At 59.8% G+C, this 40,976-nt stretch carries 41 protein-coding genes; 24 read left to right on the top strand and 17 right to left on the bottom strand.

Annotated elements, in window-relative coordinates:
* The first annotated feature begins 165 nt into the window (after positions 1–165).
* Positions 166–912: an FkbM family methyltransferase gene (locus ACR0DB_RS04120; RefSeq protein ID WP_480549068.1), complete on the top strand. Its 747-nt coding sequence runs from the start codon at positions 166–168 to the stop codon at positions 910–912.
* A gap of 54 nt (positions 913–966) precedes the next feature.
* Here ACR0DB_RS04120 and ACR0DB_RS04115 read toward each other — a convergent pair whose 3' ends face one another.
* The gene (locus ACR0DB_RS04115) at positions 967–1,185 is read right to left on the bottom strand and encodes a hypothetical protein (RefSeq protein WP_170790303.1); all 219 of its coding nucleotides are present in this window, start codon (positions 1,183–1,185) and stop codon (positions 967–969) included.
* 114 nt (positions 1,186–1,299) lie between these two features.
* Positions 1,300–1,986, bottom strand: a complete 687-nt coding sequence (rpe, locus tag ACR0DB_RS04110; protein ID WP_480549066.1) for a ribulose-phosphate 3-epimerase — start codon at positions 1,984–1,986, stop codon at positions 1,300–1,302.
* A 155-nt stretch (positions 1,987–2,141) separates the two neighbouring features.
* Between rpe and phnC the strand changes: the two genes are divergently transcribed.
* From phnC to ACR0DB_RS04085, 5 genes are all read left to right on the top strand, one after another.
* Positions 2,142–2,963, top strand: coding sequence for a phosphonate ABC transporter ATP-binding protein (gene phnC, locus ACR0DB_RS04105; protein WP_480549064.1), 822 nt, complete (start codon positions 2,142–2,144; stop codon positions 2,961–2,963).
* Positions 2,964–3,026: 63 nt separating this feature from the next.
* The gene (gene phnD, locus ACR0DB_RS04100; RefSeq protein WP_480549062.1) at positions 3,027–3,929 is read left to right on the top strand and encodes a phosphonate ABC transporter substrate-binding protein; all 903 of its coding nucleotides are present in this window, start codon (positions 3,027–3,029) and stop codon (positions 3,927–3,929) included.
* Between the two features lie 69 nt (positions 3,930–3,998).
* Positions 3,999–4,880, top strand: coding sequence for a phosphonate ABC transporter, permease protein PhnE (gene phnE, locus ACR0DB_RS04095; RefSeq protein WP_480549060.1), 882 nt, complete (start codon positions 3,999–4,001; stop codon positions 4,878–4,880).
* The gene (gene phnE, locus ACR0DB_RS04090; RefSeq protein WP_480549058.1) at positions 4,877–6,235 is read left to right on the top strand and encodes a phosphonate ABC transporter, permease protein PhnE; all 1,359 of its coding nucleotides are present in this window, start codon (positions 4,877–4,879) and stop codon (positions 6,233–6,235) included. Before phnE (ACR0DB_RS04095) ends, phnE (ACR0DB_RS04090) begins: the two co-directional genes overlap by 4 nt.
* 9 nt (positions 6,236–6,244) lie before the next feature.
* Positions 6,245–6,859: an LbetaH domain-containing protein gene (locus ACR0DB_RS04085; RefSeq protein WP_480549056.1), complete on the top strand. Its 615-nt coding sequence runs from the start codon at positions 6,245–6,247 to the stop codon at positions 6,857–6,859.
* Between the two features lie 161 nt (positions 6,860–7,020).
* On the opposite strand, the gene phnF is transcribed toward ACR0DB_RS04085, so the two are convergent.
* A complete protein-coding gene (gene phnF / locus ACR0DB_RS04080; RefSeq protein WP_480549054.1) occupies positions 7,021–7,731 on the bottom strand; it encodes a phosphonate metabolism transcriptional regulator PhnF in 711 nt (236 codons plus the stop codon).
* 103 nt (positions 7,732–7,834) lie between these two features.
* On the opposite strand from phnF, the gene phnG reads away from it, so the two are divergent.
* From phnG to phnN, 9 genes are read left to right on the top strand one after another with little or no spacing between them, the layout of a single operon-like run.
* Positions 7,835–8,293 (top strand): phosphonate C-P lyase system protein PhnG, encoded by a 459-nt coding sequence (phnG, locus tag ACR0DB_RS04075; protein ID WP_480549052.1) that lies wholly within the window; start codon positions 7,835–7,837, stop codon positions 8,291–8,293.
* Entirely contained in the window at positions 8,293–8,868 is a 576-nt protein-coding gene (gene phnH / locus ACR0DB_RS04070; protein WP_170782963.1) for a phosphonate C-P lyase system protein PhnH, read from the top strand. The genes phnG and phnH overlap by 1 nt, the downstream gene beginning before the upstream one ends.
* 3 nt (positions 8,869–8,871) lie before the next feature.
* Positions 8,872–9,963 (top strand): carbon-phosphorus lyase complex subunit, encoded by a 1,092-nt coding sequence (locus ACR0DB_RS04065; RefSeq protein WP_480549050.1) that lies wholly within the window; start codon positions 8,872–8,874, stop codon positions 9,961–9,963.
* Positions 9,960–10,556: an HAD family hydrolase gene (locus ACR0DB_RS04060; protein ID WP_480549048.1), complete on the top strand. Its 597-nt coding sequence runs from the start codon at positions 9,960–9,962 to the stop codon at positions 10,554–10,556. The genes ACR0DB_RS04065 and ACR0DB_RS04060 overlap by 4 nt, the downstream gene beginning before the upstream one ends.
* On the top strand, positions 10,553–11,413 hold the full coding sequence (locus tag ACR0DB_RS04055) for an alpha-D-ribose 1-methylphosphonate 5-phosphate C-P-lyase PhnJ (protein ID WP_480549046.1): 861 nt from the start codon (positions 10,553–10,555) through the stop codon (positions 11,411–11,413). Before ACR0DB_RS04060 ends, ACR0DB_RS04055 begins: the two co-directional genes overlap by 4 nt.
* Positions 11,410–11,814 (top strand): VOC family protein, encoded by a 405-nt coding sequence (locus ACR0DB_RS04050; RefSeq protein ID WP_480549044.1) that lies wholly within the window; start codon positions 11,410–11,412, stop codon positions 11,812–11,814. The genes ACR0DB_RS04055 and ACR0DB_RS04050 overlap by 4 nt, the downstream gene beginning before the upstream one ends.
* A gap of 4 nt (positions 11,815–11,818) precedes the next feature.
* A complete protein-coding gene (gene phnK, locus ACR0DB_RS04045; protein WP_170354808.1) occupies positions 11,819–12,589 on the top strand; it encodes a phosphonate C-P lyase system protein PhnK in 771 nt (256 codons plus the stop codon).
* A 3-nt stretch (positions 12,590–12,592) separates the two neighbouring features.
* Complete coding sequence (gene phnL, locus ACR0DB_RS04040) at positions 12,593–13,276, top strand: phosphonate C-P lyase system protein PhnL (RefSeq protein WP_480549042.1); 684 nt, start codon at positions 12,593–12,595, stop codon at positions 13,274–13,276.
* Entirely contained in the window at positions 13,273–13,821 is a 549-nt protein-coding gene (gene phnN / locus ACR0DB_RS04035) for a phosphonate metabolism protein/1,5-bisphosphokinase (PRPP-forming) PhnN (protein WP_480549040.1), read from the top strand. The genes phnL and phnN overlap by 4 nt, the downstream gene beginning before the upstream one ends.
* Here phnN and ACR0DB_RS04030 read toward each other — a convergent pair.
* Positions 13,803–14,486, bottom strand: coding sequence for a DUF1045 domain-containing protein (locus ACR0DB_RS04030; protein ID WP_480549038.1), 684 nt, complete (start codon positions 14,484–14,486; stop codon positions 13,803–13,805). The two genes, phnN and ACR0DB_RS04030, sit on opposite strands and share 19 nt — an antisense overlap.
* A 52-nt stretch (positions 14,487–14,538) precedes the next feature.
* On the opposite strand from ACR0DB_RS04030, the gene ACR0DB_RS04025 reads away from it, so the two are divergent.
* Entirely contained in the window at positions 14,539–15,678 is a 1,140-nt protein-coding gene (locus ACR0DB_RS04025; RefSeq protein WP_480549036.1) for an alpha-D-ribose 1-methylphosphonate 5-triphosphate diphosphatase, read from the top strand.
* 23 nt (positions 15,679–15,701) lie between these two features.
* Here the strand turns inward: ACR0DB_RS04025 and ACR0DB_RS04020 are convergent, their stop codons facing one another.
* Genes ACR0DB_RS04020 through ACR0DB_RS03990 form a run of 7 tightly spaced genes read right to left on the bottom strand, consistent with a single transcriptional unit; the run spans position 15,702 to position 22,193 of the window.
* A complete protein-coding gene (locus ACR0DB_RS04020) occupies positions 15,702–16,178 on the bottom strand; it encodes a class I SAM-dependent methyltransferase (protein ID WP_170782954.1) in 477 nt (158 codons plus the stop codon).
* A complete protein-coding gene (locus ACR0DB_RS04015) occupies positions 16,175–16,942 on the bottom strand; it encodes a polysaccharide deacetylase family protein (protein WP_480549034.1) in 768 nt (255 codons plus the stop codon). Before ACR0DB_RS04015 ends, ACR0DB_RS04020 begins: the two co-directional genes overlap by 4 nt.
* Complete coding sequence (locus ACR0DB_RS04010; protein WP_480549032.1) at positions 16,939–18,081, bottom strand: glycosyltransferase family protein; 1,143 nt, start codon at positions 18,079–18,081, stop codon at positions 16,939–16,941. Before ACR0DB_RS04010 ends, ACR0DB_RS04015 begins: the two co-directional genes overlap by 4 nt.
* On the bottom strand, positions 18,078–18,662 hold the full coding sequence (locus ACR0DB_RS04005) for a histidine phosphatase family protein (RefSeq protein WP_480549030.1): 585 nt from the start codon (positions 18,660–18,662) through the stop codon (positions 18,078–18,080). The genes ACR0DB_RS04010 and ACR0DB_RS04005 overlap by 4 nt, the downstream gene beginning before the upstream one ends.
* On the bottom strand, positions 18,659–19,735 hold the full coding sequence (locus ACR0DB_RS04000; RefSeq protein ID WP_480549028.1) for a glycosyltransferase family 4 protein: 1,077 nt from the start codon (positions 19,733–19,735) through the stop codon (positions 18,659–18,661). The genes ACR0DB_RS04005 and ACR0DB_RS04000 overlap by 4 nt, the downstream gene beginning before the upstream one ends.
* Positions 19,735–20,982, bottom strand: coding sequence for a glycosyltransferase family 4 protein (locus ACR0DB_RS03995; protein WP_480549026.1), 1,248 nt, complete (start codon positions 20,980–20,982; stop codon positions 19,735–19,737). Before ACR0DB_RS03995 ends, ACR0DB_RS04000 begins: the two co-directional genes overlap by 1 nt.
* The gene (locus tag ACR0DB_RS03990; protein WP_480549024.1) at positions 20,979–22,193 is read right to left on the bottom strand and encodes a glycosyltransferase family protein; all 1,215 of its coding nucleotides are present in this window, start codon (positions 22,191–22,193) and stop codon (positions 20,979–20,981) included. The genes ACR0DB_RS03995 and ACR0DB_RS03990 overlap by 4 nt, the downstream gene beginning before the upstream one ends.
* A gap of 367 nt (positions 22,194–22,560) precedes the next feature.
* Between ACR0DB_RS03990 and ACR0DB_RS03985 the strand changes: the two genes are divergently transcribed.
* Positions 22,561–24,933 carry a mechanosensitive ion channel domain-containing protein gene (locus ACR0DB_RS03985; RefSeq protein WP_480549022.1) on the top strand — a complete coding sequence of 791 codons (2,373 nt, stop codon included), beginning with the start codon at positions 22,561–22,563 and terminating at the stop codon, positions 24,931–24,933.
* Positions 24,934–25,021: 88 nt separating this feature from the next.
* On the opposite strand, the gene ACR0DB_RS03980 is transcribed toward ACR0DB_RS03985, so the two are convergent.
* The 5 genes from ACR0DB_RS03980 to ACR0DB_RS03960 are packed head-to-tail and all read right to left on the bottom strand — an operon-like array spanning position 25,022 to position 32,242.
* Positions 25,022–26,377: a CoA transferase gene (locus ACR0DB_RS03980; RefSeq protein ID WP_480549020.1), complete on the bottom strand. Its 1,356-nt coding sequence runs from the start codon at positions 26,375–26,377 to the stop codon at positions 25,022–25,024.
* Positions 26,374–27,528, bottom strand: a complete 1,155-nt coding sequence (locus ACR0DB_RS03975; protein ID WP_170769880.1) for an ABC transporter permease — start codon at positions 27,526–27,528, stop codon at positions 26,374–26,376. The genes ACR0DB_RS03980 and ACR0DB_RS03975 overlap by 4 nt, the downstream gene beginning before the upstream one ends.
* Positions 27,525–28,553: an ABC transporter permease gene (locus ACR0DB_RS03970; RefSeq protein ID WP_480549018.1), complete on the bottom strand. Its 1,029-nt coding sequence runs from the start codon at positions 28,551–28,553 to the stop codon at positions 27,525–27,527. Before ACR0DB_RS03970 ends, ACR0DB_RS03975 begins: the two co-directional genes overlap by 4 nt.
* 13 nt (positions 28,554–28,566) lie before the next feature.
* Positions 28,567–30,477: an ABC transporter substrate-binding protein gene (locus ACR0DB_RS03965; protein WP_170769882.1), complete on the bottom strand. Its 1,911-nt coding sequence runs from the start codon at positions 30,475–30,477 to the stop codon at positions 28,567–28,569.
* Positions 30,470–32,242 (bottom strand): ABC transporter ATP-binding protein, encoded by a 1,773-nt coding sequence (locus ACR0DB_RS03960; protein WP_480549016.1) that lies wholly within the window; start codon positions 32,240–32,242, stop codon positions 30,470–30,472. Before ACR0DB_RS03960 ends, ACR0DB_RS03965 begins: the two co-directional genes overlap by 8 nt.
* A 233-nt stretch (positions 32,243–32,475) precedes the next feature.
* Here ACR0DB_RS03960 and ACR0DB_RS03955 point away from each other — a divergent pair, with 233 nt between their 5' ends.
* The 7 genes from ACR0DB_RS03955 to ACR0DB_RS03925 all read left to right on the top strand — a co-directional run bounded on the left by ACR0DB_RS03955 (position 32,476) and on the right by ACR0DB_RS03925 (position 40,443).
* On the top strand, positions 32,476–32,973 hold the full coding sequence (locus tag ACR0DB_RS03955; RefSeq protein WP_331252079.1) for a class I SAM-dependent methyltransferase: 498 nt from the start codon (positions 32,476–32,478) through the stop codon (positions 32,971–32,973).
* A gap of 11 nt (positions 32,974–32,984) precedes the next feature.
* Complete coding sequence (locus ACR0DB_RS03950; protein ID WP_480549014.1) at positions 32,985–33,614, top strand: glutathione S-transferase family protein; 630 nt, start codon at positions 32,985–32,987, stop codon at positions 33,612–33,614.
* A 111-nt stretch (positions 33,615–33,725) separates the two neighbouring features.
* On the top strand, positions 33,726–36,128 hold the full coding sequence (locus tag ACR0DB_RS03945) for a GcvT family protein (protein ID WP_480549012.1): 2,403 nt from the start codon (positions 33,726–33,728) through the stop codon (positions 36,126–36,128).
* A gap of 2 nt (positions 36,129–36,130) precedes the next feature.
* The gene (locus ACR0DB_RS03940) at positions 36,131–37,681 is read left to right on the top strand and encodes a trimethylamine methyltransferase family protein (RefSeq protein ID WP_480549010.1); all 1,551 of its coding nucleotides are present in this window, start codon (positions 36,131–36,133) and stop codon (positions 37,679–37,681) included.
* Positions 37,682–38,356 carry a TetR/AcrR family transcriptional regulator gene (locus ACR0DB_RS03935; protein ID WP_170790333.1) on the top strand — a complete coding sequence of 225 codons (675 nt, stop codon included), beginning with the start codon at positions 37,682–37,684 and terminating at the stop codon, positions 38,354–38,356.
* Entirely contained in the window at positions 38,353–39,657 is a 1,305-nt protein-coding gene (locus ACR0DB_RS03930; protein ID WP_480549008.1) for an NAD(P)/FAD-dependent oxidoreductase, read from the top strand. The genes ACR0DB_RS03935 and ACR0DB_RS03930 overlap by 4 nt, the downstream gene beginning before the upstream one ends.
* A gap of 54 nt (positions 39,658–39,711) precedes the next feature.
* Positions 39,712–40,443: a hypothetical protein gene (locus ACR0DB_RS03925; protein ID WP_480549006.1), complete on the top strand. Its 732-nt coding sequence runs from the start codon at positions 39,712–39,714 to the stop codon at positions 40,441–40,443.
* On the opposite strand, the gene ACR0DB_RS03920 is transcribed toward ACR0DB_RS03925, so the two are convergent.
* A complete protein-coding gene (locus tag ACR0DB_RS03920; protein WP_170783009.1) occupies positions 40,440–40,799 on the bottom strand; it encodes a DUF3307 domain-containing protein in 360 nt (119 codons plus the stop codon). The two genes, ACR0DB_RS03925 and ACR0DB_RS03920, sit on opposite strands and share 4 nt — an antisense overlap.
* Between the last annotated feature and the right edge of the window lie 177 nt (positions 40,800–40,976).

The following is a 40,976-nucleotide window of genomic DNA, read 5'->3' as shown; positions in this document are numbered from 1 at the left end:
GAAGGTGCTGAGATTATTCGTCGAATAATCTCGGTCCTAAATGTTGAATTAAAGAAGGCCGTTCCACAGGGGGCGGCCTTTTTCGTTGTGCTTGTGGCAAAGCGATGTTTCTTTAGCTCGACTGCTTCGCCGACTGTGTTAGGCGCGCCAACGGAGAATTCACCTATGGATGACATCGAAATTCGATTGGCTCGGCGTCTGAAACGTCGGGGCTATCAAGTATCGGTCAATAGAGAGAGCGGGGACTATATCGCAAGCCTGGGCTTTGAGGCCGCCACTATTTTCGATGTTGGCGTCGCGTCGGGCACCTCTCATCTGTATGAGGCCTTTCCAAAGGCGAAATTTGTTCTGGTCGAGCCGATCGCGGACTATGAAATTAAGCTGCGCAAGAATTGGGGCGACAAAATTGATTTCGACTTCCATGCCTGCGGCGTTGGCGCGGAAAACGGGCAGACGACCCTTCATATACCGACAGTTGCTGGCCGAGTGTTGGGAACGCGCGCTACGATGATGGCCTTTGACGAAGCCGCCAGTGCGCATACGTCCGGCATTGAGGAAAGACAGGTGCCCGTCCGCACTTTGGATGAGATTGCGCGTTCTTACGATGGGCCTTTTGGCCTGAAGATCGATACTGAAGGGTTCGAGATTGAGGTGATCAAGGGCGCAAGCGAAATGCTGCAAAACTGCGCCTTTGTTCTGGCCGAGGTCTCGGTTCGGCGGCGATACCAAGGTGGTTATAGGTTCAGTGACTTTGTGGCAGTGATGGCCGAGCAGGGCTTTGAACTGCACGATTTCATTCGGCCTCCATCACCAGATGCCACGGATTGCGACGCGATCTTCGCGCCCTATCGCAGCGCGAAATTTGACTATCGGGACGCAAAGCTGTCCCGGATGACAAGCAAAGCCAAATAGCGCAGGGATGCGCCTGAGCCCTGCACCACAAATCGCCTTGGGTGGGGACTGTGTTTAGATCACATCCGCCAGAACCAGTCGGATGATGTCTTCGCGTCTCAAGCTGCGTGCGCGCAGGTCCTGATCGCTCATGACCCAATAGGCACGGATGCGTCGAGCCGAAGATCGCGCCTTGGACAGCTTGTGAAGTGCTGTGCGCAGTCTATGCGGCAAGCGCCCGGTCAGGCCAACGGGGTTAAAGCTGTACGGGCGGGGTGAAGAGGGTTTGGACATGGAAACACGCCATAGGTTTGAATTCTGACAGTCCGAAACCTAATCGCAGCTTGTGCGATTAGGTAGCTGAAATCAGGCATAGCCGCAGTGCAGCAGGTGCATGGCCCGAAGGCGTTAAAGTGCTGTTTCTGCGGCGGCGCGCACGGTGCGGATGTTCTCGCCATATACTTCGGGGGTCGAGACTGATCCGCCTTTGAACACAGCCGACCCTGCGACCAGAACGTCTGCACCGGCCGCCGCGACCAGTGGGGCGGTGTTTGGATCGACGCCGCCGTCGATCTCAATATGGATGGGGCGGTCGCCGATCATCTGGCGCAGACGGCGGACCTTGTCGGTCATGTCGATGAATTTCTGCCCGCCAAAGCCGGGGTTCACGGTCATCACGCAAACCAGATCCGTCAGGTCCAGCAGGTGTTCGATCGCCTCGGCCGGGGTGCCGGGGTTCAGGGCAACACCAGCCTTCATACCCGCGGCGCGGATCGCTTGCAGGGTGCGGTGAGTGTGCGGACCGGCCTCAATATGCGCGGTCAGGATATCGGCGCCGGCATCGGCATAGGCCTGAATATAGGGGTCGACCGGAGTGATCATCAGATGGACATCCATAACTGTTTTCACATGCGGTCGGAACGCTTTGACCGCTGGAGGGCCGAAGGTCAGGTTTGGTACGAAATGACCGTCCATCACGTCCACATGGACCCAATCGGCGCCCTGGGCTTCGATGGCTTGAATCTCGGCCCCGAAATTGGCGAAATCGGCGGACAGGATCGACGGGGCGATCTTGATGGTGCGGTCAAAGCTCATGGTAGCCTCGTGTCAGTATGTGGACTCGGCCTGCGTATACCCGCGTTGTGTACTGAAGGGTAGGGGTCAACGCCGTTACAAAACTTTCACTGCACTTTCACAGTTCCGTTGAAGATCGCCTTTAGCTGACCGCCAACAGGTATTGGGGGTAGCTCGTGCTGCGCATAGAAAAACTGACGAAGCGTTTCGGTGATAATGTCGCCGTGAATGCAGCCACTCTGGACGTCGATAAACCTTGTATGATCGGGATCATCGGACGGTCGGGTGCGGGAAAGTCCACCTTGTTGCGGATGATCAACCGTCTGACTGATTCCTCCGAAGGTCAGATTCTGTTCGAGGGTCGCGACGTCACCCAACTGAAGGGGCGTGACAAACGCGCCTGGCAGGCCGATTGCGCGATGATCTTCCAGCAGTTCAATCTGGTGCCGCGCATGGATGTGGTGTCGAACGTATTACACGGTACGCTCAACCGTCATTCCACGCTGGCAACCATGTTCAACCTGTTTCCGATGGCCGATATCCACCGCGCCATCGACATTCTTGACCGTCTGGGCATAGCAGAGCACGCGCCTAAACGGGCCGAGGCGCTGTCAGGTGGGCAGCAACAGCGGGTCGCCATTGCGCGCGCGCTGATGCAGGATCCAAGCATCATTCTGGCGGACGAACCCATTGCCTCGCTGGACCCGATGAATGCGCAGGTCGTCATGCAGGCACTGCGCCGCATCCATGAAGAAGACGGCCGCACAGTAATCGCCAACCTACACACGCTGGATACGGCTCGTCGCTATTGCGACCGCGTTGTCGGTATGCGCGACGGTCGCATCGTGTTCGACGGCCTGCCCGAGCAACTGACAACCGGCGTCGCCCGCGAGATCTATGGCGCTGATGCCAGCTTCTCGGAAGAGGCGACATCGACCGAGATTGAGACGCTGGATGCGACTCAGAAGGCCCTGATGGAAGCGGAAGCAACCATCTAAGCCAACCACCCCTTTCATCGACCGGCCGATGAAAGGCCGGCATATCAAACCGGAGAGAGACAGATGAAAAAACTGATGGCAGCCCTGGTGGCCACAACTGCAATGGCCGCGCCGGCCCTGGCCGCGGATATCAACGAATTCCGCATCGGCATTCTGGGCGGTGAAAACGCTCAGGACCGTCTGAACAACAACGAATGCCTGCGCGAATACACCGAGGAAACTCTGGGCGTTGAAACCAAACTGTTCGCACCGGCTGATTATGACGGTGTGATCCAGGGCCTGCTGGGCGGCACCATCGACATGGCGTGGCTGGGTGCTTCGGGTTATGCGAAAACCTACTTGTCCGATCCCGAAGCGGTCGAGCCGGTTCTGGTCAAGGTCAACACCGATGGCGGTTATGGCTATTTCTCGATCGGTTTTGCGCGCAAAGACAGCGGCATCACCTCGCTGGAGGACATGAAGGGCAAGACCTTTGGTTTTGGCGATCCGAACTCGACCTCGGGCTACCTGATCCCGTCGATCGAAATCCCTGCGGCAACGGGTTCCACCATGGAATCGGGCGACTATTTCGGTGAGGTGAAATTCACCGGTGGCCACGAGCAGACCATCGTTGCCGTGAACAACGGTGACGTCCATGGTGGCGTAACTTGGGCTGACGGCCTGGGCGATTGGGAAGATGGGTATCAGTCGGGCGCGCTGCGTCGCGCTGTTGATGCCGGTCTGGTCGACATGAACGACATGGTCCAGATTTGGAAATCCAAGCCGATCCCCGAAGGTCCGGTTGTTCTGCGCACCGCGCTGCCTGCAGATGTAAAAGAGAAAATGACCGCTCTGATGGCTGGTCTGGCTGAGAAAGACCGTGAGTGCTTCTACGGCGTTGCCGCCGGTGAAGCCCGCGCGTTCGAGCCGATCACGCATGACGCGTATGAGATCATCATCGAAGCGCGCAAGCTGAAGTCCAACTAAGCCTGCACACCCCAAAGACCGGGGTCCGGTGTTCCAAGCCGGGCCCCGTTTTCCACTCAGGAGCATTCCATGACAGACCTGACCGCAGGGTCCCCGACCGTCGACCAGATCCGGGCCGACTATACCGAGATGACACGACGCAAGCGGGTCTATGGTGGTATTCTTCTGATTGTTTTCGTGGCTTTGATGGTTGCCGGGTTTCGTACGGCGGATGACCGCAATGCCGGTAGTTTCGCGGATGGTTGGCACCGTATCTTTGACTACCCGGCAGAGGTGCTGTCCGAAGCCTGGGAAAAGATCGACGCGTTGCCCGCCAATCTGGTCAAGTTCTTCCCTGCGCTGGTTGAAACGATCAACATCGCCGCCGCATCTACGCTGATCGGCACCATTGCGGGTACGTTCCTTGCGCTGATGTCCACACGTGGAATGGCGCTTTGGCCCGCGCTGATCCCCCTGTTTAGGCGTATCGCCGATATCTGTCGCGCTATCCCTGAAATCGTGATCGCTCTGGTCCTGATCTTTATTCTGGGTGGCGGCCCGGTTCCGGCGATGATCGCCATTGCAATCCATACGGCTGGCGCACTGGGCAAGTTGTTTTCTGAGGTGAATGAGAACGCCTCATTAAAACCGGTCGAGGGTTTGGCTTCGGTCGGCGCGAACTGGTCGCAGCGCATGTACCTGGGCGTGATCCCTCAGGTTGGGCCGAACTATGTCAGCTACGCTCTGCTTCGGTTCGAGATCAACATTCGCGCCTCGGCCATTCTGGGTTTCGTCGGTGCAGGTGGTCTTGGCTATGAGCTGCGCAACTCGATGTCCTGGGGGCAGGGCAAGTACGATCAGGCTGCCGCGATTTTCTTGCTGTTGTTCGTCACCATCGTTGTGGTCGACCAAATCTCGGGCCATCTGCGTGATCGCCTGACCCAAGGATCCGAGAAAGGAGCGCGGACATGAGCACCTTCGCCACTGACCTCACCCTTGATGAGTTGAAGGCCGAGGCTGATCGTCTGTTCAGCCGAAAGCGCCTGATCAATTTTGGATTGCCTGCGTTGGTGCTGGTCTATCTAACCTATGTGTTTTTCGCTTTCGACGTGCCTGGATTGGCCGGACGCGCCAACTGGGAAAACGGCAAGACGCTTGTGGCTGACAGCTACAGTTACAAAACCCACATCGAGCGTGACAATCGCACAGGTGAAGTCTCGGCCGCAATCGAAGGTGAGCGCAAGGGTGCATATCCCGAAGGCCAAGCGCCGGATTGGGTCGCTCTGGGCAAGACCACGGTGATTGATCTGGAAGACGGCCATATCGTGCGGTTCGGCCCCGAGACGGTGGAATATGACATCCCCGGTTATGGCACGGTGCGTGCTACGCCGACCCGTTCGGCGGGTGTTCAGGCCGAGCTGCCCGCAGGCGACGTTCCCGACTGGATCAATGACTCAAAGAACCGGATGGCGATCACCACGGATGCCGGCCGCCTGACCGTGACGCGCAACCGGTCCGAAGTGTTCCGCTATTTCAACGGGTGGGAGCTGTTCTTCTTCACCCTCGATAGCCCCTACTATGGCAAGTCGTTCCCGCAACTCATTGGGCTGGCCGCAAATGGTGAGGCGGGCGCGATCCTGAATGATTTCTGGACCAACAAGATGTGGCGCCATCAGGACGTGGCTTGGGCCATTTTCGAGACGATCCTGATGGCCTTCCTCGGAACCTTGGGGGCAGGCATTGTGGCCCTGCCGCTGGCTTTTCTTGCGACGCGCAATTTCAACCCACTGCGTTCGGTTCGGTTTCTCACGCGCCGGGTGTTTGATTTTGTGCGTGGCGTGGACGCTCTGATCTGGACCGTCGTTCTGGCGCGGGCTTTCGGCCCCGGTCCGCTGACAGGTGCACTGGCCATTCTGGTGACGGATACAGGGACGTTCGGCAAGATTTTCTCGGAAGCGCTGGAGAATGTGGATCAAAAACAGATTGAGGGCGTCCAATCGACCGGAGCCAACGCGCCGCAACGCTATCGGTTCGGGGTGATCCCGCAGGTGACGCCGGTGCTGCTCAGCCAGTTGCTCTATTTCCTCGAATCCAACACGCGCAGCGCCACTGTGATTGGTGCGATTACGGGCGGTGGGATCGGCTTGCTGCTGACGCAGGCCATCATCACCCAGAAAGACTGGGAAGAGGTTGCCTACTACATCGTTCTGATCATCCTGATGGTAATGCTGATGGATTGGTTCTCGGGCTGGCTGCGTCGCCGATTGATCCAAGGCGAAACGAAGCCGCAACGGAAAAAGGCAAAGATCGCGTTATCCGCGAGCTAAGGAAATCACATGGCACGACTGAGTTCCGATCAACCGTTTTTCCACCCAGATTGTGCGATCACCAACAGCACATTCGGCGCGTATGTCGAAATTGGTGCCGGGACGCGATTGGCCAATGTGGAGCTTGGGGACTATTCATATTGTGACAGGACCTGTGATATCGCGAACGCTCAGATCGGCAAGTTTGCCAACATCGCCAGTTTTACCCGGGTCGGTGCAACGGATCACCCGATGGAGAAAGCCTCGTTGCATCACTTCCTGTATCGTTCGGCGGATTATTGGGATGACGTAGAAGATGATGCAGCTTGGTTCGAACATCGCGCCAGTCGGATGACCGTGATTGGTCATGACACATGGGTCGGCCATGCTGCGATCATCAAACCCGAAGTCACAATTGGTCACGGTGCGATTGTGGCCTCAGGTGCGGTCGTGACCAAGGATGTCACACCATACACCATTGTAGGTGGTGTGACGGCTGCTCCGATCCGGCCGAGATACCCCGCTGGCGTCGCGGAACGAATGCTGGCCTTGGCCTGGTGGGATTGGGACAATGCGCGCCTGCGGGCTGCGCTTCCGGATTTCCGGTCGCTGCAGGCGGAAGCCTTCCTAGAGAAATACGAGTAGCCGCAACATGTGTGGGCGTGGTCCTCCCGCGCCCGCGCACGCATCGGCTACGCCGATACCCGCTGGCGGCCTTGGGCCCGGCGCCGCGCTTTGCGCGGCGCTATGCCCAACGGGATGAAACCTCCGGCAGGAGGTCGAAGACGGGCGGGAGCATTCTGGGCTCAATCATCACCAAGTGTCAGAGTAACGCGATCACCGGCAAATGTGGTGCGACCATATTCGATAGGTGTGCCATTGGGCGCTATGTTGATACCGATCGAATGCAGAACAGGGGCACCCTCGGGCAAGCGCAGGTGCAAAGCCTGGGTTGCGCTCGCGGCGCGTGCGGTCAGGCGGGTGGAGTGGCGGGTGTAGTCGTCGATTCCACAGCGTTGCAATGCTTTGGTCACGGATTGTGTCTCGGACAAGGCGGTCAGAATATTGGGCAGGCGCTTGGCCGGAAAGACGCTTTGAAACAGAGCGATCGGCTGACCATCCGCTAAAGACAAGCCGTCATAGACGTGTACCAGATCGCCGGGGATCAGGCCCAGGGCCTCGGCCTCGGCTGCATCGGACGTTCGCGTTGTCAGGCTCAGGATTTTCTTGCCCGGAATTTTTCCGCTGGCCGATATGCTCTTGTGATACCTGACGCGTTTTCCGATCGGATAGTCGGTGGGTCGCGCTGCCACAAAGACACCTGCTCCGCGCCGGGGGTGAACTAGCCCTTGCTCGGTCAGGTCTGCGAGAGCGCGTCGCACCGTATGGCGGTTCACACCATGCTTGGCGGCCAGTTGCGCCTCGGTCGGCAGTTGGTCGCCGGTGTCATAGCGGCCTTCGGCGATATCTGAGATCAGGGCCAACGCGATGCTTTTCCAGATGGGTGTTTTACTCATGTCATCAAATCTTCATGCACCGGTGGATTGCGGAAGGTACCGTTGAGGTGTAATATTTGTCTAGTTGTATAGTATAAATAGACAACCCATCCAAGAGGGTCCGATGACGGAATTGTCAGAAATCAACACCGAAGCGCGTCGGGCGCGGATGGGTCTTCTGGCCCGCGCGCCCGAAGACGCATTAATGGCCCTTTGGCAGAAATATGCCACGCCTCCGCGCTTTGAATGGCTGCGCCGCCCCGAAATCGGCGGCGTTATGGTGCGGGGTCGTGCGGGGGCTACGGGCGCCCCATTCAACCTGGGGGAAATGACCGTTACCCGGTGTTCGGTGGTGTTGGAGGATGGCACGGTCGGGCATGGCTATGTCCAGGGCCGGTCCAAGCCAAAATCTGAGGCTGCCGCGCTTATTGACGCGTTGATGCAAACTGCTGCGGCGGATGAAGTCCGTGCCCAAGTGATCGCCCCTTTGTCAGAACGTGTGCAGGCAGACCACACCCGGCGCGCGGCCAAAGCTGCCGCCACCAAGGTTGATTTCTTCACATTGGTCCGAGGAGAGGATTGATGACCGCACAAGCTCAGTTTTCGGGTGGGTTCGATAATGCTCCGGTTCAGTCGTCTCACGCCTTTCGCGCCGCGATGAACGTTATGGCGCGGCCGGGTGAGATCAGAACGCTGGCCGGGGCACAGCCACCTGCGCCGCTATCGGTTGCGGCGGGCACGTTGCTGCTGACATTGTGTGACCCCGACACCAAGGTTTGTCTGGCCGGAGAGTTAGACACGGATGCCGTGCGGCGATGGCTGACATTCCACACCGGCGCACCCTTTACGGATGCAGCGCAGGCCGACTTTGTGGTCGGTGCGTGGCAAGCGCTGTTGCCGATCGGGCAGTATCGCATAGGGACGGCAGAATATCCCGACCGCTCGGCCACCCTGATCGTGGAGTGTGATGGTCTGAGTGCGCAGGGGGCCCAGTTGTCAGGACCGGGAATCCGGGACACGGCCCGACTGTCGCTGCCTGATATTCCGGCGCTGCAAGCCAACGCGGCGCTTTATCCGCTGGGCTGCGATTTCTTTTTCACATCTGGTGCAACCGTAGCGGCCTTGCCGCGCAGTACCCAGATCAGCGCGGAGGTGTAACCGATGTATGTCGCTGTCAAAGGGGGTGAAAAGGCGATCGAGAACGCCCATGCCTGGCTGGCCGAAGAGCGCCGAGGCGCGCCGGACGTGGCCGAGCTGAGCGTCGCCCAAGTCCGCGAACAGCTAAGCCTTGCGGTGAACCGGGTGATGGCTGAAGGGTCGCTGTATGACCCTGATCTTGCTGCACTGGCGATAAAACAGGCGCGCGGTGATCTGATCGAGGCGATTTTCCTGATCCGAGCCTACCGCACGACGCTGCCGCGCTTTGGGTACACCAACCCGGTTGCGACAGGCGATATGGCCTGCGACCGGCGCATTTCGGCCACGTTCAAGGATGCGCCCGGCGGGCAGGTGCTGGGGCCGACCTTCGACTACACCCATCGTTTGCTGGATTTCAAACTGGCCGCAGAAGGCGGCGACCCGATTGCGCCCGAAGCCGCGCCGTGCACCGAGCCAACGCCACATATCACCGAATTCCTCAAGGGTGAGGACATCATTCAGGATGAGCTCACTAGCGACGAGACACCGGGCGACCTGACACGTGAACCGATGGAGTTTCCCTCGACCCGTCCCCTGCGCCTGCAATCCCTGACCCGCGGGGATGAGGGGTTCGTGCTGGGCATGGCCTATTCGACCCAGCGCGGATACGCCCGCAACCATGCGTTCGTGGGTGAACTGCGGATTGGCAAAGTTGCGGTCGAGATGGACATTCCCGAGTTGGGCCTTGCCATCGGAATCGGTGAAGTCGAGTTGACCGAATGCGAGACAGTTAATCAATTCAAGGGCTCGAAAACCGAACCGCCGCAGTTCACCCGTGGCTATGGTCTGGTCTTTGGTCAGTCCGAGCGCAAGTCTATCGCCATGGCTCTGGTCGATCGCGCGCTGCGTTGGAAGGAGCTGGACGAGGACAATTTGGGCGCACCTGCACAGGATGAGGAATTTGTCCTAAGCCATGCCGACAACATTCAGGCCACCGGTTTCTTGGAACATATCAAGCTACCGCACTACGTGGATTTCCAGTCCGAACTGGAATTGGTCCGAAAACTACGCCGCGAGGCCGAGGAACGGATCACCCCAAAGGAGGCTGCGGAATGAAGGTCGTTGTATTCGATATCGGCGGTGTATTGGTTGATTGGCACCCCCATCTTGCATGGGTCGATGATCTAGGATCGGATGAAGCTGCCCATGCTTTCATCGAGCGGACCGGGTTCAAAGCAAAAAACGCACGGGGAGACAACGGCGAGCGGTTCGCCGATATGGCCAAAGAGTTGGTGGACCCGGAGGATCAGAACCTGTTCGCCTCCTACGTGGAGCGATATACACTCACTGTTCAGAACGCGGTTAAAGGCACTTGGGATATCCTCGATCGCCTCAAGGCGAATGGAACCCCCGTCCACGCTATTACCAATTGGTCGGCCGAAACCTGGCCAGAGGGTCTGAAAGTGCATCCCCGGTTGGGTGAGGTGTTCGGCACGTTGGTGGTCTCGGGTCAGGAAGGCGTCATGAAGCCTGATCCGCGTATTTTTAGACTTCTGTGCGAACGGGCCGCTGTTCAGCCCCAAGACTGCGTGTTCATCGACGATGGTTTGCACAATGACGACGGTGCGCGTGCTGTGGGAATGGACGCTATTCAATTTGTCGGCGCCGAAGCACTGGAAACAGAATTGTCCGAGAGGGGAATACTATGAGCGAGTACAATTTCGCCTATCTCGACGAGCAAACCAAGCGGATGATCCGGCGGGCGATCCTCAAAGGACTGGCTGTGCCCGGATATCAGGTGCCTTTTGCCAGCCGCGAGATGCCGATGCCTTATGGCTGGGGTACGGGTGGGGTGCAAGTCTCGGCCGCGACGCTGACGCCGGATGATACGTTCAAGGTGATTGATCAGGGCGCGGATGACACGACCAACGCGGTCTCGATCCGTAAATTCTTTGAGAACACAGCCGGGGTCGCGACCACCGAGGAAACGGAAAAGGCCACCGTCATCCAGACCCGCCACCGGATCCCCGAGGCGGAACTGACCGAGGATCAGATACTGGTCTATCAGGTGCCGATCCCCGAGCCTCTGCGCTTTCTGGAACCGCGTGAGACGGAAACGCGCAAGATGCACGCGCTTGAAGAATACGGACTGATGCATGTGAAGCTGTATGAAGATATTAGTCAGCACGGGGCAATTTCGACCTCATACGCCTATCCGGTAAAAGTGTCCGGGCGCTATGTGATGGATCCGTCTCCGATCCCTAAATTCGACAACCCCAAGCTGGAAATGGACGCGATCCAGCTGTTCGGCGCGGGGCGCGAGCAGCGCATCTATGCGGTGCCGCCGCACACCAAGGTCGTCAGCCTCGACTTCGAGGACTATCCGTTCGAGGCGACCAAGGCAGACCATCCCTGCGACCTGTGCGGGGCCGAAGACAGCTATCTGGACGAGTTGATCATGGATGACGCGGGCAACCGGATGTTTGTCTGTTCCGACACCGATTACTGCCGCTCGCGCCGCGCGGCGGGGCATGAGGGGCGTTTGGCCAAGGAGGATGCAGCATGATGCGCGAACACGTTCTGGGAATTGATCATCTGGGCCTGACGGTCTCGGACCTTGAGGCGACCAAGGCGTTCTTTGTCGAGGCGCTGGGCTGGGATGTGGTCGGTGGACGGCCCGAATACCCCTCGGCCTTTATCAGCAACGGCTCGGCGGTTCTGACGCTGTGGCAGCAAAAGGGCGAAGATCAGCACGGCTTCGATCGTCATGCCAATGTCGGGTTGCACCATGTGGCGTTCAAAATCCCGTCGCGCGAGTCTTTGGATGTGGTGTTTGCCGCTGTGAAAGACTGGCCCGGCGTTCAGGTGGAATTTGCCCCCGAACCTTCGGGTGCTGGGTCAAAAATCCACTTCATGATCCGAGAGCCGGGCGGCAATCGGATCGAATTTGCCTATGACCCGAGGTAGCCCCATGACCCCGCTGTTAAGCGTTCAGAACATCCGCAAAACCTATGGCACCCGGATCGGCTGTACCGGCGTCAGCTTTGATCTCTATCCCGGTGAGGTTATGGGGATCGTAGGTGAAAGCGGCTCGGGCAAGTCGACGTTGCTGAATTGTCTGGCCGGTCATCTGGAACCTGACGGGGGGCGGGTTGTTTTCGATACACGAACCGACGGGCCAGTGGATACGGTGACCATGTCCGAACCCGAACGCCGGATGCTGGGCCGCACCGATTGGGCCTTTGTCCACCAGCACGCCCGCGACGGGTTGCGCATGTCGGTAAGCGCGGGCGGCAATATTGGTGAGCGTCTGATGGCCGTGGGCGACCGTCACTATGGTGACATCCGCGACAAGGCCATCGACTGGCTGGGCCGGGTCGAGATCGAAGCGAACCGCGTCGATGACCGCCCCACCGCCTTTTCCGGTGGGATGCAGCAGCGGTTGCAGATCGCGCGCAATCTGGTGACCGGGCCTCGGCTGGTTTTCATGGATGAACCGACGGGCGGGCTGGATGTTTCGGTTCAGGCGCGTCTGCTGGATTTGCTGCGCGGGTTGGTGCGCGAGATGGGGTTGAGCGCCATCATCGTCACGCATGATCTGGCTGTGGTGCGCCTGTTGGCGGATCGGCTGATGGTGATGAAAGACGGTCACGTGGTCGAATCCGGCCTGACCGATCAGGTGCTGGACGATCCGCAACATGCGTACACGCAGTTGCTGGTCTCAAGCGTGTTGCAGGTGTGAGAGATGATTGAACTGAACAACGTCAGCAAAAGCTTTACCTTGCACAATCAGGGCAGCGCGGTGATCCCTGTGATGGAGGGCGCGACACTCAGCGTGGCCCCCGGGGAATGCGTGGCTTTGACCGGAGCGTCCGGGGCGGGCAAATCCACCCTGATGCGGGTGATCTACGGCAACTATCTGGCCGCCTCGGGGCAAGTCATGGTGGGCGGCGTGGATGTGGCGCAGGCTGAACCGCGCGAGATTCTGGCCCTGCGGCGGGACACTCTGGGCTATGTCAGCCAGTTCCTGCGGGTGGTGCCGCGCGTGCCGACGCTTGAGGTGGTGGCCGAGCCTCTGCTGGCCGTCGGATGCGACCGTCAGACGGCGCTCGACAAGGCGGCAGGGCTACTGGCCCGGCTGAACATTCCTGAGCGCCTCTGGACGCTCAGCCCCACGACCTTTTCGGGCGGCGAGCAGCAGCGCGTGAACATCGCGCGGGGCTTTGCGCACGACTATCCGGCGATGCTGCTGGATGAGCCCACCGCCTCGCTTGACGTGCAGAACCGTGAAACCGTGCTGAGCCTGATCGAAGAAGCGAAGGCGCGCGGTGCGGCGATCATCGGCATTTTCCACGATGTCGGCGCGCGTGAACGGGTGTGCGACCGTGAGATCAACGTCTCGGAATTCACACCGGGGATGGCCGCATGACCCTTGCACCGGTCATTGCGGTCGTCGGACCCTCGGGCGTTGGCAAGGACAGCGTGATCGAGGCGCTAGAGGCGCGCTCCGCACGTATTCACCGGATGCGCCGGGTGATCACCCGCCCCGAGGGCGAGGACGGCGAAGATTTCGACCGAGTCTCCGAAGGCACATTTCAGCAGATGGTGGATGAGGATGCCTTTGCCCTGCACTGGCCGGCCCATGGGTTGCTGTATGGGGTGCCCCAAAGCATCCAGCAGCTGCGGGGGCAGGCGGATGCAGTTTTGGTGAACCTGTCCCGATCCGTGCTTTTGCGCGCGCAAGAGGTGTTTGGTGATCTGGTCGTGATCTCGCTGACTGCCGACCCGCGGGTGCTGGCGCAGCGCCTGTCGGCGCGTGGGCGCGAAAGTGCGACGGATCAGGCTCGTCGGCTTGAACGCGCGCAGATCACGCTGCCCGATGGATTGCGCCGGGTGCTGCAGATCGACAATTCCGGCCCGCTGGACCAGACAGTTAACGCCATCATCACCCAGCTTCAGCTGGAAAGGGCATAGCGATGGATCAGGTGAAACCGCCCGTTCTCGGCCTCGCCCATCAGCGCCAGATCGGTGATGTGGAACGGCGTGGGCAGCATGGGCGCAAGCCGCGTGTCCAGCGCATCCTGAACGGTGGCCAGCGTCGGTTTGTCCAACTTGCCGCTGAGGGTGATGTGAAAGCGGAACGAGTCCATCACGTAAGGGTATCCCCATTGCACCAGATTGGCCTCATGCGCTGGCGACAGCCCGGTGCCACGACGACGCTGCAATTCGGCCTCGGATGCGGGCGCGCGGAAGCTGTCCAGATCACGCACGCAGGCGGCGGCCAGCGCGTTCAGCGCGGCCCCGTCACCTTTGGGGCGCAGGGCCAGGAACCGGCCCAGTCGTGCGATCTCAAGCCCCTCCAACGTGACCGGAGCCTGCGCAGCAGCCATCTGCGCGCAAGCCTCGCGCAGCGCTTGAACGGATTGCCCGTCGCGCAGCCGGAACGGCGGCTTCATCGTCGCGTGCAGCCCGTATTTGCGCGGCACCTGCGTGACGGCAGCCACGTCAACATCTGGGATATCGGGGTGCGCGACCGTCGCGCCGGTCTCAACGTCCCAGCCCAGCCAACTTGTGCCAAACCGGGTCCACTCGGCCCCCTCGGGTGGCGCAAAATAGATCGCGTATCGCGTGAATGTCACATTGGCCTCCTATCCGTGGCCTACCCAATAGCTCAGACCGTGTGAAGTTCAGATGACAGAAGAAATGATCCTTGCCAATGCCACGCTGGTTCTGCCCGATGAGACGGTCACAGGCAGCATCCGCGTCACCGGTGAAACCATCGCCGAGATCGCCACGGGCAGCACCGTGCCGCCCGGCGCAGTGGATTGCGGCGGCGACTATGTCTGCCCCGGTCTGGTCGAACTGCACACGGACAATCTGGAACGCCACATCCAGCCGCGCCCCAAAGTCGATTGGCCCCATGCGGCGGCGATTTTGGCGCACGATGCGGAACTGGCCAGCACCGGGATCACCACTGTGTTCGACGCCATGCGCATCGGTTCGATCCCATCGGGCAACCGCTACAAGAAATACGCCCGCGAGCTGTCGCGCGAGCTGTGGGATCTGCGCGAACAGGATGCGCTGAAGATCAGCCATTTTCTACACCTGCGGGCCGAGGTCTGCTCGGAAACCCTCGTGGCCGAGCTGGACGAGTTCGGCCCCGAGGATCGCGTCGGTTTGGTGTCGCTGATGGATCACACGCCCGGCCAGAGGCAGTTCCGCGATATGACCCAGCTTGAGGCCTACATGAAGGGCAAGCATGGCATGAACGATGATGACTTCCTGCAGCACGTGGCACAACTGAAGGCGTTGCGCGATCGGTTTGGCGATCAGCACGAGGTCGAGACGGTCAAGGCCGCCAAACGGTTCGGGGCGATGCTGGCCAGCCACGATGACACGACGCAGGATCAGGTGGCCGTTTCGGCGGGGCATGGCATCACGCTGGCCGAATTCCCCACCACGGTCGAGGCCGCCCGGGCCTGCCACGATCACGGAATCAAGGTTATGATGGGGGCGCCCAATGTGATCCGGGGTGGGTCTCATTCCGGCAATGTCGCGGCGCAGGAACTGGCTGATCTGGGCCATCTGGATATTTTGTCGTCAGACTATGTGCCCGCCGCGCTGCTGCTGTCGGCAACCCGCCTGGGCGATATGTGGGGCAATATGGCGCGTGGTCTGCGCACTGTGACGCAAACACCTGCACAAGCTGTGGGTCTGCAGGATCGCGGTGAGCTGGGTGAAGGTGCCCGCGCCGATGTCATTCGGTTCCGTCTGCGCGAGGGTGCTCCTGCGTTGAACGGCGTTTGGTCGCGCGGACGGCGTGTGGCCTGATTGGGTGCGTCAGATCAGTCTGATCAGGCGCGATAGAACAGGTAGCGGTCTGGCGCGATGGTTTCGGGCCCGGTGATTTGGTCGAAACCTACCAGTGGTTGCCCCGAGATCAGCAGCCCTCCGGGCAACATGACCTGCGCGATCAAGGGGCTGAGGCGGGCGGCTTCGGCCACGTCATCGGCCTTGATGCCGCGCCCGAAATCATAGTGTGCCATGGCGATCTTCGGCCCGCCCTGGGCCAGTTTTTCCAGCATGGGTTCAGCTTCGCCTTGCAGGAAATCCTCGGCAGGGGGGGTGCTGGAGGGGTGGCATTGCAGCACCCGGTCCATCACCCAGATGCGCCGGTCGGGTAGGATTTCGCGCAGGTGGTCATAGGTCCGGCCATTACCAAGACCCATGTCCAGAACGTCTCCGGGGTGGTCCGCTATCTGCGCGACCGCCCAGTTCAGCCCGTCGCGCTGGGCAGTCAGGCGGCGCAGCATGGAATCCAATCGGCTCATTGAGGTCTCCGTAAGGTCTCGGGGGCAGTCCAGAGGGTCGTGGGCCCATCCAGAAGCCGCCGCAAGAAGTCATGGGTGAAGGTCCAGATGTCGTCATCATGAACCAGATGATGGGTCAGGTAGCCGAAGGGTTCGGCGTTGTCCGCGCGTCCCAAACGCCTGTCGCGAAGCAGATCGACGGTCTGGACGACAAGCTGATCCGGCGCGATCAGCCCGCGCGTGCCGCGCCAGTCAATCGGGTCTAGATGGGTGTTCACCTGATCCAGCCCCGGTGCGGTTTGCGCGATTTTGCGCGGTGTCGCGGTCGAAAGTGTTGTGAAACCCAGCGTGGGCAAGTTCTGCACTACTTCGGGCGCGATACGGTTCCACGGGGGCACGAATAGCGGCCGTAGCCGGTGCCCAAACAGGGTGGTCAACCTATCCAGCCCGGCTTTGGCGTCTTTCATGATCTCGGGCAAGGGTCGGTGCAGCCGGAATTCGGCTTTCTTTTCGGCCGCCGGAGCATGGTTCTGATGCGCCCAGCCGTGGACGACTGGGACTAGCGCTGAATGTGCCTGTACATAGTCGGCCAAAGCGTGATCGGCATTCCGTGGGATCACGGCGAGATGAACAGGCAGCCCAAGCGCGTCGGACAGCTGAGTCAGACGCTCCAATTGCGGGGTTGTGGTGATCGCATCGTCATCCCGCCACCAAAGCGGCAGTGACAATCCCTCTTGCCGCCACAGTTCCAGTTCTGCTTCCAGAGAGTGCCAATCGACCTTCATCCCCGACGCTCCAGCAGAGCCTTGGCGATCTCGACAGATTTGGCCGCGCCGTCAAATCCGTGGTCGGGAACGGGCCGCGCGGGTGCGTTCAGAACGCGGTCTACAGCCTGTGCAAGGGATGCACCGCTCAGATCGTGGCTGGCAACCAATGCGACCCCCGGCTGATCCGATAGGCTTTGGGCGCGCAGGGTCTGTTCGACCTCATTGCCGTCATCGAACGGGACAAAGACCGCAGGTGTCGCGGCCTGAAGAATATCAAGTGCTGTATTGTAGCCGCACATGCTGACCGAGGCTGCGGCGTGGCGCAGCATCTGGCGAAAATCGGGTCGCACGGGTTCCACGGTGACATTGGCGATGCCCACCAAATCCGACAGTTGAGCAATGCGCACCTGAGCGTCCTGCCCCCCAACCAGCAGGCGCCAGCGCCTGTTGGTCATCTTTTGGGCGGCCTCGATGGCCGCGCGAAAGATCGGCTGCCCGACCGAGCCTCCGCCCGCGCTGACCAGAACCTCACCTTGCCCCAACGCGTCGGGGTGTGGAGGGGCCGCTTCCGGGGCGACAAACCCGGTGTAGTACAGCCTTGGGCGCAATCGCTCTGACACTGGCCAGCTTACGTCCAGCGAAACCATCTGCGGGTCAGAATGCACCAGAACCCCATCGTATGTGGTCAGCACGATCTCTTCTGCGCGCGTGGCTTTGCTTGGTTTTGAGGGCGGCGCAAGGATGTCCCGGATCGAGCCCAAAATGACCGGTCGTTTGGGCAGTGCAGAGGCGGCCTTGAGCAAGGCAATGAACTCAGCGCTCAGGGACCGTCGGCCAAACGGAAATAGTTCAGTTATCAGCACATCAGGGGCAAAACTGCGCACCGCCTCAACCAGAGCTGCCTGCCGCCCGGCCAGATATGCTACATCGGCAACTTCGTCGGTCTGGGTCAGCAGCCGGGTGAAATCTGTTCCGTCCGAGCGCAGCGGCGGCAGACCCAGCAAGGTCATGCCCGTCACATTCAGCTGCGGCGCAGGCATTCCGCCCGTTACCACCAGAACCTGATGGCCGTCTTGCACAAACGCGCGCCCCAATGTCAGCGCGCGGCTCAGGTGCCCCGTGCCCAACAGATGAGTGACGACGATCATCACCTTCATGCCGCGCCATCCCTTTTGATCAGGCGGAGAGGTTCGGTCTGGGCGCGCATGGTCTTCATATCAATGATATAAAGCCGGTTCCGTTTGATTTTGAAAGGGGCGGGTCCATCAAATTCCCAAGACCAAGCTTGCGCCAGAATGACCCGCATGATGCCGATATGGCAGACAGCAACCGTGTCGCCCGTCAGGCAACCTAACCACGGGCGTAGACGGTCGCGAACTTCGGCCGGACTTTCGCCGTTTGGGGGGCGGAAGTTCCACCCCCAATCTTCGATATGTCGATAGCCACTGTCGGGCTCAGCCAGTAAATCAACGCCGCGCAACCCTTCCCAATCGCCCCAATTCATCTCGGTCAGCGCCTCTGCGGTCAGAGGGTCGCGCCCGGCCACCAGACGCGCTGTTTCCTGCGCGCGTTTCAGGGGGCTGGACCAGAGCGCCGCCTGATCCCAAGGCGCGGGCAATGCGTAAGTCGCAAGCTCGGACCGGGCCGCGTCATCCAATGGGATATCGCTGCGCCCTTGGATACGCCCGGCGCGGTTCCATGCCGTATGACCATGGCGGAGCAAGGCAAGCCGGGTCATTTCTGCCCCCCGATCAGGGGTCGCACCGCTTGCCAGAAGCGTTTGGTGGCGGCGGGTTGAAGATGGCGCGCGGCAACATGCGCTTGGGCCGCAGCGCCAATGTCTCGGCGCAGTGAGGGATTGGCCAACAGGGTTTGCAACCGGTGCGCCAACCCGGCCGGGCCGTCCTCGACCTTTGGGTAGTACGACGGGGCCAGAACGTCGCGCACGCCCGGACGGTCTTGCGCAACGACCGGCAGGCCGCAGGATTGCGCCTCAAGATAGACCATGCCGTAGGCTTCGTTTACGCCGGGCCAGACGAGCAGCGACACCTTTTGATAGTGCGCCTGCATATCGGCGCGGTCCAACTGGCCCAAAAAACGAACCTTCGCCCCAAAAGGTGCCATCAGAGCCTCAACCTCGGCCCGCGCCGGGCCATCGCCCGCGATATCCAGAGACCACGCGCCGTCCAGCAACGCCAGAGCCTGTGCCAGAATCTGGTACGAGGCTAGCTTGTCCCCGTGCCGCATCATCCCGACGACCAGCATGGGGCCTTCACAAGCCGCCGCATCCGGTAGGTCCGCACGGGGCAGGAAGGGCGGCAGTTCAATCAGGTGTTGTGACCCATATCTTTCACGTTCCAGTGTGATCAGATCGTTGGCCGTGTGGTAGAAGATCACCTGCGCCGCATCGCAGGCTTCATGGGCGGCTTCGGCGAACCCGGCCCACGGGCCGGTTAGACGGCTGGTCGCGCGCGTGCTTTCCAGTTGCACATAGGGGATATTCCGCGCCCGGCTGATACGCGGGCCCAGCAGGTCGGGTGCCTTGTAATAATTGTGATACGTCACCCACAGGGCTGTATCCAGCGAGAGCGTATGGATCAGGCGTTGGGCCTCGGCGTCAGCCTCGGTGCGCAGCTTATCCTGCACCCGAGCATTACCGGTTTTGTCGAAAACGCGCAGATGCGAGACCAGATCGACCGTGTCCCCCTGCGCACCAATCGCTGCCAAAAGGTTGCGCGCCATTTCCCGGTCGCCGGACGGCACTGGACTGTCTGGGGATTTCATCGGAGTGTAGAACGCAACGCGTGCCATCAGCCCCGGTCCGCCCCCAATGCGCTCAGCCGTTTTGACAGCAAAGCAATGCCGGGATCCATGCGGAATTCGGCGATCAGGCGGTCATAGGCGTTACCGGCCATCTGCATCGCCTCAGCAGGGTCTTGCGCCATCCGGGTGATCGCTGCGGACAGTGCGGCGGGCGCATCCTCAGATAACAGCCCATGGATTCCGGTGTCGATAAATTCTGGTATGGCCGAAACCGGTGTGGATAGGATCGGCAGCTTTTGCGACGAGGCCTCCATCAACACATTGGGCAGGCCGTCTCGGTCGCCGTCGGCCGCGATGCGGCTGGGCAAGACGAACAGATCGGCCTTTCGCATGGCCGCGATCACCTCGGGCTGGTCACAGGCCCCTTTCCAGGTAATCCGCCCTGCAAGCCCGGCAACTTCGGCACGCCTGGCCAGTGTATCGGCCAGCGTGCCGCCGCCGATATGCGTCCAGTGCCAGTCCAGACCCTCGGACAACAACGTGAAAGCATCAATCAGGCGATCAAAGCCCTTTTTCTCGACCAACCGCCCGACCGAGATCATGTGAAACGGCGCGTCAGGTGCGCGCTGCGTGCGCTCGGGCGGGGCAGGAAAGCGGCTGAGGTCCAATCCGTGATAGATCAGTTCGACCCGCTTGGGATCGTCGGCCAGGTCGCGCAGATGCGCGGCGCCGATGGCTGTGCAGGTTGCACCAAAGGCAGCACCATGGGTGCTGGCCTGAAGCTTTTCAGCTTTTTCCCAATCAGGAGAAGTCCAAATATCCTTGGCGTGGGCGGAAAAGCTCCACGGCAGGCCGCGCATGATGGCGGCATAGCGCGCGACCGAGGACGGCGTGTGCATAAAATGCGCATACATGACTCGCGTGTCCTGCGGCAATTCGGCTGCAAGCACGCAAGCCTGACCAAAGCGGCGAATGCGGTTTTGGGTCGGGTCGCGGCGCAGATCTGCACGCCAGATCCGGTAGGCCTCGGCATAACCGGGCAGGGCCTGCGCGGCACGGCGCGCGGCCCAGACGCGTTGGGGTTCCTGATACAGATATTCGGGCAGGTAATGCACCTGACCCTTGAACCGGTCATGCAGCGGATGGCGTTTGACGTCGGTGGGATGGCGCAGTGACCAGATGTCGAACCGATGGCCCGCATCCTGCAATGCAACCAGTTCCTGAGCGATGAACGTTTCCGACAGGCGCGGCCACCCTTTGACCAGCACCGCCAGATTAGGAGGCGCAGATGTCATCCGATAGCCCGTTCCTGTTCTCCGTTCAGCAGGGCGTCAACGCGGTCCGTGACATAGTCTAGCCCTTCCAACAGCCCGTCGCCAATGGCTTGGGACGGCAGGGGCTGATCGGGCAGGGCGCGAATGGCTGCAATCATTGCCTCGGGAGTCAGGCCATCGCGGCTTTCGTCCAGCATCCGCACCAGCCCCAGCTCTTCTGCGCGCGAGGCGCGAATCCACTGTTCCAGACGCGGGGTCGTGCGAGGAACAATGACGGCGCGTTTGTCAAAGGACAGCACTTCGCAGAACGTGTTGTAGCCGCCCATGCAGACGACACCGGCGGCCCCGGCAAACAGGGTTTCAATCTGGGATTCAAAGCCGACAGCAGTCACGCGACCGTTCAACGCCGCAACGCGCGTTTCGAAATCGTCCCGCAACTCGCCCGACAGGAACGGACCATAGACCAGCACGGCGCGGGGCGACAGGGTGGGGTCTTTTTCGTAAGCCGACAGAACAAGGTTCACCATCGCCTTGCCGTCGCCGCCCCCTCCGGGGGTGATCAGGATATATGGCTGCTCGGGCGGTTCGCCCACGGGGCCAAGATCACGGCGCAGATAGCCGGTCCAATGGATGCGCGATTGCACCTCGGGGCTCAGCGGTAAGCCACGTGTCGGGTCGTAGATCGAGCGTAGCCCATAGACCCAGATCTCGTCATAATAGGCCTCGGTTGCAGCGACCGCCTCTTTACGATCCCATTCAGCGGCCAGAACCTCGGGCTCATCCAGAACGTCGCGCAATCCAAGGACCATTTTGGTTCTTCTGCTTTGCATCAGACAGTCAAGGGTCGGCAGCAGCTCGCCCCGGAAGCCGGTAGGTTCCTTGTCGACGATAAGCACATCCGGATCGAATTGCTGCACTGACGTTCGGATTAAACCCGAGCGTAGTTCGGTCACTTCTTCGATACCCATGCCCATGGTCTGTGAGGCATAGGACCCGTCAGCGCGTTTGGTAACACCGGGTAGACGAACGTGATCCACCCGACGCGGAAAGGTAAACCGCCCGGCAACGGGCGAGCCGGTCAGGATCAGTGCCGAGGCCGAAGGGTCCGCCTGTGTCATCGCAGCGGCCAGAGCACGCGAGCGGCGCAGATGACCCAAACCAAAGGTGTCGTGGCTGTAGAACAGAATACGGGGCGCACGTCCGGCTATTTTCTGTTTTCTTTTAAGGCTCATACTTTTGCCTGTGTCCGTGTCTTGGTGCATGTCCGCGCGGGTGCACTTCTATCGTATTTGTTTTCGGTCGGCTTGCAAAAAACGCGGTTCCGGCGGGTCAAAACCGACAAACATTGCGATTTGGCTACATGTTGCAATGAAATGGCCCAACGTCGCTTTGCTTTACATCAGGTTCCGGGTCGAAAACCTCAATTGTTGTCCGGCCCGGTCTTATTCACTTTCCATCGCGATGGAAATACTTCGGTCACCGCTATTGCGGTGGGAACACGTGGAAAGACGAACTGGGGTCGACATCTGTTGAGCATTTGAACACGGGATTGTGCTTCTATAGGCTGCGGGGCAAATGCGGACGTGGATGAAAGACCCGATGACAACAAGATTATTTGCCGTTTTTGCGCTGTTGACCTGGGCAATCGCGTTGACTTTTGCAGGCGGAGCTGAAGCGCAAACATCGCTCATTCCCGGCTACACAACGGGTGCGGACAGCACCGACGAGGCCTCGGAAGATGGGGATATGGCTGCTGCGATCCGCTCAGCAACCGAGGCTGGTGCCAGCGTTATCGTCATCGACAGTGCGGGGAAAATCGTATCGTCGGGTGCACCGGCACAGGCCAATCAGGACGCCGCAGGCGACCCGATGGCCGATGGGTCGCAATTGATGAAGGCGCAGGAGCGGTTTTCGAAATTCCGCGAGTCGATGCAGTCGCGGCTTGAGGCGCTGCCTTATTCGATTTTCGAGGTGAAATACGTCCTGCGCCAAACCAGCCCCGATGGCCGAATACAGACCTATGTCGAGGTGTTGTTCTGGAACATCCTGTTCCTGTTGCTGGGACGGTGGCTGTCAACTGAGATTTACGGCAAGCGCATCGCCAAGGGAATCGTGGTCGCGCGATCCAAGGAAAACCCGCAGGGCTACCGCGAAAAAATGCCGTTTTTGGTGTTCCGCTTCCTTATGGGGATCGGGGGTACGATCTTTGCCATGCTGATGGCCCTGATCGTTGGATTCCTGTTTTTCGGCGAGGCTGAGGATATCTCGATCCAGTTCACGGTCACGGCAATATTCGCGGCCTTCTTCCTGTCGCGCACGGTGTCCGATCTGTGGCGTATGGTGCTGTCGCCCTATCTTAGCCAGTACCGCCTGCCGCCGTTTTCGGACCGGGACGCCAAACGGCTTTACATCTGGGCTTCGGCGATTGCGACCTATGACATCTCGGTCGTGATGTTTTCGACCTGGGTCGCGGATTTCGGGCTGAACTATAACGTTTATGCCATGGTCTATGGCGGCCTGACCATGTTGGGTGCGTTGGGCAATTTGCTGATGATCGCGTTCAATGGGCGTGCCATTTCCCATGCCATCCGGGGCGGACGTACCAAGGAACAAGTGTCGTGGATCCTGCGTTTCATCTCGCTGGCTTGGGCACCTGCGCTGATCGTCTATATCGTGTTCAGCTGGTTCAAACTGGCTGTCGATCTGGTGCTTGAAAACCAGAACTCGATCCCGATCGTGGCCAGTAGCTATGCCATCTTTATGTCGGTGGTGATCGCTTACGGTGCGATGAACTATCTGCTTGAGCGGTATTTCGACCGCAATCGCCAGATGGAGGAGATGAACGCCGAAGACGCCGATGCGCCCGAGGAGGAGTTAATCGAGACCCCTCTGGCCGAAAAACGCGCGCATTCCATCGTGACGTACGAGGATCTGGCGCGCCGTGTGGCTGGTATTCTGGCCTTTGTGGTTGGGCTTTACGCGCTGGTCGTCATCTGGAACCCGGATGCCAGCTGGAGCGAGGAACTGCCTATCGAGCGTTTCCTGGACGTGATGGTGATCATCTTCATTGGCTATGTCCTGTTCCATTTCTTCCGCATCTGGATTGACAGCAAGATTGCTGAAGAGATTGACGATGGCGGGGCCGAGGCCGAGCTGGGCGATGAAGGTGGCGAAGGCGGGCAAAGCCGTCTAGCCACTCTGCTGCCGCTGTTCCGGGGGGCGATCTTGGCGGTGGTTGTCGTAACCATTGCGCTGATCGCGCTGATGGAAATGGGCATCAATGTCAGCCCCCTGTTTGCGGGCGCGGGTGTTGTGGGTCTGGCCGTTGGGTTTGGATCGCAGACGCTGGTGCGGGATATTTTCTCGGGGGCGTTTTTCCTGATGGATGATGCGTTCCGCAAAGGGGAATATATCGACATTGGTGATGTGAAAGGCACTGTCGAGAAAATATCGGTCCGGTCGTTCCAGCTGCGTCATCATCTGGGTGCGCTGAACACCATTCCTTTTGGTGAGATCAAGGTGCTGACCAATTATTCCCGTGACTGGGTGATCATGAAGTTACCCTTGCGCGTAACTTATGACACTGATGTCGAGAAGGTACGCAAACTGATCAAGAAGCTGGGGCAGCAATTGCTGAGCGACCCGGTCATCGGCGACAATTTCATCCAGCCGCTCAAGTCGCAGGGTGTGATCGAGATGCAAGATTCCGCGATGATCATCCGCGTCAAGTTCATGACCAAGCCGGGTGATCAGTGGTTGGTGCGCAAAAAGGTCTATCAGGAAATCCGCGAATTGTTCGCCCGCGAAGGTATCCGGTTTGCGCACCGCGAGGTAACGGTGCGTCTGGCCGATGAGAAAGCGCCCGAAGACCTGACGCCGAAACAGCGCGAGGCGGTGACAGGTGCGGTTCAGGCCGCGATTGACGAAGATTATCTGGACGATATCGGCCCCGGCGGAGGGGATGACAGATAGGACGTGCTCCCGCCCCTTTGGGCCGCGTTTCTGACGTAACGCCACCCAAAGCGTTGGGCCGGGCCGCGCGTACCGCGCGGCGGATGCGCTAGGGCTTCAGCGTTGGCCAGACGGGTTGGGACGTGCCCAGTTTCGATGCAGGCTGAGGCCAGTGCATGTCCGTTGTGCTCAACCTCAGGGCCGGTTTTAGACGATGACCGACACCCCAGCCGGATTCCTCGGGCGTGCGGGCATAGTCGGTCGGGTTGGCATTTTCGATATCCTCAGACGTTTCGGACTTGCTGAGAATGGCCAGCAATTCAGCAGTTCGGGCAAGGGACAAGCGGGCCTGCATGATTGAGTTACCTTGGGCGGCCTCGGCCAGAGCAGACAGCACGGCGGCGGCCATCAGATAGCCGGTTGCGTGGTCCAGCGCCTGCACCGGCATGGGCGTCGGCTTGTCTGCCTTGGCCCAGATGCGGCCAGTATCGGCGATGCCTGCGCTCATCTGCACAAGGCTGTCAAATCCGCGCCGGTTCGCCCATGGCCCCTGCCAGCCATAGGCGTTCAATGTGACTTCGACCCGGTTGGGCGCAATCGCGTCCCGTTTCGCTTGCGTCAACCCCAGCGCATCCAGCGCGCCTGGGCGATAGCCATGCACGAACACATCCGCCTGAGACAGCAATTCCTGTAATGTCTCCATTCCGGCGGGCGACTTTAGATCCAGATAGGCACAGTGTTTGCCCAGCGAGACATCCGGGATCACGCCGGGTTCGTCCCAGCCGGGCGGATCAATACGCAAAACCTCGGCCCCGATCCCGGCTAGAGTGCGGGTGGCAATGGGGCCTGCCAGAACGCGGGTCAGGTCCAGAACGCGCAGGCCCTGAAGCGGCCGTTTGGCCGTGGCCTTTGGACGGTCGCGCAGCATGATCTGGCGGGGGTTGTGCCAGCTGATCAACGGATCACGCGACACCGCCCGGCCTTGGGGATGCTCCAGCCATTCGGCCCTGCTGCGCATTGCGGCGGTGGCGCCGCCCTCGGCCACGATGGCGGTTTCCAGATCGGCGATAGCCCATGTCTTGAGGGCCTGAGCGACAGCAACGCGGTTCGCATCGATCTTGAGCACTTTCAATGCGGCCAGTCGGTGGCGCGCTAGGTTGGTATGTAGCCTGATCCACCCGTCAGAAGCTTGATAATCCCCGGCGATGGCGTCCCAGAGGCTCGGCATCTCCCACCCTTCGGGCTTGAAGGAAAACCCGTACCACAGTGAAGCCAGCCGGTGATCAACCGTGACGTCGGGCGCGCTGGACGTCAGGTTCAGGGACACCATCAAGCGCGCCAGCTCTTGCCCCACCGCGGCAAAGCTGGCGGTGGCCAGTTCAGATACGGCAAAGGCGCTGGGCCGCGCTCCGCTTCCGATTACTCGATAGCTTTCCGGGTCAGGAAGCGCCGAAACCAGTGTCATTGCTGATAGGGGTCGAGACTGTCACGCAGCCCGTCGCCAAGGAAGTTGAAAGCCAGCACAACCACGATGATCGGCAGCATCGGGATGGCCGTCCACGGGTAGATTTCGATCGAGGCGAGGTTTTGCGCGTCATTCAGCATCACACCCCAGCTGACCGCAGGGGCCCGCAGGCCAAGGCCCAGGAAGGACAGCGCCGTTTCGCCAAGGATCATCGCCGGGATCGACAAAGTGGCCGAGGCGATCAGGTGGGACATGAAGTTGGGCAGCAGGTGCTTGCGGATCACCCGGCCCGAGCTTGCGCCCATCATCTCGGCCGCGCGCACGTATTCCTCCTCGCGCAGCGACAGGAATTTTGCGCGCACGGAACGGGCAAGGCCGGGCCAGTCGAGTATCCCGAGGATGATCGAGATTATGAAGAACACTGCCACTGGGCTCCAGTTCGAGGGCACCGCTGCAGACAAGGCCAGCCATAATGGCAGTTCGGGCAGTGAGCGTAGAATCTCGATGACGCGGTTGATGACCCAGTCGATCTTGCCGCCGAAATAACCCGCCATCGACCCGAACAGGATGCCTAGGAAGAACGACACCGAGATGCCGATCAGGCCCACGGTCAGCGACAGTTGCGCGCCATAAAGAATGCGGCTGAAGACATCCCGACCCAGACGGTCGGACCCCCACAGGAACAGCGTTGCCCCTTCGGGCGCACAGAACAAATGCGTGTCCGACTTGATCAGCCCCGCCAGCTTGTACTCGGCCCCTTCACAGAAGAATTGGAGCGGGCGCGGATCGCTGGTGTCGGTCACGGCTTTCCACTGGAAGGTCTCAAGGTCGGCCTCGATCACTGTCGGGTAGACAAACGGACCGACGAATTCGCCTTCGTGGAACCAGTTGACGCTTTGGGGTGGGGCATAAAGATGCTCGTCATTGCGTTCATTCGCACCATAGGGGGCAATGAACCCGGCAAAGGGCAGCATCAGGTAGCACAGCAGCAAGAAGATACCCGAGATCAAGCCCAGTTTGTGGGTGCGGAATTTGCGCCAGACCAGCAGCCAGTTGGGGGCGTCCAGATCAGCTCGCTCGAGCTGTTGCAGGGCGGCGTCTGGATCGAAGGGGGCATCGTCGACATAGCGACCGTCAGAGCGTTTGGTCATGCTTCACGCCCCTCATACCGAATTCGCGGGTCCAACATGACCAGCAAGATGTCCGAAATCATTGTCCCGATCAGCGTCAGCAGTGCGACGAACATCAGGATGAAGGCAGACAGGAACTGATCCTGCGTCTTCAGCGCGGTCAGCAAGGTCGGGCCGATGGTTTGCAGCCCTAGCACCACCGAGACCAGAACCGACCCCGACACCATCGAGGGCAGCAGGTTGCCGATATCGGCGACAAAGGGGTTGAAGGCCACGCGCAGCGGATATTTGGTCAGCATCCGCGACGGAGCCATGCCTTTTGCGATGGCGGTTTCCACATAGGGTTTACCCAGCTCGTCCAACATATTCGCGCGCAGCCGTTGCATCATCGCCGAAGCGCCCGAGGTACCGATTACAAACGTTGGCACAATCAGGTGGAGAAGTATGGATTTTATCTTGTCCCAGCTCATCGGCTCACCCTCGTAAATCGGGTCCATGAGCCCGCCGATGGGCAGGTTGAAATATTGGTGGCCGTAGTAGAATAGGATTAGGGCCAGCAGGAAGTTCGGTGTGGCCAGACCCAGATAGCCCACAAAGGCCGAGGTATAGTCGATCCACGTCCGTGATCGTGCCGCCGCAAGGACACCAAGCGGCAAAGCGACCGCATAGACAAACAGGATTGCGGCAAGGTTCACCACAACGGTCAGCCACAGGGTGTCGCCCACAATCTCGGCCACCGGGCGGTCAAATTCAAAGGACCAGCCGTAGTTGCCTTGAATCAGCCCCTCAAACCCATGGGGGCCGGGCCAGAAGCCCATCCAGATCAGGTATTGCTCCCACATCGGACGGTCCAGCGCGTATTCGGTACGCAAGAATTCGGCCTTGGCCACACCGGCGGATTGCCCTGAGGCCTGAAGCTCGGCGATTTGGTTGCTGAGGTAATCGCCAGGCGGCAGGTTGATGATCACGAAGATTAGAACCGACACCACAAGCAGTGTCAGCAGCATCGTGAAAAAGCGATACACCGCGTAGCGCAGCATTACCATTTAGCTGCTCCTGTCAGTCGGCGAAGTAGAACTCGTCGGGGCGATGGATGCCGAAATGCGCGCCGGGTTCCCACGCCCACATGGCCTGTTCGGGCACGTTGCGCAGGCGGTTGGACACAACGATGGGCTGCGGGGCGCCGTTCAGAATGCCGATGGCGTAAAGCTGATCGGCGTGGATTTTCAACATCTCGGACCAGACGGCCTTGCGTTCGTCATCTGATGTGGCGATTTCCCAGTCATGGGCAAGTTCCATCAGGCGCTCGGCCTCGGGCATATCGGGCGCTTCGCCGACATCGCCGCCGGTCTGGTAATACTGCCCCCATTTCGGCCAGGCCAGAAACACCTGATCGGTGGGTGCCAGATAGGCGGGTGAGGTGTGGGCCTGCGGGATACCGTCATCCCAGCCAAACCAGACCGAGGCCATGGTGTTACCCGCAAACACCCGGTTCCGCAGGATGTCCCGGTCCAGCGGGCGCATCACCAGATCTACGCCTATCTCTCGCCATGTGTCGGTGACGATCTGCAAGGCGTTCTCGACCTCTTGCCGCTCACCGGCGGTTTCAATAATCAGCTCCATCGGGCGGCCATCGGGTAGCAGACGAATGCCATCCTTGTCGCGCTGGTTCAGGCCAGCTTCGTCCAGCAAAGCGTTTGCGGTTTCGATGTCATATTGCGCCCAAGCCTTGGCGTTTTCCTCGTCATAGAAGGGCGAGGCAGGCAGAACCGACATCGCACCCGGTTGCGCCAGTTTGAAGTACAGCGCCTGATTGATCGTCTTGCGGTCAATGGCCAGCGACAGCGCGCGACGCACGCGCACGTCGCGCAGAACTTCTCGCCATCCGTCATCGGCAAAGTTCAGGTTGGGATAAATCGCAATCTGCGAGGCAACACCGGTTTTCCACAGCAGGGTTTTGTAATTCCCCCCGGCTTCACCCTTTTTCAGGATCGAGGCGTCCCGGAACGCCAGCCCACGCCCTTGCAAATCGGTCTCGCCCGCATTGGTCTTGGCGGCGACCAGACCGGGTGCCACGATCTCCATCTCGACCACGTCGATATAGGGTAGTTGCACACCTTTGCTGTCGATGCGGTGGTAATAGGGGTTGCGAACAAAGTTGTGCCGGATCTTTTTGCCAGAGCTGGCATTCAGCCAAGGTTGCAGCGTCGGCAGCTCGTGATTGTCGAACTTATAGAGGTTATCCAGCTTGTTATGTAGCGCCGCCCAGCTTTTGACGCGGGCGTCTTCGACCTGAAAGGCCAGCTCATCGGCGTCAGCGAAGCTCTCGTGATATTGTTTCAGAAACGCGGATGGGCGGTAGATGAACGGCGGGCGCGCCTGTGCCAGTGATTGCAGGAAATCAGGGTTCGGGTCGGCCCATTCGAACACGATGGTCGTTTCGTCAGGGAAAGTGACGGTCGGGCTCTTGCCTTCGACAATCAGGAAATCCGGCGGCCCCGACGGGCTGAGCAATTCGTTATTGGCTACGTCCTCCCACCAGTATCGAAAATCTTCGGACGTAAAGGGCGACCCATCGGACCATTTGTGGCCTTCGCGCAGGTTCAGGGTGAATTTGCGGTTGTCTTCATTGGTGAAGGATTCCAGCAGATCAGGGACAATTTCGTAATCTTCGTCAAAACCGACCAGGCGGGCATAGCCATAGACCACCATCTGCCGAATGTCCTTGGATCGCGTCACCATGGTGCGCAACGTGCCGCCCGGCGTTCCGAACTCACGCCCCTTGGCGGCCAGATCGACCACCAGCGGCTCAGCCGGTAGGCGTTCTGCGACGGGAGGCATGTTTCCGGCGGCCACTTCGTCTTCCCAGAACGCGCTTTCCTGAGGGGTGGGGGTCTCTGCAGTGGCGGGCAGAAACCAAAGCGCCGACATTGCGGCTGCCAAGATCAGGGGGCGAGTGGTCTTAAACATGGCATCGTACCTTATGGCCGGGCTCCATTTCCACCAATGATGGTATCACGGAGTCGGTAAATCGGAAGGCGTCATCCCAACTGTCGGGCGAACCGGCGCCCAAAGCAACCAAATTCAGGTCGATGGGCCGGTTGATGTCGGGTTCCGGTTGTGCGGCGATCAGCGCCTTTGTGTAGGGGTGGTGCGGGTTGTAGAACAGTGTCTCGGGCGGGGCTTGTTCCACCACAAGGCCCCGGCGCATCACTGCAACTTCGTCTGCGATGCGCGCCACGACCGCAAGGTCGTGCGAGATAAAGAAATAGGACAGTTTCAAGCTGTCTTGCAGGTTTTCCAGCAGCGTCAGGATCTGTTCCTGCACCGAGACATCCAAAGCCGAGGTCGGCTCGTCACAGACAATCAGCTGTGGGTCCAACATCATCGCCCGTGCGATAGAAAGGCGCTGTCGCTGACCGCCTGAAAACGCGTGAGGATAGCGTTTCAGCATGTCGGCGTTCAGCCCGACCCGTTGCAGCATCTCGGCCGCTTTGTCCCGTTGTTCAGCGGGCAAGCCGATCTTGTGGATCTCCAACGGCTCGGTCATCGCGTCCTGAATGCGCATCCGCGGGCTGAGCGAGCTGTAGGGGTCCTGAAACACCATTTGCGCCTTGCGCTGAAACGCAGTGCGCTGGGCGCGGGTCATGTGGTGAACCGTGATCGGGTCGGCGTCGGGCGCGGTGCGAAACAGAACCTCTCCGCCCGGATCGGGGGGCTCGGCCCCGAGCGCAATGCGGGCGGCCGTGGTTTTGCCTGATCCGCTTTCGCCGACAATGGCCAGTGTCTTGCCACGTGCCAGATTCAGATCGACACCGCGACAGGCATGGATCAGCCGGTCACCTTGCCACCCTTTGCTGGAGCGCATGGTATAGGTTTTGGAGACACTGTTCATTTGCAGGATTAGGTCCTCGCCGGGCATCGGAATGCCAACAGCTTCCTTGTCGGGAATCTGGGGCGCGGCGTTGAACAATTGCTGGGTGTAGGGATGCGCAGGTGTGGTCAAAATAGGCGCGGCCGCCCCGGATTCCATCACCCTACCCTTGTGCATAACGACCACTTGTTCGGCCATATTGGCAACGACGCCCAGGTCGTGGGTCACAAGGATCAGCGCCATGCCCGTCTCGCGCTGCAACTCTTTGATCAACCCCAAAACCTGCGCCTGCGTGGTGACATCCAGCGCGGTGGTTGGCTCATCCGCGATCAGCAGTTCCGGCTTGGCAACCATTGCCATGGCAATCATCGCACGTTGGCGCATGCCGCCGGACAGCTCGAACGGGTAAGAATCATAGGCGCGCTGGGGGTCAGGAAAGCCCACGCGTTCGAACTGGGTCAGAACTTCTTTGCGGGCCTGCGCCTCGGACGCGCCGCGATGCAGCCACAGAACCTCGCTGACCTGATTGCCGATCTTGTGCAAGGGCGACAGCGACCGCATCGGTTCCTGAAAAATCATCGAGACCCGATTGCCGCGAATGTCACGCATCTGGCGCTCACTGATTGCCGTCAGGTCTTCCAATCCTTTGGAATCATTCAGAGTAATGGTGCCGCTGCGTATCTGGGCCGTGCGCGGCAGGATGCGAAGCGCCGCGCGGCACGAGATGGTTTTTCCAGACCCGGACTCGCCCACCAACGCCAAAGTCTGCCCGGCCTCGACGTCGAAACTGACGCCCTGAACCACGGCCTCACCCGCACCGAAGCCGATGCTGAGGTCCCTGACAGACAACAACGCAGTCATGCGGGTTTCCCACCCGTTCGGCCGTCACTCGGCATAGGCTTGATCAACTCCCCGTGTTTTTTGTCGCAGTTTCGCGCGGTTGGGCCTGATTAGTCAAACCCGTTCTTGGGCTGAAATGTCGCGGGAATATGAAACTGAGGCGAAATTGCCTACACAAACCCTTGAGGATTTGTCATCACAGGCGGCGTCGATGCCTGATTAAGCTTCGGCAACTATCAAGGAGAGATTTTCCCGTGCCCGATCCCCAAAGCCGCCTCGATCTGTTCATTGACCGCATGGTCTCGCAACGGGCCTGTCTGGACTATGCCATCGCTCAAACGCAGGGGATGGACGGGCCGGTGTTCGAGCTGGGCCTGGGTAATGGCCGTACTTATCACCACATGGTGCAGTATGTGCGGAACCGCCCGGTCTATGTGTTCGAACGCGCCGTGGCCTCGCACCCGGATTCGACCCCGCCGGAAGATCTGGTGATTTTGGGCGATGTGCGCGAGACGTTGCCCGCATCGCTGGATCGATTCGGCGCTACGGCCAGTTTGATCCATGCCGATCTGGGCGGGCATAACCGCGAAAAGAACGACGCTTTTGCCCGGTTCGTGTCCCCGTTGATCGAGCCGCTTCTGGCCGAGGGCGGATTGATGGTCTCCAGCGATCGGATGTATTTCGATGGGTTGACTGAACTGCCCCTGCCAGACGGAGCAGTTGAAGGGCGTTGTTTCATTTATCGCCGCTGAAGGGGGCTCTAATGCTATTCTACGATTGCTCGACTGCCCCGAACCCACGCCGCGCGCGGATGTTCATTGCTGAAAAAGGGCTGGAGATTGAGACCCGCGATATCTCGATCGCAAAGGGGGAACAGCTGGCTGAGGACTTCCGTGCGATCAACCCCAATGCCACGCTGCCCGTGCTGGTGACAGATGAAGGGACGGTATTGACCGAAAACCTCGGAATCGCGGCCTATCTTGAGGCGCAGTTCCCAGAACCGCCGCTGATGGGGCGTACCCCGGATGAAAAAGGGTTGGTTTTGATGTGGAACAGCATCGTCGAACAGCAAGGCGGTGCCCCTGTGGCCGAGGCGCTGCGCAACGCGCATCCAGCTTTCGAAGGACGAGCGATTCCCGGTCCTGCAAACTGTGCCCAAATTCCCGAGCTGGCGCAGCGCGGGGTCGAGCGGGTGGAACGGTTCTTTGCGATGCTTGAAAATCGGCTGAAAGACAGTGCCAATGTGGCTGGGCCAGAGTTTACGCTGGCCGATATCTCGACCTTTGTGTTTGTGGATTTCGCTCGGGTGATCAAGATGCGGATCCCGCAGGAAAATTCGGCGACGCTTGCGTGGTTCGATAAGGTCGCCGGCCGCCACAGCGCCCAGCTTTAAGGCCCATTGAACCCCGAGAGGCGTTCTAAAGTTCAGAACTGTACAGAAATGTCTAGACAGATATGAACAGTGCGTCTAGCGTTCCCCGCGAGCCATGCAGGGGAGGGCAAGATGAAATCTCAGTATCGCGTAGTGGTCATTGGGGGCGGCGTCGTGGGGGCGTCTGTATTGTATCATCTGGCCAAGTTTGGCTGGTCGGATGTGGTTATGCTGGAGCGGCGGCGGTTGGCCTCGGGGTCGTCTTGGCATGCGGCGGGCGGTATCCATGCGTTGAACGCCGATCCCAACATGGCGGCGTTGCAAGCCTATACAATCGACCTGCTGAGCGAGATCGAGAAAGAATCCGGCCAGAATATCGGCCTGCACATGACTGGTGGTCTGACTTTGGCTGGTACACCCGAGCGTTGGGAGTGGTTGCAGGCCAATTACCGCATCTTCCAGTCCATCGGTATTGATGATTGCGAGTTGCTGACCCCGGAAGAGGCGCAGAGGCGTTGTCCGATCATGTCGACCGAGGGCGTGTTGGGCGCAATGTGGGCTGATCGCGAGGGATATATCGACACAACCGGCACGGTGCAGGCCTATGCGACAGCAGCCAAAAAGCGCGGTGCGGAATATTACGAGGAAACCAAGGTCGAAAGCCTGACGCAGACGGCCGATGGTTGGTTAGTTGTCACCGACAAAGGCACCATCACCTGCGAGCATGTGGTCAACGCAGCGGGTCTGTGGGCCAAACAGGTGGGGCGCATGGCCGGAGTCGAATTGCCGGTCTCGCCGCTGAAACACCACTACCTGATCACCGACACGGTACCCGAGGTCGCGCAAGCGGATTTCGAGATGCCGATGACCGTGGACCTAGAAGGGTTCACCTATATGCGGCAGGACCAGAAAGGCGTTCTGGTCGGTATTTATGAAGTTGAGCATGAACACTGGGCGATGGATGGCGCGCCGTGGAACTATGGCGAGGAACTGTTTCAGGAACAGCTGGATCGGATCGAGAATGAGCTGACGCTGGGCTTTGAGCGGTATCCGTCGATCCAGAATGTGGGCATCAAGACCTGGGTGAACGGCGCGTTTACCTTTGCGCCGGATGGCAACCCTCTGGTCGGGCCGGTGCCCGGCAAGCGCGGCTATTGGTCGGCCTGTGCGGTGATGGCCGGGTTCTTGCAGGGCGGCGGCGTTGGCAAAACACTGGCCGAGTGGATGATCCATGGCGAGCCCGAGGCGGATGCGTGGCCGATGGATGTGGCGCGTTTCGGGGATTTTGCGCAGAACAAGCGGTATATCCGCGAAACCACGGGGCAGTTCTATTCGCGCCGCTTCGTGATGACCTATCCGAACGAGCAACTGCCCGCAGGCCGCCCGCTGAAAATGGCCCCCGCGCACGACGCGATGACCGAGGCCGGGTGCAAGTGGGGCGTCAGTTGGGATCTTGAGGTGCCGCTCTATTTCGCGCCGAAAGGGTTCGAGGAAACGCCGACGCTCAAACGGTCAAACGCGCATGACATTGTGGCCGAGGAATGCAAGGTGATCCGCGAAGGTGCGGGTCTTTTGGATATTTCCGGCTTTTCGCGTTTCGAGGTCAGCGGCCCCAATGCGCAGCTTTGGCTGGACAAGGTCATGGCTTCGAAACTGCCTGCGCCGGGGCGTGCCAAGCTTGCCCCAATGCTGGGCGAGAACGGGCGGCTCAAAGGTGATCTGACTGTCCTTAACTGGGGCGACGGAACGTGGTGGATCATGGGTAGCTACTACCTGCGGGCCTGGCACATGCGCTGGTTCGATGACCACATGATTGACGGTGTCTCGGTCCGCGATCTTGGTGAGGAATATTGCGGATTCGCCGTGGTTGGACCGAAGTCGCAGGCGGTGGTCGAGAAACTGGCCGAGCAGGATATCGCAAGCCTTCCTTTCATGGGCTGTGGGGATTTCGACATCGGTCTGGTCCGCGCGCGCGTGGCCCGCATGTCGGTGACGGGCGAGAAAGGCTATGAGATCAATTGCCGCTATGGTGATCACATCAAACTGCGCCGAATTTTGCTTGAGGCCGGGGCTGACGAAGGCATCCGCGAATGCGGTTATAACGCGATGCTGTCTACGCGACTTGAGAAAAGCTTTGGGATCTGGTCGGCTGAATTTACTCAGGCGTACACGCCGGGCATGACCGGGATGGATCGTTGGATCGACTGGGACAAATCCTTTGTGGGCAAAGAGGCCGCCATGGCCGAACGCGACGGCAACGGACCAGCGCAGGTTCAGGTCACGCTAGAGGTCGATGCGCTGGATGCGGATGCCAGCGGGTATGAACCGATCTGGTCGAGTGATGAGCGGGTGGGTTTTGTGACCTCGGGCGGCTACGGGCACTACACCGGCAAATCTCTGGCGATGGCCCTGGTTAACCGCGACAAGGCCGAGCCGGGGACCGAGTTGTCCGTGCATGTGGTTGGCGTCGAGCGTCCCGCGCGGGTCATTTCTGCTTCGCCCTACGATCCGCAGGGCAAAGCGATGCGGGGTTGAACATGAACGCGCAAACGTCTGAATGGGGCCGAAGACGGCGTGGGCGCGGTGGGGACACCGCGCCACCGCCCAGTCGCGACGTCAACTACCGCCAGCTCAGAAATCCCTTTCCGCAGATGGAAGTGTTCCCTGCAGATCAGATCGCGGACATTCACAACACTGCGCTGCGCATCCTGCAAGAACTTGGGGTCAAGGTCCTGCTGCCGGAGGCACGTCGTATCTATGCCGCTGCTGGAGCGCGCGTGGATGAAGGCAGTGAAATGGTTTTTATCGGTCGCGACATGGTTGAGGCCGCCGTCGCCTCGGCCCCCAAGTCGATTGCCTGCCGTGCCGGGGCACGTGGTCGCGATTTCACGCTGGAGCTGGGCTCATTGGTGTTTCAGCCAGGGGCAGGGGCGCCAAACGCCACCGATCTGGAAAGGGGCCGCCGCCCGGCAACGGGGCAGGATTATCTGGATTTCCTGAAGCTGACGCACCATTACGATGTGTTCCAGATGATCTCACCCCAGGTAGAGCCGCAGGATGTGCCGACCAATTTGCGGCACTATTTCACCACGCAGGCGCAAATGGAACTGACAGACAAGTTCCCCTTCTTCTTCTCGCGCGGAACGCCGCAGGTGATGGATTGTTTCGAAATGCTCTCGACCGCGCGGGGGCTAAGTGATGACGAATTCCGTACAAACCCGCATTGTTATACGATCATCAATACCAACAGCCCGCGCACGCTGGATATCCCCATGGCGCAGGGGCTGATCGATTTTGCGCGGCATGGGCAGATGTCGATTATCACGCCGTTTACCTTGATGGGTGCAATGGCCCCGATCACCGTGGCGGGCGCGATTACGCTGTCCCATGCCGAGGCTCTGGCGGCATTGACCCTGAACCAACTGACCAATCAGGGCGCGCCGGTGTGCTATGGCACCTTCACCAGTAACGTGGACATGAAATCGGGCGCGCCCGCTTTCGGGACGCCCTCGCATTTTCAAGCGTCACTGGCTGCAGGGCAACTCGCGCGGCATTTGGGCTTGCCATGGCGATCCGCTGCGGGATCGGCTTCAAACATTAACGATGTGCAGGCGGCAAATGAGAACCAGTTTGGCCTGTGGGGCTGTCTAATGGCCGGGGCCACCGTGATCATACACGCGGCAGGATGGTTGGAGGGCGGGCTGTCCGTTTCATTCGAAAAGCTTGTCTGTGACGCCGAGGTGCTGAACATGGTGGCCGAGCTTTGCGCAGGCGCTCAGGCCGGCACTGCCGAGATCGGTTTTGACAACGCGCTGAGCGAGGTCGACCCCAGCGGGCATTTCTTTGCCTCAACCCAGACAATGGAACGGTACAACACCGAATTCTATCAGCCCCACGTCCATGACTACGCCAATTTCGGGACGTGGACCGAGCGTGGCTCGGTCGATGCCAATCACCGCGCCACCGAAGTTTGGAAGGGTATCCTTAATGATTTCAAGCCCCCCAGCAGCAACAGCGACCAGCTGGGTGCCTTGCAGGATTTCATCGCGCGCAGGACCGCCGAGGGCGGCGCGCCGCCGGAGAGTTGAATGAACACCAAACCCATTCTTCACCGTGATGATCCGGATGCCGAACCTTTGGTCGGCAATATCAAGGTCACGCGGGACGACTGGCTGAATGTCGCGATGGACGTGCTGATCTCGGACGGGGTCGAGCAGGTCAAGGTGATGAACCTGGCCGAGCGTATGGCCGTGTCGCGGTCGTCTTTCTATTGGTATTTCAAGTCCCGGCAGGAGCTTTTGGATGCGTTGCTCGCCAAATGGCAGGCGACCAATACGGCGGCCCTGATCGCCCAATCCGAACTCCCTGCCGCAACGATCACCGCCGCTGTTTGCAATGTGCAGCGTTGTGTCGTGAACTCTGAGCTCTTCGATACCGCGCTGGATTTTGCCGTGCGCGACTGGGCGCGGCGGTCGGGCAAGGTACGGCGAATGCTGGATCAGTCGGATGCACGGCGGCTGGCGGCGCTGCGGGCAATGTTCATCCGCTATGACTATGATGAGACCGAGGCCGAGACGCGGGCGCGCGTGCTCTACTACATGCAGATCGGGTACGATTTGGCGCAGCTAAATGAGCCGATGTCGCTGCGGCTGTCGCTGGTCTCTCACTACCTGTTTGTTTTCACTGGTGTTGAACCGCTCGACGAAGAGATCGAGGAGTTCAGCGCCTATTCGCGGTTTTACTGGGAGAAGAACACGTCATGAGCCAACCTGACGCAATCATCATCGGCACCGGAGTGATCGGGGCTGCCGTCGCATTCGAGATGGCCAAGGCAGGATGGAAAACCCTGTCACTGGACCGCAACGCTCAGGTCGGGCATGGGTCCACGGCCGGGTCCTGCGCCATCATTCGGATGCACTATTCGACCTTCGACGGCACCGCGTTCGCGTGGGAGGGGTATCACTATTGGCGCGACTGGGCTGCCTATCTGGGCCTGCCCGCTGATGCCAATCTGGCGCAGTTCCGCGAGACGGGGTGTCTGGTGATGAAGACCGATGCCAACGGGATGCTGGACAAGCATATGAAAAACAGCGCTGATCTGGATTGCCCTTTTGAGGAATGGTCGCCTGAGAAGATCACCGAGCGCTTGCCTGTCTATTCGCTGGACAGTTTCACACCGCCCAAACGCATGGATGACCCGGAATTTGGCCAACCCAACGGGGGCAAGATGCAGGGCGCGGTGTTCTGGCCGCAAGCGGGCTACGTCACCGACCCGGCACTATCGGCGCAGAACCTGATGGACGCGGCCAAATTGAACGGGGCCGAAGTACGCACCGGGGCCGAAGTGGTCGAGATTCTGACCGAGGACGGGCGCGTGGCTGGGGTCAAGCTGGCCTCGGGTGAGGAAATCCGTGCCAAGGTGGTGGTGAATGTGGCTGGGCCGGGTTCGGCCATCATCAACGGTATGGCGGGTGTGCTGGATGACATGACCATCGAAACCCGCCCGCTGCGGCAAGAGGTGGTGCACGTCCCCGCACCCGAAGGGTTTGATTTCGAAAATGACGGTACGATCGTGTCGGACAGCGATATCGCGCTTTACTGTCGGCCGGAACATGGCAACCACATCCTTGTTGGCTCGGAAGATCCCGAATGCGATCCGCATCAGTGGTGCGAGGATGACGTGCACTACAACCGCGACTTCACCGATCAGTGGACCACTCAGGCGATGCGCTATGCACAACGGGTGCCCAGCCTCGGCATTCCCTCGAAAACGCGCGGAGTGGTGGACTTGTATGATGCGTCGACCGACTGGATTCCGATCTACGACAAATCCAGCCTGCCGGGGTTCTACATGGCCTGCGGGACCAGCGGGAACCAGTACAAGAACGCGCCAATTGCCGGCAAGATGATGGCCGCGCTGATCAACTATTGCGAGGGCGGTGCAGATCACGACGCGCAACCGCTGCGATTCGAACTGCCCTATATCAAGAGGATGATCGACGTGGGGTTCTATTCTCGCAAGCGCCCCATTAACGAAGAAAGCAGTTTTTCGGTTCTGGGCTAGCCGTCAGGCTGAATCGCTCTAGAATTCCGGGAGAAGAATGGGACGGAGCCCAGAATGACCGAACCGAGGAACCGAGTTCTGATACTGGGCAGCGCCCCAAGCGCAGTGGCCGCCCGACAGTGGCCCCGCGCGCCCTTTACCCATATAGTCGCCATCAATAATGCCTGGCGTGTCCGACCGGATTGGGATGTGTTGATTCATCCCGAGGATTTTCCGGTCGATAACAGACCTGCCGCGTCAGATCCGGGTCAGCGCATTGTCGAGGCCTCGGAGTATGTTCCGCTGCAAAATGCTTATGGCGGTTTCGTCTATGCGGGCGGGACGATGGCCTTGACGGCTGGGTATTGGGCTTTGGCATCGCTGCGCCCGGCGGTTCTAGCCTACTTTGGCTGCGACATGATTTACCCGAAAGTAGGCAAGACGCATTTCTACGGTCGCGGGGCCGCCGATCCCTTGCGTGATGATGTCACGCTCAGATCGCTCGAGGCCAAGTCCGCGCGTCTGGGCTTGTTCGGGGCTGCGCAGGGTTGCCGGGTCGTGCGGCTGTCGCAAGGGCGCAGCAGGTTGGTCTACCCCTCAGTTTCCACGACCTCTTTGATGTCACCTCAGTTGCCATCGACGGATGGGATGGACAACGTTTTGCGGTGCGAACGGGATCTGGGATATTATGTTCCGAGTGGTCGGTATTGGGAACATGCAGACAATTTTGACGTTGAGAAGCTGGATGTGCTGGATGACATGTGGCTGTCGATCTACAGTCGATCCGGCCTTGTTTACGTGGCCTAAACCGCAAATTTTACCCAAGCCCAGACCATAGCGACATACGTCAGATTGTGCAGGCATTGGTCTAGACCGGCAGCACGCCAGAAGGCCGATTGCGTCGGTACCAGTTGCTTTTTGTCGGAATAACTGGCCTTGGCGAAATCAATGTTGAAATGAACGATCCATTCCAACGCGGCGATGATCAGAATAAAGGCCCAAGGCGCGCCGAACAGCAAAAACACAAGGACAGAGCCCACTACATGCACCGCTGCATGTTGTGCCCGTCCCATGTGAAAATATTCTCCGCGTCCCGCCAGCATTTTTGGCGTTTGGAGGTAGTAGTCCGCAAACATATGTTTGATCTGCAATAAGCAGAGCATCAAAAACACTGCGCCTAAACTGGCATGCAAATGAATCCTCCCGACATCGTCCTGATGCAAAGTCTAGGCGCTAACTTGTGGTTGCGCAAATGAACTTGTTCACATTCGGCAAAAATCTGATCAAATTGGAAACTGTTTGCGTCGCTGGTCTCGATTGCGGTAAATTCAAAGCAACGG

This window comes from Ruegeria sp. AB6 (assembly GCF_056542685.1).
The sequence above is the reverse complement of the archived record's forward strand: the minus strand, read 5'-3'. Positions and strand labels throughout refer to the sequence as shown.

What these genes read in the sequence shown, in the direction of transcription:
- ACR0DB_RS04120 (WP_480549068.1), top strand. Translation starts at nt 166, where the DNA reads ATGGATGACATCGAAATTCGATTGGCTCGGCGTCTGAAACGTCGGGGC.
- ACR0DB_RS04115 (WP_170790303.1), bottom strand. Translation starts at nt 1,185, where the DNA reads ATGTCCAAACCCTCTTCACCCCGCCCGTACAGCTTTAACCCCGTTGGC.
- rpe (WP_480549066.1), bottom strand. Translation starts at nt 1,986, where the DNA reads ATGAGCTTTGACCGCACCATCAAGATCGCCCCGTCGATCCTGTCCGCC.
- phnD (WP_480549062.1), top strand. Translation starts at nt 3,027, where the DNA reads ATGAAAAAACTGATGGCAGCCCTGGTGGCCACAACTGCAATGGCCGCG.
- phnE (WP_480549060.1), top strand. Translation starts at nt 3,999, where the DNA reads ATGACAGACCTGACCGCAGGGTCCCCGACCGTCGACCAGATCCGGGCC.
- phnE (WP_480549058.1), top strand. Translation starts at nt 4,877, where the DNA reads ATGAGCACCTTCGCCACTGACCTCACCCTTGATGAGTTGAAGGCCGAG.
- ACR0DB_RS04085 (WP_480549056.1), top strand. Translation starts at nt 6,245, where the DNA reads ATGGCACGACTGAGTTCCGATCAACCGTTTTTCCACCCAGATTGTGCG.
- phnF (WP_480549054.1), bottom strand. Translation starts at nt 7,731, where the DNA reads ATGAGTAAAACACCCATCTGGAAAAGCATCGCGTTGGCCCTGATCTCA.
- phnG (WP_480549052.1), top strand. Translation starts at nt 7,835, where the DNA reads ATGACGGAATTGTCAGAAATCAACACCGAAGCGCGTCGGGCGCGGATG.
- phnH (WP_170782963.1), top strand. Translation starts at nt 8,293, where the DNA reads ATGACCGCACAAGCTCAGTTTTCGGGTGGGTTCGATAATGCTCCGGTT.
- ACR0DB_RS04065 (WP_480549050.1), top strand. Translation starts at nt 8,872, where the DNA reads ATGTATGTCGCTGTCAAAGGGGGTGAAAAGGCGATCGAGAACGCCCAT.
- ACR0DB_RS04060 (WP_480549048.1), top strand. Translation starts at nt 9,960, where the DNA reads ATGAAGGTCGTTGTATTCGATATCGGCGGTGTATTGGTTGATTGGCAC.
- ACR0DB_RS04055 (WP_480549046.1), top strand. Translation starts at nt 10,553, where the DNA reads ATGAGCGAGTACAATTTCGCCTATCTCGACGAGCAAACCAAGCGGATG.
- ACR0DB_RS04050 (WP_480549044.1), top strand. Translation starts at nt 11,410, where the DNA reads ATGATGCGCGAACACGTTCTGGGAATTGATCATCTGGGCCTGACGGTC.
- phnK (WP_170354808.1), top strand. Translation starts at nt 11,819, where the DNA reads ATGACCCCGCTGTTAAGCGTTCAGAACATCCGCAAAACCTATGGCACC.
- phnL (WP_480549042.1), top strand. Translation starts at nt 12,593, where the DNA reads ATGATTGAACTGAACAACGTCAGCAAAAGCTTTACCTTGCACAATCAG.
- phnN (WP_480549040.1), top strand. Translation starts at nt 13,273, where the DNA reads ATGACCCTTGCACCGGTCATTGCGGTCGTCGGACCCTCGGGCGTTGGC.
- ACR0DB_RS04025 (WP_480549036.1), top strand. Translation starts at nt 14,539, where the DNA reads ATGACAGAAGAAATGATCCTTGCCAATGCCACGCTGGTTCTGCCCGAT.
- ACR0DB_RS04020 (WP_170782954.1), bottom strand. Translation starts at nt 16,178, where the DNA reads ATGAGCCGATTGGATTCCATGCTGCGCCGCCTGACTGCCCAGCGCGAC.
- ACR0DB_RS04015 (WP_480549034.1), bottom strand. Translation starts at nt 16,942, where the DNA reads ATGAAGGTCGATTGGCACTCTCTGGAAGCAGAACTGGAACTGTGGCGG.
- ACR0DB_RS04010 (WP_480549032.1), bottom strand. Translation starts at nt 18,081, where the DNA reads ATGAAGGTGATGATCGTCGTCACTCATCTGTTGGGCACGGGGCACCTG.
- ACR0DB_RS04005 (WP_480549030.1), bottom strand. Translation starts at nt 18,662, where the DNA reads ATGACCCGGCTTGCCTTGCTCCGCCATGGTCATACGGCATGGAACCGC.
- ACR0DB_RS04000 (WP_480549028.1), bottom strand. Translation starts at nt 19,735, where the DNA reads ATGGCACGCGTTGCGTTCTACACTCCGATGAAATCCCCAGACAGTCCA.
- ACR0DB_RS03995 (WP_480549026.1), bottom strand. Translation starts at nt 20,982, where the DNA reads ATGACATCTGCGCCTCCTAATCTGGCGGTGCTGGTCAAAGGGTGGCCG.
- ACR0DB_RS03990 (WP_480549024.1), bottom strand. Translation starts at nt 22,193, where the DNA reads ATGAGCCTTAAAAGAAAACAGAAAATAGCCGGACGTGCGCCCCGTATT.
- ACR0DB_RS03985 (WP_480549022.1), top strand. Translation starts at nt 22,561, where the DNA reads ATGACAACAAGATTATTTGCCGTTTTTGCGCTGTTGACCTGGGCAATC.
- ACR0DB_RS03980 (WP_480549020.1), bottom strand. Translation starts at nt 26,377, where the DNA reads ATGACACTGGTTTCGGCGCTTCCTGACCCGGAAAGCTATCGAGTAATC.
- ACR0DB_RS03975 (WP_170769880.1), bottom strand. Translation starts at nt 27,528, where the DNA reads ATGACCAAACGCTCTGACGGTCGCTATGTCGACGATGCCCCCTTCGAT.
- ACR0DB_RS03970 (WP_480549018.1), bottom strand. Translation starts at nt 28,553, where the DNA reads ATGGTAATGCTGCGCTACGCGGTGTATCGCTTTTTCACGATGCTGCTG.
- ACR0DB_RS03965 (WP_170769882.1), bottom strand. Translation starts at nt 30,477, where the DNA reads ATGTTTAAGACCACTCGCCCCCTGATCTTGGCAGCCGCAATGTCGGCG.
- ACR0DB_RS03960 (WP_480549016.1), bottom strand. Translation starts at nt 32,242, where the DNA reads ATGACTGCGTTGTTGTCTGTCAGGGACCTCAGCATCGGCTTCGGTGCG.
- ACR0DB_RS03950 (WP_480549014.1), top strand. Translation starts at nt 32,985, where the DNA reads ATGCTATTCTACGATTGCTCGACTGCCCCGAACCCACGCCGCGCGCGG.
- ACR0DB_RS03945 (WP_480549012.1), top strand. Translation starts at nt 33,726, where the DNA reads ATGAAATCTCAGTATCGCGTAGTGGTCATTGGGGGCGGCGTCGTGGGG.
- ACR0DB_RS03940 (WP_480549010.1), top strand. Translation starts at nt 36,131, where the DNA reads ATGAACGCGCAAACGTCTGAATGGGGCCGAAGACGGCGTGGGCGCGGT.
- ACR0DB_RS03935 (WP_170790333.1), top strand. Translation starts at nt 37,682, where the DNA reads ATGAACACCAAACCCATTCTTCACCGTGATGATCCGGATGCCGAACCT.
- ACR0DB_RS03930 (WP_480549008.1), top strand. Translation starts at nt 38,353, where the DNA reads ATGAGCCAACCTGACGCAATCATCATCGGCACCGGAGTGATCGGGGCT.
- ACR0DB_RS03925 (WP_480549006.1), top strand. Translation starts at nt 39,712, where the DNA reads ATGACCGAACCGAGGAACCGAGTTCTGATACTGGGCAGCGCCCCAAGC.
- ACR0DB_RS03920 (WP_170783009.1), bottom strand. Translation starts at nt 40,799, where the DNA reads ATGCTCTGCTTATTGCAGATCAAACATATGTTTGCGGACTACTACCTC.